At 61.6% G+C, this 56,737-nt stretch carries 56 protein-coding genes, 7 pseudogenes and 1 riboswitch (1 of these 64 cut by a window edge); of the genes and pseudogenes, 28 read left to right on the forward strand and 35 right to left on the reverse strand.

What is annotated here, in order from left to right:
* The 4 genes and pseudogenes from D4765_RS10100 to D4765_RS20150 form a co-directional block, all read right to left on the reverse strand.
* The coding region (locus tag D4765_RS10100; RefSeq protein WP_201799282.1) for a ParB/RepB/Spo0J family partition protein at positions 1–1,082 on the reverse strand (1,082 nt) is incomplete at its 3' end.
* A gap of 90 nt (positions 1,083–1,172) precedes the next feature.
* On the reverse strand, positions 1,173–1,565 hold the full coding sequence (locus tag D4765_RS10105; RefSeq protein ID WP_136642183.1) for a DUF3846 domain-containing protein: 393 nt from the start codon (positions 1,563–1,565) through the stop codon (positions 1,173–1,175).
* Between the two features lie 1,447 nt (positions 1,566–3,012).
* Positions 3,013–3,318, reverse strand: a complete 306-nt coding sequence (locus D4765_RS20145) for an SOS response-associated peptidase family protein (protein WP_420824533.1) — start codon at positions 3,316–3,318, stop codon at positions 3,013–3,015.
* Between the two features lie 10 nt (positions 3,319–3,328).
* Positions 3,329–3,661: pseudogene (locus D4765_RS20150) on the reverse strand (SOS response-associated peptidase family protein); the annotation flags it as partial.
* A gap of 230 nt (positions 3,662–3,891) precedes the next feature.
* On the opposite strand from D4765_RS20150, the gene istA reads away from it, so the two are divergent.
* Both istA and D4765_RS10120 read left to right on the forward strand, forming a co-directional pair.
* A complete protein-coding gene (gene istA / locus D4765_RS10115) occupies positions 3,892–5,481 on the forward strand; it encodes an IS21 family transposase (RefSeq protein ID WP_136642185.1) in 1,590 nt (529 codons plus the stop codon).
* Complete coding sequence (locus tag D4765_RS10120) at positions 5,481–6,248, forward strand: ATP-binding protein (protein WP_136642186.1); 768 nt, start codon at positions 5,481–5,483, stop codon at positions 6,246–6,248. The genes istA and D4765_RS10120 overlap by 1 nt, the downstream gene beginning before the upstream one ends.
* Positions 6,249–6,634: 386 nt before the next feature.
* Here the strand turns inward: D4765_RS10120 and D4765_RS10125 are convergent, their stop codons facing one another.
* Positions 6,635–7,087, reverse strand: coding sequence for a hypothetical protein (locus D4765_RS10125; protein ID WP_136642187.1), 453 nt, complete (start codon positions 7,085–7,087; stop codon positions 6,635–6,637).
* Positions 7,088–7,244: 157 nt separating this feature from the next.
* On the opposite strand from D4765_RS10125, the gene D4765_RS10130 reads away from it, so the two are divergent.
* A complete protein-coding gene (locus tag D4765_RS10130; protein WP_136642188.1) occupies positions 7,245–7,931 on the forward strand; it encodes a hypothetical protein in 687 nt (228 codons plus the stop codon).
* A gap of 247 nt (positions 7,932–8,178) precedes the next feature.
* Here the strand turns inward: D4765_RS10130 and D4765_RS10135 are convergent.
* From D4765_RS10135 to D4765_RS10165, 7 genes and pseudogenes are all read right to left on the reverse strand, one after another.
* Positions 8,179–9,363, reverse strand: a pseudogene (locus tag D4765_RS10135) (IS256 family transposase).
* 164 nt (positions 9,364–9,527) lie between these two features.
* Positions 9,528–10,421: a nucleotidyl transferase AbiEii/AbiGii toxin family protein gene (locus D4765_RS10140; RefSeq protein ID WP_237280366.1), complete on the reverse strand. Its 894-nt coding sequence runs from the start codon at positions 10,419–10,421 to the stop codon at positions 9,528–9,530.
* A complete protein-coding gene (locus tag D4765_RS10145; RefSeq protein WP_201799283.1) occupies positions 10,421–10,825 on the reverse strand; it encodes a transcriptional regulator in 405 nt (134 codons plus the stop codon). The genes D4765_RS10140 and D4765_RS10145 overlap by 1 nt, the downstream gene beginning before the upstream one ends.
* A 99-nt stretch (positions 10,826–10,924) precedes the next feature.
* The gene (locus D4765_RS10150) at positions 10,925–11,305 is read right to left on the reverse strand and encodes a hypothetical protein (RefSeq protein ID WP_136642189.1); all 381 of its coding nucleotides are present in this window, start codon (positions 11,303–11,305) and stop codon (positions 10,925–10,927) included.
* A gap of 109 nt (positions 11,306–11,414) precedes the next feature.
* Complete coding sequence (locus tag D4765_RS10155) at positions 11,415–11,849, reverse strand: hypothetical protein (RefSeq protein ID WP_136642190.1); 435 nt, start codon at positions 11,847–11,849, stop codon at positions 11,415–11,417.
* 90 nt (positions 11,850–11,939) lie between these two features.
* Positions 11,940–12,152, reverse strand: coding sequence for a hypothetical protein (locus D4765_RS10160; protein ID WP_136642191.1), 213 nt, complete (start codon positions 12,150–12,152; stop codon positions 11,940–11,942).
* Positions 12,149–12,907 carry a hypothetical protein gene (locus D4765_RS10165; RefSeq protein WP_161580408.1) on the reverse strand — a complete coding sequence of 253 codons (759 nt, stop codon included), beginning with the start codon at positions 12,905–12,907 and terminating at the stop codon, positions 12,149–12,151. The genes D4765_RS10160 and D4765_RS10165 overlap by 4 nt, the downstream gene beginning before the upstream one ends.
* 95 nt (positions 12,908–13,002) lie before the next feature.
* Here D4765_RS10165 and D4765_RS10170 point away from each other — a divergent pair, with 95 nt between their 5' ends.
* Positions 13,003–14,466, forward strand: a complete 1,464-nt coding sequence (locus D4765_RS10170; RefSeq protein ID WP_136642193.1) for a hypothetical protein — start codon at positions 13,003–13,005, stop codon at positions 14,464–14,466.
* Positions 14,467–14,565: 99 nt separating this feature from the next.
* On the opposite strand, the gene D4765_RS10175 is transcribed toward D4765_RS10170, so the two are convergent.
* Positions 14,566–14,886 carry a hypothetical protein gene (locus D4765_RS10175; protein ID WP_136642194.1) on the reverse strand — a complete coding sequence of 107 codons (321 nt, stop codon included), beginning with the start codon at positions 14,884–14,886 and terminating at the stop codon, positions 14,566–14,568.
* 75 nt (positions 14,887–14,961) lie between these two features.
* On the opposite strand from D4765_RS10175, the gene D4765_RS10180 reads away from it, so the two are divergent.
* Complete coding sequence (locus D4765_RS10180; RefSeq protein WP_136642195.1) at positions 14,962–15,189, forward strand: hypothetical protein; 228 nt, start codon at positions 14,962–14,964, stop codon at positions 15,187–15,189.
* A 212-nt stretch (positions 15,190–15,401) separates the two neighbouring features.
* Here the strand turns inward: D4765_RS10180 and D4765_RS10185 are convergent, their stop codons facing one another.
* Complete coding sequence (locus D4765_RS10185) at positions 15,402–15,845, reverse strand: hypothetical protein (protein ID WP_136642196.1); 444 nt, start codon at positions 15,843–15,845, stop codon at positions 15,402–15,404.
* Positions 15,846–15,903: 58 nt separating this feature from the next.
* Positions 15,904–16,827, reverse strand: coding sequence for an ArdC-like ssDNA-binding domain-containing protein (locus tag D4765_RS10190; protein ID WP_136642197.1), 924 nt, complete (start codon positions 16,825–16,827; stop codon positions 15,904–15,906).
* A gap of 731 nt (positions 16,828–17,558) precedes the next feature.
* Here D4765_RS10190 and D4765_RS10200 point away from each other — a divergent pair.
* From D4765_RS10200 to D4765_RS10220, 5 genes are all read left to right on the forward strand, one after another.
* Positions 17,559–19,925, forward strand: a complete 2,367-nt coding sequence (locus D4765_RS10200) for a DUF4143 domain-containing protein (RefSeq protein ID WP_136642198.1) — start codon at positions 17,559–17,561, stop codon at positions 19,923–19,925.
* A gap of 363 nt (positions 19,926–20,288) precedes the next feature.
* The gene (locus D4765_RS10205; RefSeq protein WP_136642199.1) at positions 20,289–20,591 is read left to right on the forward strand and encodes a hypothetical protein; all 303 of its coding nucleotides are present in this window, start codon (positions 20,289–20,291) and stop codon (positions 20,589–20,591) included.
* Positions 20,591–20,935, forward strand: coding sequence for a hypothetical protein (locus D4765_RS10210; protein WP_237280367.1), 345 nt, complete (start codon positions 20,591–20,593; stop codon positions 20,933–20,935). The genes D4765_RS10205 and D4765_RS10210 overlap by 1 nt, the downstream gene beginning before the upstream one ends.
* A gap of 781 nt (positions 20,936–21,716) precedes the next feature.
* Positions 21,717–21,941 (forward strand): type II toxin-antitoxin system RelB family antitoxin, encoded by a 225-nt coding sequence (gene relB / locus D4765_RS10215; protein WP_237280368.1) that lies wholly within the window; start codon positions 21,717–21,719, stop codon positions 21,939–21,941.
* On the forward strand, positions 21,938–22,201 hold the full coding sequence (locus D4765_RS10220; RefSeq protein WP_136642200.1) for a type II toxin-antitoxin system RelE family toxin: 264 nt from the start codon (positions 21,938–21,940) through the stop codon (positions 22,199–22,201). The genes relB and D4765_RS10220 overlap by 4 nt, the downstream gene beginning before the upstream one ends.
* 345 nt (positions 22,202–22,546) lie before the next feature.
* Here D4765_RS10220 and D4765_RS10225 read toward each other — a convergent pair whose 3' ends face one another.
* From D4765_RS10225 to D4765_RS10250, 7 genes are all read right to left on the reverse strand, one after another.
* Positions 22,547–22,876, reverse strand: a complete 330-nt coding sequence (locus tag D4765_RS10225; RefSeq protein ID WP_136642201.1) for a hypothetical protein — start codon at positions 22,874–22,876, stop codon at positions 22,547–22,549.
* Positions 22,877–23,098: 222 nt separating this feature from the next.
* Positions 23,099–23,494 (reverse strand): hypothetical protein, encoded by a 396-nt coding sequence (locus D4765_RS10230; protein ID WP_136642202.1) that lies wholly within the window; start codon positions 23,492–23,494, stop codon positions 23,099–23,101.
* A 478-nt stretch (positions 23,495–23,972) separates the two neighbouring features.
* A complete protein-coding gene (locus D4765_RS10235; RefSeq protein ID WP_136642203.1) occupies positions 23,973–24,587 on the reverse strand; it encodes a hypothetical protein in 615 nt (204 codons plus the stop codon).
* Complete coding sequence (locus D4765_RS10240; RefSeq protein ID WP_136642204.1) at positions 24,584–24,916, reverse strand: helix-turn-helix domain-containing protein; 333 nt, start codon at positions 24,914–24,916, stop codon at positions 24,584–24,586. The genes D4765_RS10235 and D4765_RS10240 overlap by 4 nt, the downstream gene beginning before the upstream one ends.
* Positions 24,916–25,488 (reverse strand): tyrosine-type recombinase/integrase, encoded by a 573-nt coding sequence (locus D4765_RS19685; RefSeq protein WP_272898619.1) that lies wholly within the window; start codon positions 25,486–25,488, stop codon positions 24,916–24,918. Before D4765_RS19685 ends, D4765_RS10240 begins: the two co-directional genes overlap by 1 nt.
* Positions 25,489–25,617: 129 nt before the next feature.
* Positions 25,618–26,043: a phage integrase N-terminal SAM-like domain-containing protein gene (locus D4765_RS19690; protein WP_237280370.1), complete on the reverse strand. Its 426-nt coding sequence runs from the start codon at positions 26,041–26,043 to the stop codon at positions 25,618–25,620.
* A gap of 659 nt (positions 26,044–26,702) precedes the next feature.
* Positions 26,703–27,050: a DsrE family protein gene (locus D4765_RS10250; RefSeq protein ID WP_136642205.1), complete on the reverse strand. Its 348-nt coding sequence runs from the start codon at positions 27,048–27,050 to the stop codon at positions 26,703–26,705.
* Between the two features lie 682 nt (positions 27,051–27,732).
* Here D4765_RS10250 and D4765_RS10255 point away from each other — a divergent pair.
* From D4765_RS10255 to D4765_RS10290, 8 genes and pseudogenes are all read left to right on the forward strand, one after another.
* Positions 27,733–29,400, forward strand: coding sequence for an FAD-dependent oxidoreductase (locus tag D4765_RS10255; RefSeq protein WP_136642206.1), 1,668 nt, complete (start codon positions 27,733–27,735; stop codon positions 29,398–29,400).
* Positions 29,397–29,702 carry a rhodanese-like domain-containing protein gene (locus D4765_RS10260; RefSeq protein ID WP_136642207.1) on the forward strand — a complete coding sequence of 102 codons (306 nt, stop codon included), beginning with the start codon at positions 29,397–29,399 and terminating at the stop codon, positions 29,700–29,702. Before D4765_RS10255 ends, D4765_RS10260 begins: the two co-directional genes overlap by 4 nt.
* The gene (locus D4765_RS10265; protein ID WP_136642208.1) at positions 29,699–30,019 is read left to right on the forward strand and encodes a metal-sensitive transcriptional regulator; all 321 of its coding nucleotides are present in this window, start codon (positions 29,699–29,701) and stop codon (positions 30,017–30,019) included. Before D4765_RS10260 ends, D4765_RS10265 begins: the two co-directional genes overlap by 4 nt.
* Positions 30,020–30,277: 258 nt before the next feature.
* Positions 30,278–30,664, forward strand: coding sequence for a LysR family transcriptional regulator (locus D4765_RS20155; protein WP_161580409.1), 387 nt, complete (start codon positions 30,278–30,280; stop codon positions 30,662–30,664).
* A 60-nt stretch (positions 30,665–30,724) separates the two neighbouring features.
* Positions 30,725–31,186: pseudogene (locus tag D4765_RS10275) on the forward strand (IS256 family transposase); the annotation flags it as partial.
* 311 nt (positions 31,187–31,497) lie between these two features.
* Positions 31,498–32,496 carry a transposase gene (locus D4765_RS10280; RefSeq protein ID WP_237280371.1) on the forward strand — a complete coding sequence of 333 codons (999 nt, stop codon included), beginning with the start codon at positions 31,498–31,500 and terminating at the stop codon, positions 32,494–32,496.
* Between the two features lie 91 nt (positions 32,497–32,587).
* Positions 32,588–33,130: pseudogene (locus D4765_RS10285) on the forward strand (transposase); the annotation flags it as partial.
* Between the two features lie 107 nt (positions 33,131–33,237).
* Positions 33,238–33,858, forward strand: a pseudogene (locus D4765_RS10290) (transposase); the annotation flags it as partial.
* 68 nt (positions 33,859–33,926) lie between these two features.
* Here D4765_RS10290 and D4765_RS10295 read toward each other — a convergent pair.
* The 7 genes from D4765_RS10295 to D4765_RS10325 all read right to left on the reverse strand — a co-directional run bounded on the left by D4765_RS10295 (position 33,927) and on the right by D4765_RS10325 (position 40,202).
* Complete coding sequence (locus D4765_RS10295; RefSeq protein WP_237280372.1) at positions 33,927–34,700, reverse strand: FAD:protein FMN transferase; 774 nt, start codon at positions 34,698–34,700, stop codon at positions 33,927–33,929.
* Positions 34,697–35,224: an FMN-binding protein gene (locus D4765_RS10300; protein WP_201799284.1), complete on the reverse strand. Its 528-nt coding sequence runs from the start codon at positions 35,222–35,224 to the stop codon at positions 34,697–34,699. The genes D4765_RS10295 and D4765_RS10300 overlap by 4 nt, the downstream gene beginning before the upstream one ends.
* Positions 35,221–36,669, reverse strand: a complete 1,449-nt coding sequence (locus tag D4765_RS10305; protein WP_136642212.1) for a ferredoxin reductase family protein — start codon at positions 36,667–36,669, stop codon at positions 35,221–35,223. The genes D4765_RS10300 and D4765_RS10305 overlap by 4 nt, the downstream gene beginning before the upstream one ends.
* A 119-nt stretch (positions 36,670–36,788) precedes the next feature.
* On the reverse strand, positions 36,789–38,150 hold the full coding sequence (locus D4765_RS10310; RefSeq protein ID WP_136642213.1) for a sensor histidine kinase: 1,362 nt from the start codon (positions 38,148–38,150) through the stop codon (positions 36,789–36,791).
* Positions 38,150–38,833: a response regulator transcription factor gene (locus D4765_RS10315; RefSeq protein WP_237280373.1), complete on the reverse strand. Its 684-nt coding sequence runs from the start codon at positions 38,831–38,833 to the stop codon at positions 38,150–38,152. The genes D4765_RS10310 and D4765_RS10315 overlap by 1 nt, the downstream gene beginning before the upstream one ends.
* Positions 38,834–38,900: 67 nt before the next feature.
* The gene (locus D4765_RS10320; RefSeq protein ID WP_136642215.1) at positions 38,901–39,638 is read right to left on the reverse strand and encodes a VIT1/CCC1 transporter family protein; all 738 of its coding nucleotides are present in this window, start codon (positions 39,636–39,638) and stop codon (positions 38,901–38,903) included.
* Between the two features lie 51 nt (positions 39,639–39,689).
* On the reverse strand, positions 39,690–40,202 hold the full coding sequence (locus D4765_RS10325; RefSeq protein ID WP_136642216.1) for a hypothetical protein: 513 nt from the start codon (positions 40,200–40,202) through the stop codon (positions 39,690–39,692).
* 686 nt (positions 40,203–40,888) lie between these two features.
* On the opposite strand from D4765_RS10325, the pseudogene D4765_RS19695 reads away from it, so the two are divergent.
* Positions 40,889–41,676, forward strand: a pseudogene (locus D4765_RS19695) (IS21 family transposase); the annotation flags it as partial.
* On the opposite strand, the gene D4765_RS10330 reads toward D4765_RS19695, so the two are convergent.
* The 3 genes from D4765_RS10330 to D4765_RS10340 form a co-directional block, all read right to left on the reverse strand.
* A complete protein-coding gene (locus D4765_RS10330; RefSeq protein WP_136642217.1) occupies positions 41,636–42,370 on the reverse strand; it encodes a DedA family protein in 735 nt (244 codons plus the stop codon). The pseudogene D4765_RS19695 and the gene D4765_RS10330 overlap by 41 nt on opposite strands.
* A gap of 75 nt (positions 42,371–42,445) precedes the next feature.
* Positions 42,446–43,198: a phosphatase PAP2 family protein gene (locus D4765_RS10335; RefSeq protein WP_136642218.1), complete on the reverse strand. Its 753-nt coding sequence runs from the start codon at positions 43,196–43,198 to the stop codon at positions 42,446–42,448.
* Positions 43,195–43,782, reverse strand: coding sequence for a Chromate resistance protein ChrB (locus tag D4765_RS10340; RefSeq protein WP_136642219.1), 588 nt, complete (start codon positions 43,780–43,782; stop codon positions 43,195–43,197). The genes D4765_RS10335 and D4765_RS10340 overlap by 4 nt, the downstream gene beginning before the upstream one ends.
* Before the next feature lie 287 nt (positions 43,783–44,069).
* Between D4765_RS10340 and D4765_RS10345 the strand changes: the two genes are divergently transcribed.
* Positions 44,070–45,521, forward strand: a complete 1,452-nt coding sequence (locus D4765_RS10345) for a peptidoglycan D,D-transpeptidase FtsI family protein (protein ID WP_136642220.1) — start codon at positions 44,070–44,072, stop codon at positions 45,519–45,521.
* Positions 45,522–45,680: 159 nt separating this feature from the next.
* Here the strand turns inward: D4765_RS10345 and D4765_RS10350 are convergent, their stop codons facing one another.
* Positions 45,681–45,941: a hypothetical protein gene (locus D4765_RS10350; protein WP_136642221.1), complete on the reverse strand. Its 261-nt coding sequence runs from the start codon at positions 45,939–45,941 to the stop codon at positions 45,681–45,683.
* 100 nt (positions 45,942–46,041) lie between these two features.
* On the opposite strand from D4765_RS10350, the gene D4765_RS10355 reads away from it, so the two are divergent.
* Positions 46,042–46,326, forward strand: coding sequence for a hypothetical protein (locus D4765_RS10355; protein WP_136642222.1), 285 nt, complete (start codon positions 46,042–46,044; stop codon positions 46,324–46,326).
* Between the two features lie 23 nt (positions 46,327–46,349).
* Here the strand turns inward: D4765_RS10355 and D4765_RS10360 are convergent, their stop codons facing one another.
* Positions 46,350–47,621, reverse strand: coding sequence for a D-alanyl-D-alanine carboxypeptidase family protein (locus D4765_RS10360; RefSeq protein WP_136642223.1), 1,272 nt, complete (start codon positions 47,619–47,621; stop codon positions 46,350–46,352).
* 525 nt (positions 47,622–48,146) lie between these two features.
* On the opposite strand from D4765_RS10360, the pseudogene D4765_RS19970 reads away from it, so the two are divergent.
* The 7 genes and pseudogenes from D4765_RS19970 to thiD all read left to right on the forward strand — a co-directional run.
* Positions 48,147–48,785 (forward strand): annotated as a pseudogene (locus tag D4765_RS19970) (chloride channel protein); the annotation flags it as partial.
* A 76-nt stretch (positions 48,786–48,861) separates the two neighbouring features.
* Positions 48,862–49,191 carry a chloride channel protein gene (locus D4765_RS19975; protein WP_272898620.1) on the forward strand — a complete coding sequence of 110 codons (330 nt, stop codon included), beginning with the start codon at positions 48,862–48,864 and terminating at the stop codon, positions 49,189–49,191.
* Between the two features lie 73 nt (positions 49,192–49,264).
* Positions 49,265–49,639, forward strand: coding sequence for a hypothetical protein (locus tag D4765_RS10370; protein WP_136642224.1), 375 nt, complete (start codon positions 49,265–49,267; stop codon positions 49,637–49,639).
* A 184-nt stretch (positions 49,640–49,823) separates the two neighbouring features.
* Positions 49,824–50,747 carry a prolipoprotein diacylglyceryl transferase gene (lgt, locus tag D4765_RS10375; RefSeq protein ID WP_136642225.1) on the forward strand — a complete coding sequence of 308 codons (924 nt, stop codon included), beginning with the start codon at positions 49,824–49,826 and terminating at the stop codon, positions 50,745–50,747.
* Between the two features lie 573 nt (positions 50,748–51,320).
* Positions 51,321–52,694 (forward strand): Nramp family divalent metal transporter, encoded by a 1,374-nt coding sequence (locus tag D4765_RS10380; RefSeq protein WP_136642226.1) that lies wholly within the window; start codon positions 51,321–51,323, stop codon positions 52,692–52,694.
* A gap of 538 nt (positions 52,695–53,232) precedes the next feature.
* Positions 53,233–53,340: riboswitch (TPP riboswitch) on the forward strand.
* Positions 53,337–55,070 carry a phosphomethylpyrimidine synthase ThiC gene (gene thiC, locus D4765_RS10385; protein ID WP_136642227.1) on the forward strand — a complete coding sequence of 578 codons (1,734 nt, stop codon included), beginning with the start codon at positions 53,337–53,339 and terminating at the stop codon, positions 55,068–55,070. (Overlaps the previous riboswitch by 4 nt.)
* Before the next feature lie 126 nt (positions 55,071–55,196).
* Positions 55,197–56,663, forward strand: a complete 1,467-nt coding sequence (gene thiD, locus D4765_RS10390) for a bifunctional hydroxymethylpyrimidine kinase/phosphomethylpyrimidine kinase (protein WP_237280374.1) — start codon at positions 55,197–55,199, stop codon at positions 56,661–56,663.
* 8 nt (positions 56,664–56,671) lie between these two features.
* On the opposite strand, the gene thiE is transcribed toward thiD, so the two are convergent.
* A protein-coding gene (gene thiE / locus D4765_RS10395; RefSeq protein WP_136642228.1) for a thiamine phosphate synthase crosses the window boundary here: on the reverse strand, positions 56,672–56,737 show its final stretch. 579 nt of this gene lie beyond the right edge of the window; the window shows 66 of its 645 coding nt (coding positions 580–645); its start codon lies off the right edge, out of view — the gene reads right to left on this strand; its stop codon occupies positions 56,672–56,674.

Here is a 56,737-nt window from a genome sequence, read left to right on the forward strand (position 1 = left end):
CGACCCACCTCCCGGAGGTCCCACAGCTTCGTAACGACGTCAGGGAGCATTCGCTCGGAGAACCGTCCAGACATATCGATCAACACCATCCACAGAGTAAGTGGTGCAATCACTGCTTGAATCCGCCGGGTTTTGCGTTCCGCTTTCTGCTCGTCCGTCATCGGCCCAGCCTGCGCCGGGGTACTCCCGAAGCTGGCCCAGCGCGGTCGATGCGCTTCTGGGGTGCAGCACACCGGGCTGACCCGCACATCGTCGCCGTGGTAGACCACCACGGTCACGGCGTGCCCGGGGCACGTCTTGTGTTCGTCCGCGTCTAGCTGCGGGCGCATCGTGTCGGTGGGCTCAGCATTGGTGAGCCGGTGAACGCTCTCGTAGGAATCCTCGTCCGTGGCCACGCGCACGCCTGCGGCCTGAAAGTCAGCGACGACCTCTATGCGTTTGGCTTCGTTGACCCGTTCCTGCCTGATCTGCTCGGCCGCGTACTCCAAGTCGTGGAAGTCACCCTCCGCGATCTGGGAGAGTTCCGCGATCGCGGCGTCGTCGCCGTCGAACTCTGCCAACACGAGCGCGGTGTCGAAACTGATCTGCCCGCCCGCGAGGGCGGTGCTAGCGTCGACCGATTTCGCGACGGTCAACGATGCTTTGACCTGTTCCTTGCTGGTGCTGGTCTGCTTCGCGATCGCGGTCACACTCAGCCCGCCGAGTTCGAGTTGACGGAACGCGGCGACTTTCTGGTGATCGGTCAGTCCTGTGCGGCGCTCGTTGGTGACGTACTGCTCCGTGACGCGGTGCACGACGTCCAGCGGGCGCTCACCGATCAGCACTGGTACCGTGCAGCCGACGAGGCGTGCGGCGAGTACTCGAAGCTGGCCGTCACGAACGACGACCTGGCCCAGGTCGTTGCGGTAGCCGAGAACGGCCTGCAAGACTCCATGCTGCCGGACGGAGTCAACGAACCAGTCTTCAACGAGTGCGTCTTCGGGGTGGTCGCGGATGTTCTCTTCCAGAACGATGTTGGCCGCGTCTACGCGCACCAACTCTTCCGGCGCGGTAGCGGCTGGGGCGATAGTGGTGTGTGTCATTTCAGGTGTAACCTTTCGCTTGATTATTTGTTTGTTGTTCCGGGCCACCGACCTCCAAGTAGGTGGCCCGGAATTCTTTTTGCTCAGGGGTTAGATGTTCCCGAGCAGCGCGGGCGCGAGGAGCGCCGTGTACTCCGCTGCCGGTCGGTACTGCATCCGCCACCCGATGATGATGTTGATCTGTTCGTCGGTGAGGCTCACGCTCTCTCCGTCAGAAGCGTGTCCGAGGAACAGGCCCGCTCCGAACAGCACCCCGTCGATCCCGTTGCTGCGGGCGATGACGGAAAGCTCGATGTTCAGACTCGACCGGTACAACCCCTCGTCGTCAACGAACACGTCGATGCCCTCTGGCAGCCCGACGGCATCGAACACGTCGACGCTGATCGACTGGGTGATGCCCGACAACCGCGCGGTCACCGTACTGTCATCGATTTCGATGCGTGCGAGATCCCCGTCGAGACTCAGCCGTATCCCGTAAAGCATGTGTATACCCAACTTTCCTCATCGTTGTTCTTCCCATTCGGTGCGTTGATCAGGGCTTCCGGACACGGCCGTGGGCGCGGAGGGAGCGGTTGCTAAGCGCAGCGCCCGCAGGGTGCGGAGTCTGCAAATAGCGACTGGAGAGCACACGGACGGGCCCGGGAGCTAGGATCGGCAAGCCGAATGGGGAGGACAACGACCTCCCCAAAAAAGACAGCGCCGGCACCGCCGGCACAGATCAATCAGAACAGCACCGGCAAATCCGGTACCGCCCAGTGACCGGCTGCATCGACGCATGGTCGCGCAGGCGTTGCAGGCGCCGGTGCCGCCGAGGAGGAACAGCGCGACGCCCTGGAGCCCCCGCACCTTGACAAGGCCAGGTGGGAGCAGAATAGGAACATGACGACGGATATCTGGGGGCTTCGAAAGCCGTAGCGCCGGCTCACCCTCACCGAGGGGCTGTGGGTCGGCGCTCTTCGACTCTCGGAAGCCGCCTTGTCACACACCGATGCCCACGAACCTCTTCGCGTACGCATATCGCATTGCGACGTATCTGCCGTCGCAGTTCACAACCACGGCGATCGTGCGTGCGACCTACCACCCCGCGGCGTCGTCGACGACCGCGAATGGGACCGAGCCGCGTGTCGATGGGAGTGGAAATACGACGGCAGGAACGTCTGCTCCTGCGAAATGTGCCATGAAGGCCAGAGCCACAAGCGCGAGCGACGGCGCGCCCGTCACAGCAGCCGCACCCATCTTCAAGCCACGGCCCAGCGCTGGAACAACGGCGAGGACTACGAAAGTTAGAAGCTGGAGCCGGCTACGGGCACTCCCTTCCGGGTCGCGCCCCAGCTCGGGACTCTCCAAGGATCCCTCGGCTAAGTCAAGATTGAGTGGGTCGGCTCCAACGAGCTTGACGATGCTGGGGAGGATCGGGACGCGGACCTCGGGGAAATATTTGTTCGAAGGGTCGAAGGCTCTCTCGAAATTGCTGGGGAGCACCCAGTCTCGCCGCCACCCGGCGTCCTCGAGGCTGATAGGTCCTCGAGGCTGATAGGTCGGTCCGGCCAGAACGAGCGTTGCCCATCACTCGTAACCGTCACGAGGGCATATCCGTCTTCACCGTCGATCGGGCCTCGAAACCGATTCGTTTCGCGGTACCTGGGCGGCATGTCCGAGTATTCACTCGTGGGTCGACGTTTCGGATCGAGCGGGAGGGAGAACACTGCGGCGATCACAGAGCTCGGTCGGAATATTCGTGCGGTCGACGCCGCTGCCTCAGCGGTGTCGACCTCAACCGACACATTGCCGACCTGCTGACCATCGCGATAACAGACCCGCCACAGCGCTGCCATTCTTGTCACATACCGTCGACGTCGACGGGCTCGAGCAGCTCGGGGTCGTCCCAGGTCGGGCGTGTGCGGACGTTGTTGATGGTTAGGCCTACCGGCTATGTGGTGATCGTCGACGCGACCTGTTCAGAGGACGACAGCAGCATGTCGAGGGTCTCAGCGGGGTCCTCGAGTTCGGTGGGCGAGAGCCATGCGTCCCACAGGTCCGGGGTGAGGAACGCCGGCATGCGGTCGTGGATCTCGCCGGATGCGTCGCGGGCCTCTCGGGTGATGATGGCAAACCGGACATTCCAGTCGTCGCCGGTCTTGACCGGGACGTAGATGCCTGCCGCCGAGAGGAAGTCGGCGTCGGAGTGGATGAAGTAGGGCTGCTTCTTGCCCGCGATCGTCTTCCACTCGTAAATAGCCGAGCATGGGCACGATCACGCGTCGCCCGAGGAATGCCTTCTTCCACAGGTTCGAGCTCGTGAGGTTTTCGATCCGCGCGTTGATCTGCGGCGCCGGCGTCTTCAGCCACGGCGGCCGGAAGTCCCACGTAGCATCCCAGTCGACCTCGCAGCGCAGCTCGCCGGAGTCCTCGTCGACGCGGTCGCGGACGATGACTGGGTTGGTTGGCGCGACGTTGTAGTTAGCCACCCAGTCCGCTGGGCGCCACTCCTGCGGATCACCGCCGGCGTGAACGTAGGCGGTGATCGTCTCGTTCACCTTGCCGTCGATCGCGAACCGCCCGCACATGCGCTCCACCATACATCGCGCTACTCAAAGGGTGATCTTCAGCGGCCGGGATCTCCCGGGAAGGTAATGATTGTCCGAGTGTCAGGGCGTAAATGGCGAGTAGCGGTTGTGGGTAGCGGTAGCCCGGTCAGGTGGTAGCACGATTCCGGGCACACGGTAGCGCCGGGGGTCTGAGGGCTGCTCTGCTGTGAGATGACGGCGCATTGGGCGTTCGTCATCTCATCGTTTGGGGCGGGTTCACTATGGCGGACTATCGGAAGATCTTGGTGTTGTTGTTGGAGGGGCGTAGTTACCGTGACGTCGTCGAGGTCGCGGGCTGCTCGCATCGTGACGTGGCACGGGTCGCGCAAGAGGTCCGGGAACGGGGCGTCAGCTCGGCTTCTGGGGTGAGCGATGTGGAGTTGGCAGTCTGGTTCCCCGACGGGCGCCGGAAAGTGTCGGAGGAATACGACCAGCCTGATTTGTCGCGGGTGTTGGCGTCGATGAAGCAGAACCGGCATTTCACTTTGCTGTTGGCGTGGCGGCGCTATGTCGACACGAAAGATGTGGGTAAGAAGTACGGGTATTCGCAGTTCTGTGCCCTGTTTGCCGATTACCTCCGCAGCCACGACCTCGTCGCGGTGCTGCGTCACGAGCCGGGCCGGGCGATGCTCGTGGACTGGGCCGGTGACACGATCGATGTTGTTGACACGATCACCGGCGAGGTGACGAGGGCGGTGTTGTTCGTCGCGGTGTTGCCGTTTTCGGGGCTGATGTTCTGCCGCGCGTTCGCTGATATGAAGTCCCCGGCGTGGCTTGACGCGCACGTGCAGGCGTTCGCGTTCTTCGGCGGTGTGCCGCAGATCGTGGTCCCGGACAACCCGACGACCTCGACGCACCAGACCCACAAGGGCGACGCGGAACGCGTCGTGAACGCCAGGTATCAGCAACTCGCCGACCACTACCAAACAGCGATCGTGCCGGCACGGGTCCGGCGCCCGCGCGACAAAGCAGCCGCGGAAAACGCGGTGAACGTCGTCAATAAGCGTGTCATCGGTTACCTCGACGATGACATGTTCACGACCCTCAGCGAGTTGAACGACGCGATCGGTGAGCGGGTACGAGAGATCAATCACGACATTCGCCGTGCCGACGACAGCACCCGGTGGGAAAGGTTCGACACCGAGGAACGCGCGCTGCTCGGTGCGTTGCCGGATGCGGGGTTCGAGGACGTCGAATGGAAAGAGCTCAAAGCGGCCCGGAATTATCACGTCACTGCGGACACGCAACGATATTCCGTGCCATTCGCGTTGGCCGGCCGACTTCTGCGGGTCCGGCTGACCGCGTCGACAGTCACGGTCTTCGACGGGCACGAGAGTGTCTGCGACCACCCGAGGCTGACGGGCCGGAAGGGGCAGTATTCGACCCTGCCGGAACACGTGCCGCCGCAGCACCGCAACATCGACGGGCTGTGGTCCAGGCGCTGGTTCACCGATCGGGCCCGAAGCGTCGGCCCGGCAACAGTCACGGTGATCGAGCAGATCCTCGACGCACAAACGATCGAGGCGCAAGGGTATTTGGCGTGTCAGAACATCCTCGACGGGCTCGGGAAGAACAACCGGGAACGGCTCGAAGCAGCCTGCCAGGATCTCCTCAACCGCCGCGCCCATCCGACGTATTCGACGTTGAAACGGCTGATGGCCGCGATCGACACCGATATGAGAAAGCCCCGCCCGGTGGCCCCGGCTGCCTCGACACGTAAACACGGCAGCGCCGTCGTTTTCCGTGATGCCGACCCCGATGTCTATGTCCGCGATGCGTCGCACTACGCACGCGGCGAGGAGAGCATCTGATGTTCACGAGCATCGATTACGACAAGTTCCGGGCCCTCCGCGTAACACACGTCACGACCCGGCTGGAGGAACTCATCCAAGACGAAACCAACGACACCCTCACCCCCGAGCAGCTGTTCCTCACCGCGGTCGATGACGCCCTCGAGTCACGGCGCATCAACAAAGTCGACAAACTCATCCGCCAAGCCGCGGTCCCCATCCCAGGAGCGACCGTAGCGGAGGTCGACTACCGCGACGGCCGCGGCATCACACCGGTTCGGATGCGACGCTACGCCGCCCACGATTGGCGTACCGATCCGACGAACCTGCTGATCATCTCACCCACCGGGGGCGGGAAAACCTACCTCGCCTGCGCGTTGGCCATCGGCGCCTGCCAAAGCGAGCACTCGGTCCTCTTTTACCGGATGGACGACCTCGCCCGCCGACTGATCATCGCCCGAGGTGACGGGATCGCGCATCAGAAACTGTTGAACGAGCTCTCCAACATCGACCTGCTCATCATCGACGATTTCCTCACCGTCGGCATCGACAGCGACGCCGCCAGCGACCTGTTCGCGATCCTCGCCAACCGGGAACACCGGTTGCCGACCATGATTGCCTCGCAAACCGGACCCGCGCACTGGGTCGCCGAGCTGCCCGACCGCGTCGCCGCGGACTCGATCGTGAACCGACTCGCCAACAACGCCCGCATCATCAACCTCGGCCAAATCGACATGCGTCGACACCGCAATGACCAGGCCCGCGCCCACGAGGGGTACTGGGAATAACGCGATAGCGGTCCGGGCAGCAAGCTCGGGCCGCTACCACTTCCACAGAATCGCGCTACCAACAACATGGACTACCGCTACCAAGAACCGCTACTCGCCACGTAAAGGCGTGCGGTACATTTGCGCCGATAATGAACCTTATATCAAGTAAAGTATCTGGTATTCGCAGTAAGTGCGAATTAGCGGGCGCCGGTGTCGACCGCATCGCAGGGATTTGGATCAATTTTTCTGGCGTGCTCGGACGGGAACCCTTGACCCGTAGAAGCGGCAAGCATCTGCGATCTCATCCTCTGATACCTCAGCCGACAGACCGACAAACACGGATAGCGGTCTTCCCCAGTAAGGGGTGGCCATGTTGGTCAATCAGTCGGGGGTCGCTGGCTGCTCTATCGCTCTTGGCGCAGAAAAACTGTCCCTGGCATATAGTGCGGCTGGTGATCGATTGTCTCTCGCGACACTCGACTCAGCTCGAGGAAAGCTGCTCGTGCTGCAGGATTCGTTCCCTCGCCGGCTCCTCGCAGGGTCACTGCTTCTTGACCCCCATCTTGGTGGTTGCGATACTCGACCCCGAGAGCATCACCGAGTTCATCGGCTAGTGAGGTCGCTAACCCGAGACCCCTGCGATCAAACGCAACGACATCGAAACCTTTCTGCCACTCAAAAAGTTCTGTGAGGGCGGCGTAATAGGAGTTCTCCCACGCCTTCATCCTCGCTTCGAGTTCTTTCGTGAGGTGCGCGTCCTCATAGGCCACCGGTCCCGGTGCGAACCAGAGAACGGTGTCCGCATAGTCAGGGAACACCCGCACGACTGACCGAAGGTACTCAACCGCGCTAGCCATGACCCGACTCTAGTCACCAAAGCCATGCGACGTCACCCACATAAGCACAGCATTTGCCCTGTGGCTGTCCCCATAAGAGAGGACAGGCACAGATTCCCTCCCGAGCCATACTGGTCATATTGCGACCGCTCGCGGTCATGACAGGATCGAGGAAACCATGAGGGTTAAGAAATCGTTGCTTACTGCCACGGTCGTGGGTCTGTTGATCGTAGGAAGCGCTGCGCCAGCCTTCGCGGGAACAGCTGACACCGGCGCGGTTACGATGATGGTCCGCGTCAACGGTCAAGAAGTGCCTTTCGACTCATCCTTTCCGACACAACCGCTTCACCTGCACGGCACCCCGCCGATACAATCGACCGGCCCTCACACCAACCTGATCAACTTCGACCAGTGGTATGGCTGTTACACGCTCAATCACGACGATGACATCTTCGCGACTTTCTACACCCCATCACAGAACGAGCAGCCAGGACGGGAAATCAACCTTCGCTGCGGCAACAGCAGCTACGGCTATAAGCACATTGAATCTGGAAAGAAAGCAGACTGGCAAGCCAAGTTTGACGGGGCAGTCAACGCCGGCTGGATTCCGCAAAGTCAAGGGATGCAATCCTGGGACGACCTCATGGCAGTCGCTGCCGGGGACGCGATTTCTTACCCCAATTTCTCGACCGTCAACCAGTTCAACCAGACCACATGCGCAGTTGTCAACGTCGATTTCTATAAAGAAGGTGTTGGCCTTGTTTACACCTTCAATGCACGCGCCGCCTACTCCAACACCAACGATCGCCTCATCACCGCGTTCCCGCAATCGAGCACAATCTGCCCTCCGGGCTTGGGCGATTAGGTTCAGGTGTGAGCACAATTCAAACTGTCCTGAAAACCTAGAGGTATGTGACGCGCACCGTTGTCCCCTACTCCCCACCGTCCGCGACTGTTCGGTGACTCGCAGGGTCTGTAACGTTTTTGGTGTTTCCGGCATTTTTGGTTAGTAGGTTTCTGCTGCCGGCCAGCGGTCGGCGAAGGTGATCGCGAACGCGTTCAGCGCGGGTTTCCACCGCACTGTCCAGCGTGTCCTGCCAACCCCGGTCGGGTCAAGCGACCGGGTCACGAGATCTCCCCCACTGAAGCGTCAGCGGGGGTACCCCCAGGCATTTCAGCGCCGCGGCCTCGGTCGGGAAATGACCCCGAGCCCGGACGGCACGCCGGTAACGGGCGTTCAGCGATTCGATCGCATTCGTCGAGCAGATCACGGTTCTGACCTCGACGTCGTAATCGAGGAAGGGGGTGAATTCTTCCCACGCGGACTCCCATAACCGGATGATCGCACCATATTTCTTGCCCCACTTCTCGGTGAGTTCCTCTAACGCGGCACGAGCTGCGGCTGGGCTCGAGGCGGTATAAATCGGGCGGACATCTTTCTTCAGTGCGTCCCAGTCCTTTTTCGACGCCAACCGGAACGTGTTGCGGATCAGATGGATGATGCAGGACTGGACCGTCGCTAACGGCCACACGTTGCCCACCACCTCCGGCAGTCCCTTCAGACCGTCGCAGACGAGGAAGAACGCATCGGTGACGCCCCGGTTCTTGATGTCCGTGAGGACACTCATCCAGAACTTCGCCCCCTCACCACCAGTCCCGGCCCAGAGGCCAAGGATGTCTTTCTCTCCCTCCAGCGACACCCCGATCGCCGCATAGATCGGACTGGGCCCACGGGCGGTGTTCCCGCCTGGGGAGTCGCGACCTGGCCGTCACGGATCTTCACCACGATCGCTGGGCCCACGGCGCATTCTTGCGCTGGGGACAATGAAGATCGCTGCGTAGACGGCGTCCAGGGGCCGGCTGGACCACGACGCCATCTCCTCGGACACCTTCTCGGTGATCCTGGAGATGGTTTCCTTGGACACCTGCGCCCCGTAGATCTGGGCGAAGTGCGCACTGATCTCACCCGTCGTCAAACCATGCGCGTACAACGACAGGACCATCTTATCAACGCCGCCCAGACGGCGTTGATGCTTCTTCACGATCACCGGGACGAAGGTGCCCTCCCGGTCCCTGGGGACCTCGATCTGTACGTGCCCGGTCCCTTCGGTCAGGACTGTTTTCGGTCGGGACCCGTTCCGCACATTCGAGGCCTTCCGGCCGGGATCGGCGTGGTGTTTCTCGTGCCCGAGATGCTCGGTCATTTCCTCGTTCAACGCGGTCTCGAGGACCGTTTTCGTGAACTGCTTCAACAGCCCATCCGGGCCCGTGAGGGACAAGCCCTGCTCGGCCGCCATCCGGACCAACTCCTTCGCTGCGAGCTCCTCCGCAGAGGGCTCCGGCTTGTTTCTCTTCACAACATCCAGTGTCGTCACCACGGCACCTTCACCGCCAGGCACACGCCCGACGCGTTAGGCCAGAAACACCGAATTCAGCACAGTCCCGACTCGCACCGCTGCCCCTATGGTTGGTGTCGAAGTTTCGTCGGCGGGGCGGGAGCGTCGTAGCTGTGTCCGGTGCTGTCGTTGTCGTTGTCGTTGTCGCCGAGGATCTTTCGGAGTCGTTCTTGGTTGTGCTCGTGGGATGCGGTTGGCGTAACGCTGTCGTTCCTGACTTGCGGAGCGTCGACGCCCCGCTGTAGGTCAGGGGCGAGGTTCGGTGAAACTGGCGGCGTGCTGGCGGTAGCGCGCAGTTCGGCGGTCCAGGTGGCGAATCGTTCCTTGATCGCGGCGAGCTGGGCGGGTTGTACTCCGTAGTCGGCCACGCGCTCGGGGGTCAGTCTCTGGGCCCGCTCGAGTTGGGTGATGAACATCGGGATCCCGAATCCCGCGTCACGTTCGCCCGCAGCGTCGACCAGCTGGGCGTCGGTGAATTTGCCGGACATTCTGATGGCGTCGACGTCGAGATAGTCGCGATCCTCGGCGCGACTGTAAAGGGCGCTGACTTTGTTACCCACGGCGTCGTCGAGACTGAGGACAGCGCCAACGGAGAGGGTGACAGGATCGCCTTCGCGCGAGTCGACGCCCATGTCGATTTCCACGAATCGGCCGTCGCTCGTGGTGACGAGCAGCTGCGCGAAGGACTCGACCCGTCGACGCTCATCGACCTGCAGCCCGGTCAAGCGGAGCTCGTTGATGACGGTGTCGACGGCGGTAGAGAACCGGGTCGCGTCGACGTCGGACGTAAACAGGTCGACGTCCTGGGTGGGCCGGTCGGTGAGCCCGTGCTCACGGATCGCGCCCGAGCCCGCGAGAGCGAACTGTGTGCCCTCGAGCGCGGTCAGCGCGGCACGGGTCACGTCGCGCTGCAGCGCCTCGTCCGGAGCCAGGCCGCCGGCATCGGCCAGAGCGTTCACTACCGGAGTGGCTGCGGCGACGTGCGCGCCGTCAGTTCGGGGAAGCGGCTCTCCCACAGCTGCCGCGCCCGCGGAGGCAGGTTGAGTTCCGCCCAGACCGAAATCAGAACGTCACGGTTCAGAATCTTCACCTGGTCCTCGACAGTGCCTTCTTGGATCGTGGCCTGGTACGCCTTGGTGGCTCCCCACAGCGCTGAAAGGTCGACAGCGGGGTTCGGTCCCCAGTAGATCCACGGCGGGAGCCGGAGGGCGCCGGAGGCCGGCCCCCGCAAGTCTTCGAGCTGCTCGGGGGCGTCGTACGGCTTAACGTCCTGAAAACGAATCCGCTTCGTCGGCGCCGCCGATTTGAGTGATGTCCCAATCACGCCGGTGGACGAGGGAACAGTTTCGTACGTGAACTCCACTTCGACCTCCTCACATTTCTGACCCCAGTTTACCGCGGGTGCCCGCCGGCCACTAGAAAGGGGCCCAAGCCGCTGCACAACACAAATTCTGGGGGCGGCTTACCGGTTGTAGGCAAGATCAGCAAAGTGCCGAATAACGGTTTTCACGCCCTCGCAGAGCTCGCCGCTCAGCTCATGGCTTCGTGGATCAGAGGAATTGTTGAGCATCCAGCTGTGTGAGATTCCCAGGATCGTCGACGCATCTGCTGGTGATAGCAAGATCACCTCGGCCGCGGTCATGGCCTCGTAGCGGTCGCGGAATGCTCGATACCACCGCCCATTGTCGAAAAGGAGGTGTCTGACGCCAGACGGGTTGAGGACCATGATTGCGCCGGGCCAGTCTCCGAAGCCTTTGCCAGGCATCCAGGGGTCTTCTTGAGCCTGAATCCAGAGGTTTCCATATTTGTCTTCGAGAGGTTTCCATTCCTCGCAGATATGCATCTCTGCCCCTCTCTGTCCGCATCGTATCTCCGGGCCCGCTCGGCGCCGGGACTCTGTTCAGCCGGCGAACGGGAGTCGGCCGCAGATATTTTGAGGGCGCGAAACGTTCTCAGCAGGCAATCGCACGCGGGGTTTGTAACACTTCAATGGCACGTAACAACAAGTCCGGTTCGTTGCGCACAGCTTCGACCTTGGCCAGCAGCTCACGCGCGTCTTTCGAGGGTTCCTGACCGTTCGGGCCCTCGGTGGGCACGTCGCCGAGCACCCAGACGGGACCGGAGAACGCGAAATTTCGTGCACCAGGCAAGCGCCGCAACACCGCATACGCCTCACCACGAAGAACGGAGATCCGCCACTCGCTGAAGGCATCGTTGCCGAGCTCGGGTTCTGACAGACGAAAGCCGTCAGCCACGTCCCAGCCACCAACATCTCCCGGTATACCCCATCGACCGGCCCGGTCTGGATGCTCGGCCAGGTAGGCCAGCGAACTTTCATAGACTCGGACACCGGGGGGCTGTTCATTCAAGAACCGTGCTGACGACATACCCACATCATTTCAGACCGCCGCGGCGGAATCGAGAGCCAGATGAGGCCGCCAAGCCGTGTGCGTCGCGATTCGGCGGCGTCATTTTGTTCAGATCCGGTTTCGAAGGGTGGTTGTTGGATACGGGTCGCGATCGTGGGTGTCACGGGGATCGGGGTTGCCGTTGAGGATCTTCCGGAGCCTTTCGGCGGTCTGCTCGGTTCCCGTCGACGCCGTCGGTGTCGGGGTGCTGACGGGTTGAGTGTGGCCTGGTTCTGATGGGGCGCTGTCGTCGAGCATTTCTGCGGCCAGAGCGGTGTTCACGGCGTTGAGCCGGGTTTCCGCGTGCCGGAGCTCGTCGACGTGTTGAAGGACTGACCGAGCCTGGCCTCGGCCTCCCGGATAGCGGTTTGGGCTTCCTGCTTGGCCTGCTCGACTGTCTCGATGCTGCGCGGGATCCCGGTCGCGCGATGTTCGAGCTGGCGGATCAGGCCGGCGCCGCCCTCGAGGAACGAGTCACGGCCGAGCTGGATGCTGCTGTGTGGAATATCGCGCAGGGTGAGCGTAATGAAGGGCTGCTGGTTCAGGCCCGGCGCGGCGCCGGCATCGATGGTGTGACCGGCGATCTCACCGAGGGTGCCGAGTCTGCGGTTCTCGTATGCCGAAAGCCACTTCGCTCCCGAGTTCGCGGCCCACTCGGTGAGAGCCTGGCCAGCTTCCGCGCGGGTGGTGTACCTGTTGTTCCCGACGGTCATAACGAAGTTGTCGCCACTGACGTCGGTGGTGCGGGGCAGCGCCTGGCGCAGCAGATACAGTTCGTTCTCGGCGTTATCGATGCGAGAAGATGCTTGCTGGCGGGTAGCGGCAAGCACGGTCTGGGCCCGGTGATGCGCCCGCTCGAGGCGTTGCAGACGCTGATAGTCGTTATCGGCCTCGGCCTTTTCCAACAGGAGCAGGTTACCGGAGGTAATTGCTTTCATCTCCGCCGCCCCTAACGCGGCGTCCCCGATGCCCTCGATCTCGCGGGAATCGAGCTTTCCGCGAAGGATCTGGTTGATGAACTTGGCTTTCCGTTCCACGGTTTGCCGCATATAGGTATCGAACGATGGTTCGGTGGCGGAATCAACCAGTGAACCGATGAAATAGTTTTTGTCGGCTCGGTAGTCTGGTCTGTATGGTGGATGCGTTTGATGATCCCGAGGTGAAACGGCTGATGGCCGAGCTCGGTGTTGTGCACCGCCCGGGCCTTGCTGCGGAGTTGATGGAAGAGATCGGGCCGTTACTTGCCGAGGACGGTTTCGATGTCAACAACCTCGAAGCCCCTGACCTTGACACCCTGAACGCGGCGATCGGCCGGGCTGTGGAACGGCGAAACTTCGAACGCTTCGTGCCCGTCGATAACTCACGGCAACAAGCACTCCGGATCCTCCGCCTTGTGGCGGAGGCGATCGGTGACGGCAACACCCCAGCCGCTCGAACTCTTATCGCCGGGCTCGAACCCGAACCGGCCGGGGACAAACCATCGATCGCACACGTCATCGGTGTCAGCCTCGGCCTTCTGGATACCTGGCACACGACCCCGGCACTGCACGCGACGCTTCGTGGCACGAGGGTTCCGGTGTGGGACAAACCTGCCCGGACCGCGGCGGCTGATGTGCTCGCGCTGGCAGGGAAGGGGCGGGCGTTTGATTCCATCTCGGGGTTACACCGAAGGCACACCGGACTGATGATCCTCACCGGCGGTATCCTCGCCGTCGCAGGCACCCTACAAGCCTGGGCAACCCACGAGCGCACCACCGTCCGTGAACTCACCCGGGCAGTGCTGCCCGACAGCACGAGCACCCAAGACGCAGCCCCCGCCGAACAGGGCAGCCCCGCCCAATCCGTCGTGCCGAATCGGGTGCTGACGATTCCCGAGGAGCTTGAAAGCATGATGCGACCCGACGCGCTCGCCTCGTTTCGAAGTCAGGTGCGGCAGGCTCACCTTGATGAACCCGTCACGGTCAGCATCACCGCGAAGGCCAGGTTCGTGCTGCCGTACCAGTGGCTGCTTGACCAGGTCGGAGGCGGTGGCATCCGGCTGACCGCGGCAGGGTATCTCCCGCCCGCGGTCGTCGCATCAGCGATGGAAGAACTGGGCTGGCAGAAAGACTGGGTCGGGAAAGGGAACCGTGAAGACCTGACTATGCCGGTCCTTTATCACCGGGAAAGCATGATGGCGATGAAGCTACTGCACCGCCGGAAAGGTGTCCTGCTCCCAACACCGGTTGGCCGGCGTCTGACCGGTGACCCGGCAGGCCTCTGGAACTTCCTCGCACGTTCGATGCTGGTACGGCCGACCGAGGTCGAGGCGCGGGCGACGGAGTTCTTCCTCCTCGCTGTAGCGGCCCGGTCTTCGCAATCGCATAACGAGTACTCGGCCGCGGTAGCGGCAGGGCTGTACTCGATTGGTTGGGCAGACCCCTCCGGCAGACAGATCAGACCCGATCAGGCCTTCACCTTGTTCGCAGATACCTGGCGGACCCTCCGCCGGTTAGGCGCGTTCGAAGACGACCGCGAATACGGGGTCCGGGGCACTGTGAAACCGGTCGGTGCCGCGTTCGCCCGATACACCCTCACCCAGCCACCGAAACCCTAACCGATCCGAGGGTGCCCGGGTGGTTGTACGCCGCCGGTGCGGAGGAGGGTCTTGAAGCCAAGACCAGTTCCGGACCGGTCACCGCAGAGTGGACGACTTTTATAGTTCGGTCCATGGCGTGTTCTGTACGGCGGGTTGCCACACCCATGCCTCCTGCCGGACCTGCTCAGCGTTCACCCAACGTACTCTCACCGCAGTGGGCGTCCATGCCAGGACGTAAACGTTCACCTTCATCGCTCGGCCGGAGTACCGAACCCACGCCCGTGCCTTTTTCGGCTTCGGGTCGTACGTGACGAGCTCGTTCTCCAAATCCAACTCGAACATCGTGAGGCTGTCGGGCTCACCGACCATGTCGCGGAGGTTCTTCTTCTGAAGCGAGCGTCGCTCGATCGAGCTTGCGTAGCGCCGGTTCGAAGTCACGACTCAACACACGCTCATGGCGCCGGCAGTGGAAAGGCGTGGACAACGTGCAGCTGATGGTGGGACTCTTTGCTCATGAGCAAACCACGGAGCCTCGCCAAGACAGCGGTTGCCGCGAACGTCATGGTCTGGTTCGGGGCGGCCGCGTTCATCTTCGCTCTCGCGGGCGAACAAACCTGGTCGGCGTTTCACGGCCAGTGGCACAACATTCTCGGCTGGGCACTCATATGCGGCGTAGGAGCTGCGATCAGCATCGTTGGAATCATCGAAATCCGTCGCCTCCGCGCTCGGCTTCCCCGCTGACCGAGCCAGGCCAGCCCACGCAAGACCGTGTCCGGTTGCTCGCCAACGTGATACACCCCATCCACAGAGACTCGAACATATGTTCGAGTCAACAATAGCTGCGGGGATGAAGCGTGGCCAGTGTGGCACGAGTCTGGCCGAGGGTGCGATGGTGGGGGAGTCTGAGGGGGATCCCGCTCAGGGCCGGCCCCGGAAGGGCCGGCCGCACCGTATCAGGGGGTCAAGGTTGTGGTGGCTGTGACGTCATCGAGATCGCCTTCCCAGAAGTAATCGAGCGCGGCATTGATCATGCTGCGGGTCACAACGTCAACGTTGATACCGTGCGCGGCACGCTCCGGGAAGGACAGCGTCACGGTCAGACTCCGGGTCGGCAGAGCACGATCAATGCCGTCGCCGATGTTCCGGTCGGTGAGGGCGTATTGGTAGGTCCAGGCGATTGCGACGGCACCGTCTGGGCCGTCACCGTCCCGATCATAGGCAGCCCGGTGTTCGTCCTGGACGGGGTGCGGCTGGCGAGTGCAGCGCCATTCAGCGCCTTGCACATCGATCGTGGTGCGCCCGCACTCGGCGCCGGTAGGGCTGAGGTCAGCGGGTGGGGCGTCTGGGTCGATCTGGTGCGGTTCGAGGGCATCGGGCCGCTGGTACGTGATAATCATGGTGTCTCCTTCAAAAGTTCGGGGAGGGGTGGGCCTGTTCTCACCCCTCCCAGGAGTGCTACTCGGCGGCGTCTTCGGCGCTATTGTCGGCGGCGCTGTCGTTTTCGGTGTCGAGGATCGCGGCGATCTGGTGCGCGGTGCGGAGTACCCGGGCGGCTGCGGATTTGATCATGTCGGTGTTGGCGTCAGCCCAACCGGCGATGTAGCCGATGCTGTACGCGCTGGTATCGAACCCGACAAGGCCTGCGACGACGTATGCGACGCTCTCCGCCTCGGTCTCCATCAGGCCCCGGTGCTCGGCGTACTCGGCTGGATCGCCAGTGTGGTCCATCAGGATGTGGGCGGTCTCGTGGATCAGGGTCTTGGCCCTGTGTTCGGTGCTGAGATTCACGTCCAGAACTACACTCATTTCCGCAGCGTCCGCGTACCCGTTCATCGTCCCGGGCAGAGAGCGGTATGAGACCGTCCACCCGTCGCTGATCAGGTGCGCGGTCAGCGCGGTGGTGACGCCGAAGTCTGCCGTGCCGGTGAGCTGCTCGGTGAGCGCGGTCGCATCCGGTGCGCCTTCGGCGGGGTCGGTCTGGCTGATGTCGAACACCGACAGGATCGGGAACCGGGCAACCCGCTTTTCCTGGGCTTCACCGTTGTCGTCATCTTCAGTGATCTTCTTCGTGGAGTACCCGAAGATCCGGATCCCGGTTTCACCTTTCCGGACCTGACGGCCAAGGGTCTGCCATTTCCGGAACCCGGCGACCCGGGACGCTTCGGGCTTCTGCGCCAAGATCAGCAACAAATTGTTCAGCGAGTAAGTATGAAACGCGGTCGCGAAGTCCAGAAACGCGGCCCACCGTTCGGTGTTACGCAGCTGCTCGACCTGGTCACTGATCGACGCGTGTAACGCTTCGGCTTGCGCTTTCTTCTCTTCAATACTTTTGGCAGGCTTACCGGCCGTGTCCTTGGTGCTGCGTGTGGTGGTGGTCATCTTCTCTTCCCCCTTCGTTGTTTTTGCAGTGAAGGCACGAAGTGTCGAGCAGGACGGGCGGGAGCTGTGCAACCCGCAGGGCGGTGGCGGAGAGAAGTTCGGCCGAGATAAGGGAACGCCAGTGACCGCGGCCGCGCTTGTCGGGGGAACCGGTGGCGAAGCCACTTGAACTGCTCCCGAACGGACGTACGATGCCGCCAGGCTTCACGTCAAAAACAAACAAAAGGCCCGTCAGGGCCAGACAGCGCCGCGAAGCGGCTCCCATCAGGAGCACTGCGACGCCGCGGTTCGCCGGGAGCCTCACCACGGAGTCGCGTCCGCCTCCGTCGGCCGCCCACTAGAGCCTCGCCGAAGAGTGAAGGGGGCCTAGAAGGAGTTGCCCGTAACATCCTCATCCGGGCCCCAACTGCAGCGCCAAAACGATGAGGAATGGGGGACGTAAATCGTTGCCCGCCTCGCGGCGGATCTTCGTGCAGAGTTCCCTTCGATCAAGGGGTTCTCGAGATCGAATCTGTTCTACATGCGCGCTCTCGCGAAGGCCTGACCCGACCGGGAGCAAATAGTCCAGCAGGCTGCTGGACTAGGCCCGGAGGGAGTTATCCGTCACCTCCTGATCGAGGCCCCGACTACAGACCCGCGACTCGCACCTCGGTTAGGCACTCCCTCACCGCACAAAAGCTTCCAATACATCCAATGTATAAATATTAGTACCTAGCGTGTATATTAATTGTATGGTCGCATTGGTAGAACGTCTCATCGGTGGTTCATTGCTGCTCGCGAACGGTGTGCCCGTTTTGGTCCTGGAGGGCGCGAGGGCTGTCGGTAAGACAACGCTGATGAGGAACACCATGGTTGCTGCTGGTTTTTCTTATACAAGCTTGGCGGATCCTGCGACGCGCCGCTTTGCGATGGCGGACCTCGCGGGTTGGCTGCGCCGGCTGCCTCGTCCTGCGATCATCGATGAGGCCCAGCTCATTCCGGACCTGCCGTTGTTACTGAAAGAGGTAGTCGATACCTTGGGCTCCGGAACTCATTTCGTTCTTACGGGTTCGGCATCGATTGGGCGATCAGGGTTGAACGGGTCTGATCCGCTGACGCGGCGGTCGCGGCGCTTCACGATGAGTCCACTGACGTCGTGGGAGATCTCATCGCAGCGGGGTTCTCTGATCGATCTACTCTATGAACAGATCCCGGTGCAGCACACTCGCGCCGACCTCTCAGATGACGCGCTCCTGGATCAGATGAGGTTGGGAGGCTTTCCTACATACGTATTTCCCGACCTCATTGAAACGCACGGGCAGACCTCTCAACGGATTCGTTCAGACCTGACCGCGGTCCTCAGCGACGACGTGCTTCCCGGCCGGGGGTTCGACGCAACAATCGCACGCACAGTCCTGGACAACCTGTTACGCACCCCGGGCGGAATCTTCAACGCAAGCCGGATCGCTCAAAGCCACGACCTGGACCGTCGAACCATCGACCGATATCTGGGTCTTTTCGAGCGCGTCTTTCTGGTTCACTGGCTCGCGAACCTGGCAACAAACCCGTCCAGGCAAAGTCATACCCGAGCAAAAATCCATCCCGTGGACACATCATTTTCTGTTGAATCTTTGGTCCGGGCAGGAACGAACCTTATCGAGGATCGTGAAACGTTCGGCGCCCTTCTGGAAAGCCACGTTGTCAACCAAATCCTCGCCTCAACAGAATGGTCTGAGACGCGACCCGAAGCGTACTTCTGGCGACAAGCCAGCGCGACCAGCCCAGAGGTAGACCTTGTCCTGATTGACGGATCCAACAGAGTCATCGGCATCGAGGTCAAAGCGTCACGCACTATCCACCCTCGCGACCTCACCGCAATGCGTGCCCTTCAGCAAGACCGCGGGCTTCATCGAGGCTTCATCTACTACACCGGGAACGAAGTCCGACAACTGGCCGACAACATTTGGGCACTACCCATCAGCACCCTAAACGACAGCACCACCTTTGAAGAAAAACCCCAAACTAACAGTAAGGTCCACATGCCTACAATCCCGACCGAGACCCGAAGCCGCGACGCGAGCATGTTCCTCAGCTACGTCCACGCCGACAATGAGCGCTCCGGTGGTCGAATCGTGAAATTCGCCCGAGACCTCGTCGATACATACGACTACTTATACGGTCACACCATCGAACTATTCATTGATCGTGACGATATCGCCTGGGGCCAACAATGGAGCAGCCGGCTCAAGAGCGAAGCCGAAAGCACAACGTTCCTCCTCAGCATCGTGACACCGCGTTACCTCACCAGCCCAGCTTGCCGAGAAGAAGTGGTGAACTTCGCTGCGGCAGCCACCGAAGCTCAAGAGCCCAAACTCCTGCTCCCGCTGCAGTGGGTGGACATCGCCGACACCGATGTCGTCGCCGAATCCGACCCTGTACTAACCAAAATCCGGCAAACTCAATGGGAGAGCATTACCGAGATCCGGCAAATCGAACCCGGTTCAATACAGTACGACCAACTCCTGGAACGCGTCGCCGCCCGCCTCAAGCAGACGATCGATAACCGGACCAAAGGAATCACCGACGTATCTGCTATCACCCCAATGGTGCCGAAAGATGACCGAGACCTCATCGAGTTGCAGCAAGCCCTAGAAAGCCGGAAAGAAGACTTCGAGGTTGCCGTTATGGACTTCAAGAACGCTTTCGGCGACATCGGTGCCGTCTTCCAAGGCAAACCAGCGCTGCAGGTAGCCGACACCTATGGTGCGGCGAAGGTTCTAGCCGACCTCGGCGAGGAATTACGGGGTCCAGTCGAGAATCTGCGAACTGCCACCGAAACACTTGGCGCGCTTTGGCAAGGCTACGATTCGGACATTTCCCGGGCCGCACTGATTCTCAGCGAGATTCCCGACACCACAACCCGGCGCAGCGTCTTCGAATCCCTCGACAGCCTCGCAAACACGCTCGAACTCCCCGGAGCGGACCTGATGGAACAAAAGCTACGAAGCATCGGGGAAGTATCCCGCCACCTTCGCCCGATGAGCCGTGCATTCAGCGCAGCCCTGCAACTCCTCAACGGCATTCAAGCCTCTGCTCGAGCATGGCGAGACCGAATATAGATGTAAGTACACCAACCAATTAGATAGCAATCACCAATTAACGGTTCTTGCGAGCCGGGGAGGAGCCTTTTCGCTCAAAAGCCATACGGGAAGCGTTACCGTTCCATCCCGGAAGCATTCCCGTTCCTAAGTCCTCTGGTGTCACTTCGATACCGACCGCGACCCCATGCCGCGAGGATCTTGAGGTCCCTGGCATTCCTCTCCTGCGCGCAGTCCGCGCGGGAGAAATATCGATTGATAATTATCACATCCGCGTGTTTCCGGCCCTCTTCCGGCGATTACTTGACGCAATATCCAGTATTAGCACAGCTTTATGGCCTACAAAGCGTACAACTTTTGGAGCTACCTTGCTATCATGATGGCATGTCGTCATCGTCTGCTCTGCCGGTCCTACCCGTCCTTCCCACCTCGGAGGCACGGGTGGCGCTTCCTGATGCGCTCCGCCGGTTCCGTGCCCAGGGCGTGATGGCACAGCCGGTCATCTTTGGTGGCCACCGCCGCGCTGAGGGTGTGGTGATCCCGTTCGAGCTTTATGCGGAACTCGTGCCGGTCATCGAAGACATAGAGATCGCTCACATGGTGCGTGAACGTGCGGCCGCCGGCGAGTCGGTACCCCTGGCTGACGTAGCCGCCGCGCTCGGCCTCGACTCCGACACATACCGGTAGTGACGGCAAAGCTGCAGCTGAGAGCACTCGTGCCGGGATTTCAGAACGACATGGATGATCTACCTGACCAGGCCACGAAAAAGATGGTGCTCGATATGCTCGTTCTTATTCGCGACGGTAAGGTTACCGGGGTGAAGCTGGACTCCCGCGTTGACACGGGCGACCTAGGCGACTGCTACAAGTTCTACTTCGATCCCAACGGCTCAGGCAAGCCTCGCTACCGTCTCGTGTACCGCTACACGCCCGACGAGCTCCACGCTGTCGCCGTTGAGGCCGTCGCGGTGGGAAGACGCGCGAATCTTGATGCGTACCGCCGCGCGATCGCCAATCTCGGCCGAGAGTGAGCTTGGTGCAAGGATGAGTATCGTGCACTGCGATGTCGCGTATTCGTGGACGCTGCCCGACGGCCTGCCGATGTTGGGGGCGTCGAAACCGGTGGTCGGCGGCTGGTGGTAGCTCCGAGGATGTTGCGTGTAGAGCACTGGGCGGGTTCCGACGGCCCCGGTGCGCTGCACGTGTTCATTGACGGCGTGCGAGTCCGCGCAGACGGTTCGCTTGGTGCTCGAAAGGGTCTCGGATTTAGCGATGAACCCGAGCGGTGGGGAGACGGCGTGGGTAACACCGATGACCTACCGGACTGGTCCGGCCCTTACGTCGAGGCGGCCCGTGTTTGGGAGGCGGCCCGGGGCAATCCTCGACCACCCCGCCTGCAACTAGTCTGAGCGTCCGGAACTACGGCTTAGTAGCACAGATCAATAAGCGCGACGAGATTGCCGAGAAGTGCTCGACTAAATTGTATGAGGAGAGCGGGGGAGGGGCATCACCGGACCGCCATGGCAAACAATATTGGTTTGAGGAAACGGCACCGCGATGCCGGGTTCCGAGTTTTTTGCGGGATGCGCGCGGGTGGTCCGGAGCGCCCGGGCGTCCTGATTAGTCATGAAACGCGCGCATATAGCTAGCCAGAGAAAGACAGGAAAGTTCCGCTTTTCCGGGCCTCTTCTGGCGAATACTTGACCTAATATCCATTATCTCGCTTAGGGCGGAGCGGGGGAGAGTTCGCCGCAGGTTGCCAATACTGCCGGTCTGATACACTTGCAATACATGTATCGCAGGAGGCGCGAGATGGGTGCGATGTCGATTCGCTTGTCGGATGATGAAGTGCAGCGTCTGGAGACGCTTGCTGCGCGCACGGGACGTTCAAAGACGTTCTATGTTCGCGAAGCTGTGCATGAACACCTTGGCGATCTCGAGGAACGTTATTGGGCCGACGATGTCATCGAGCGTTGGGAAGCTTCGGATCGCTCTACCCGGCCGGCGAGTGAGCTGTGGGCTGAGCTGGACGCGTGACGCGGTGGCATCTCGAGACGACGCCTGAGTTTGACAAGGCGGCGCGTCGCCTCGACAAGCCTATGCTTCGTCGGATCCGTGATTACCTCGAAGACGTCACTGAGCTGGAGAATCCGCGCGATCGCGGAAAAGGTCTCAGCGCTGACCGCGCCGGCTATTGGCGATATCGCATTGGTGATTACCGGGTCATCGTTGAAATCTTGGATGATCAACTCGTTCTGGTTGCTCTAGACCTTGGTCATCGATCTGAAATTTACTGACAACAGTTGAGGATTACACCGAATCCGCTAGGTGCGTCTGGGGGAGCGGTGACGGGCCCGGGAGACGTCAAAGCTGGCGCTTCGACCACCTCCGTGAGGTTGCGTCTGGGCGGCAAAGCAGCCTCAGGCACGGCCGAATCGGGCTGTAAAAATAGGAGCATACGACCCGATAATTTCGTCCTGAGTTTATCGCTCACTCGTGTAAACTCCGCATGATTCCGGGCCTCTCCGCCCAGCTGCAGGTGTGGTCTCGTATTCGGGAGTCTCGTATTGTGCTGGGCTGGTTCATTGACGAATAGACCTTTTGCGGCGCGCTGCTTGGGGAACGACCGTCTCTACGCCTGGCTAGCTCTGAGCTGGGGTCTCGCTCAGGACATCGCTGAGGCGATCGAGTGGGATCTCTTGCTCACGGCTCCAGTTCAGAAACCGGGTTGGAGTTAGGATCGCTGGCTGTGTCGTGAGTTGCATCCCGGCTTCAGAAAGCTTCTTCGATATGTGGAGGCGGATAGAGCGCAAGGACATAGCCACAAAGATGAATTCTGCGATGATCACGAGGGGCAGCAGCAGGTTGGCGATCCCAAATTGCGTGCTGTATTGAGGGCCTACTGCGGATTTCAGGACGCCGGCGATTAGCCAAAGGGCCCAGGTGATGATGATCAAGATGAGCGGCACCATCAACGCTCGATATTGTCGCCGCGCGAGATTTGTGCCGACGAGCGGCGTCCAATTCGAAACAAAGCGCGCTTTGCTAAAAATTGCGTCCCCCGTAGCTTTTCGGCGTCATTGATTGGCCAATTCTGTCAGATTTGCGCCCGACGGCAGTCGTCACGCGTCTGTTCCTGTCTTCGCGGGAATGATGACCTCGCGGCGCCATTACAGGACGTTCATTTTCTGACGTCATGGTAGTCGTTTGTTGATGTAGTCGATGAAGGTGGCTCCGGCGTCGCGGCGGTGGCGGTCGGTGGTGGGGTAGCTGTAGCCGAGGGTATCGGCGACGATCGGTGCGGGGAGGTCGATGACGAGAGCCCGGATGGTGGCGTTCTTCGCGCCTTGGAGGTCGAGGCCGGCTCGTCGGAGTTTGATCATCAGGGCGCTTTGGTTGATGTGTCGGCCGGGGCGGGCGCCGGGAAATAGCCAGCGTTGGGTTGTGTGCGTCGAGGTTGTTTGGTTGGGGAGGGCTGCGAGGTGCTGCTGGATGACGGAGTCGAACGGCGGGGGGAGTATGACTGCGGTGTCGGTGACGCGGACTGTGCTGACACCGTTTTCGTAGGTTTCGACCAGGTCGATGGTCATCGTCGCGATCCTCGTCACGGGTTGGCCGAGGAGCAGGAAGAACACGGCGGCCGCGCGTAGTGCGGAATCAAGGGTCGTATCGGTGACGATGTGTCGGAGGATATCGAGGCGTTGGGTTTGGCTGACGATCGGACTGGTTTTGGCGACCCGGTAGGGCGCTTCGATGGCAGGAAGGTGGCCGTTCTTAGTTGCCCAGCGGATGAAGCCGCGGGCTAGTAAGGAAGGTGGCCGTTCTTAGTTGCCCAGCGGATGAAGCCGCGGGCTAGTGAGTGTGTGGTCGGGCCAGCGGCAAGCCAGGCGTCGATATCGTTCTGAGTGCATTCCCGTGGTGAGACTCGGCGGTGGTGGAGGAAGCGGAGGAATTCCAGGGCGGTGCTGGTGGATTGGCGGGCGGCGAGCATCGTGCCGGGTTTCAGGGCGCCTATTTCAAGGAGGTGGTGCATCCGGTTCAGGTGGACCCACCTGGCGTATTGGCGGATCAGGGTCGATTGCTCCGGTGTTGCGGTACTGATTTTGTGTTCGAGCCAGCTGGTGAACCGTTCGATGTCCCGGTCGTAGGGGGGCAGGATGCGGTGTTCGACGAGAAGGTCGCGAAGGAATTCGACTTTCTTCGGCTTGGGTGGCGGGTGAAGGTGTCGTGCTTGAGCGGTGCGGTACCGGTCGCGAGGGCGCGGAGCAGTTCGGTCACGTCGGGGTTGACGATCAGCCAGATCCTCGCGGAGCGAGCGTGTTCCTGGGTAGTCAGGGCGGTAAAGAGGACGTGCAGGGCGGGGTTGATTCGTCCGGTGCCGTCGTCGAGCATGATGGTGAGGTCGTCGGTGAGGCAGCAGTGGGCGCAGAGTCCTTGGCGGACGGGTTCGTCTTCGCGGTTGCAGCGTGTGCAGTGGAAGTCCTTCGGGATTCCGGCGCAATCAACGCAGCAGGGGATCCCGTCGGTGAGGCCGGGAAGTAGCCGGCAGGTGGGGCAGGTGCCGTGGATGCGGGTGGCTGTTTGGTAGCACTTTCGACAGATCCGGCCTTCGGGCCAGGTGGTCGCGAATCGTACCGAGCTGCGGTCGCAGCGGGCGCAACTCCTGCCGAGCCCGTTCGTCACGAAGGAGGCAGGATGCGTGCTCGCTGCGGCCGGAACGTGTCGGAGTCTGTGGCGGATGGCCCACCGGTTCCGGTGCGGATTTGTGAAGACGTCGCGACGACGCTGATGGGACAGAGCTCCTCGAAGGTGCAGTCGAGCGTGTCCAAGATGGCGCCGAACATAACGATGTTCATGCGTTCTGGTTTCGACCCGATCAGCCGGTAGATCTGCGACGCGGACAGGTGCACACCGCGATCTTCGAGGTGGGGCAGGATGTCGGAGATCGTGTTCATCCCGCGGGCGGCCATCAGCTCACGTAACCGCCAGCCGTATTCGATTTTGCGTTCCATTAGGGTTCCTTCCGGGTGATTGCGGCCTTTGCGGTTCGGGCGAGGGCGTCGTTGACGACGCGGGCCCGGTAGTCAGGGGACAAGCCGGTGTAGATCGAGGTTGTCGACCCGTGCTCGTGGCCGACTTGCTGCTGGACGAAGAACGCGTCGTAGCCGTCCTCGATCAGATGCGTGACGTAGGAGCGGCGCAGGGAGTGGAAATCGAGGCCATCGTCCAGGCCCGCTTCCTTCCGGACTTCGGTGAACATGCTCGAGACCCAGTTCGCAGCGACCGTATGGCCGCCGCGCTCAGAGGGCCACAACCAGCTCGCACCCGGCGCGGCAAGACGGGGCCGGCCCTCAACGATCCACTCATCCAAGCATCCGACAGCCCAACCGAACTCGGGAACGGTCAGAACGCTTCGCCGTTTCGGCGGCGACCCCTTCATCGCCTTCCCATGCCGCACATATACGATCCCGGCCTCGCCGAATTGACGGGCTGCCGGGTTAGCGGCGAGATCGACGAGGTCGAGCATCCGGACCTCGTTGCGGCGAAGACCCCATGCGTAAGCGGTCTTCATCATCGTCGCCATCCGGAACGCCGGCACCCAACCCTTGCTGTTGGAATTACGGATCCGGACGACGCGTTCGTCGGCGCAGTCGAAGAGATCCTGCAGCTCGGCACGGGTGTAGGGCCGCTTGCCGGGACCAGCGATTGCCTGCTATGTGTGCCGTGCAGTGTTCCACTCGTGGAAGACCTGCACCGGATGATCGCCGAACCGAGACCAGCACAGCTCAACCCAGCCGTACGCGGGATCGACGATGTACTCGAGGAACATTCGTAACGCGTTCTGGTAGCTCAGCAGCGTCGAGTGCGAACCATGGCGCAGCACCCGGAATTCGAGGAAGAACTCATCCACCTCCGGTGCCGTCCACGCCCACGGATACGACCCGACGTAGTCCTGGAACCGGCAGACCACGGATCGGCGGCGTTCGATCGTGGCCTCGGCCAGGTTCCGTGAGGTCTGCTGAGCACGCCAACCCGCAAGCATCGCCGCCCAGACCGTCTCTTCGGCGTGAAGGACCGCAGCGCCGCCAGCTAAATGGGCTGGAACGGCACCAATCGGGCCCTCAACTATCGTTCGCATATTACGCGAAAGCTTTGCATTAAATGCGAACCGTCGTCAACGGACTTCATGGACTGTCCGATCAGAGGGTCATTAGATCAACGCCGTTGGTCGGCGCCGCACGTCCCACAAGCGATCCAGAGCACCCCCGAGTGCGGAAGATGCGCGGGTCGAGAGGGAGTCGTCTATTCGCAACCAATGCGAATACAAGATACTTCTCTTGTCATAACGTCCATTATCAGCGCAATCCATCTCAGTTTCTCGCACTGCAATCACTTAGGCCTGCGGCGAAAAAATAACGAGTGGACTGCTTCTCACGTGCGGTCTGACTTCACTGAGCGTGGCGCAGAGGGCTCATTCCCAACACAGAGGAGAGTGAGGTGCCCGCGTCGGCTCGAGACGTCTGAATTCTCCAGTCAAATCCTTCACGGGTGCTGAGATTGATCGCACCGTACAGCGCGATGGGTAGGACGGGGTTATTCGAAAAGCGTCGGTCGGGTCCGCCTTTCACATTCACGTACTGCTAGGTTTGGCCAACTCTCGTGGCATCCTTGGGGAGAGCTCCTGGACTTTCGATGAACCGTGTTTGGGTGCCTGCGACCGTGAGGTGAGAGTATCCAATGTCGGTGAAGTGCTTTCTTCTCGCACGAGGATGCGGTCAGGGAAGTGAGGGGTGTTGCTCACAGTCGTACGTAGGCCCAACCGTTGAATTGCTGTTCGGCGAGGAAGGCGACCGCGGACGGGGTTGTTGTGACGCCTGGTTGCAGATCGTTGGGCCTGAGTTCCGCGCTGGTCATGCTGTTGCGGCAAGCTAGGACCTCGATCTGGCCGGAGTGAATTGTTTCTGCCAGGTCCGGGGCGATTGGGCTGCCTTTGGCGAGCTGTCTGACCAGGGGGCCTTGCGCAACGATGTGAATGCTAACGTCGGCGCCGAGTTCGGTGGAGCTGTTTCGTGCCACCCGCAGGGCGGCGGTGACAGCGTCGAAATTATTGCCGTGCACATGGATGAGGAGGTGGCGGGCAACCATCAGATGACTTCCTAGGCGTAGTTAAAAATGGCTTTGCGGCTTCGCTTGTACCTCTCCGGTCGAGGGTTGTTACGCAGCGATTGTGGCAGCGAGCAGTTGTTCAACGGTGGGTGCCGGGCGCAGCCCCTCCGGGGTGAGATAGATACGGCAGGCGAGATTCTCGGTGGCGCCTTCCGAGGGAACGCGTTGACCCCGTCGATGAGGATGGTCGAAGACCCGGCGAACCGGTGCGTCCAGGCATCCTCTGGGTGATGAGCTGGGTTGCCATCTCGACGGTGGCGGCCCAATCCGCGGCCGCGAGGGCTGTACGAACGGCCCTCAGCCAGGTCAAGGCCCGGCAGTCTGCGATATGCAGGATCGAGATCTTCATCAGATCATAGTCCCAAGGCGCCACCCGGAAGGGCTGTCCCGTCACCTCCACAGTACGAGTGGCGCTACCGCCTGAGGAGGCGTGCGAAGAAACCGTTGCTGGGTGGCGCGTCGTTGGTGTGACCTGGGCAGCGCTCCGCTCGCGGGATGTCCCGCATGACCTGGCCGACGTGCTGTCCGCAACCGGCCCACGTGGTCTTTTTGCAGGTTCGACAGGTAACAGCTCGGCACATGGTTTTCTCCCTCATCTTCCGGGGCCGTTGCTATCGACCCCCCTCGACATAACTATACCCCCGGGGGTATAGTTAGATCTATGAAAACGATCATCATTGGTGGCGTCGCGGGCGGGATGTCCGCAGCCACACGACTTCGCCGACTCGACGAGCGGCGGGAGATCGTGGTGTTCGAACGTGGCGCGTACGTGTCTTTTGCCAATTGTGGTCTGCCGTACTTTGTGGGCGGTGTGATAGAGGATCGTTCAGCGCTGCTGCTGCAGACGCCGGAGTCGCTCGCGGCCCGGTTCGGTCTTGATGTGCGTGTCAGGCACGAAGTCGTGGGCATCGATGCTGCAGCTAAAACCGTCACCGTCCGAAATCTGGATACAGGTTCCGAGCTCACGGAAACCTACGACACTCTTGTTCTCGCCGGAGGTTCTTCCGCGGGTCTCGGGCCGACGACGGGATTCGTTCCCACCCACACGCTGCGTAGCGTCGAGGACGTCGACCGTGTTCTGGAAGTCCTCAGGTCGCTTGACGGACCTGAACGCGTCGTTGTGGTCGGTGCCGGATACATCGGTCTGGAGGCGGTGGAAAACCTCCTCGCCCGAGGCGCCATGGTCACCCTCGTACAGCGTGGCCCGCAAATCCTTTCACCGCTTGACCCTGAGATGGCGGCCCCGATCGAGCAGGTACTCCGAGGCCACGGCATTGACGTGCGGCTCGGCACGACGGTGACCGGGGCCAGGCCCGGCGTCGTCCAGCTCTCCGACGGAACCGAAGTGGCCGCCGATCTCGTCATTGAGGCAACGGGCGTGCATCCAGAGACAGGACTTGCACGTGCTGCGGGGATCACGGTCGGGCAGACCGGCGGCATCGTTGTCGACGGGCACCAGCGCACGAGCGACCCGTCAATCTTCGCGGTAGGCGATGGAGTTGAAAAAACCGACGCTCTTGACGGTCGGGGCATTCTCGTCACGATGGCGGGGCTTGCGAACAGGCACGGACGCGCCGCCGCGGACGCTATCGCCGGAATCGATCCCGGTCCCGCAGCGCCCGCTTTCGGCACCGGGATCGTGGGCGTGCTTGGGATAACGATCGCTACCGTCGGGTGGAGCGAAAAACGTCTCCGCGCCTCGGGTCGAGCCCACAGGGTCATCCACACCCATCCGTCCTCACACGCCGGGTACTACCCCGGTGCGCAGCAGATGGCGGTGAAGCTGCTCGTTGATCCCGCCGACGACAGCATTCTGGGCGCGCAGATCGTCGGGGGCGAAGGCGTCGATAAACGGATCGACGTGATCGCGACCGCGATGGCCGGCCACATTTCCGCGTCCGGCCTTTCCCGCCTCGAACTCGCCTACGCGCCACAGTACGGCTCCGCGAAAGACGCTGTCAACCTCGCCGGTTACGTCGCGGACAACCTCCGCACCGGGAACACCCGCACCGTGCAATGGCACGAACTCGACACACTCCTGGACGCGGGGGCCACACTCGTCGACGTCCGAAGCCCGGAAGAATTCACCGCCGGCGCGATTCCGGGAGCCGTCAACGTTCCCCTCGACGAGCTACGTGACCGACACCTCGAACTTGCCAACGGACAACTCGTCGTGCACTGCCAAGTCGGACAGCGCGGCCACACCGCAGCACGAATCCTGACCCAGCTGGGCTATGACGTTCGAAACCTCGACGGCGGTTACCTGACCTGGAAAGCCGGCACCTCCCCATCCCGCACATCTGCCACGGCAGAGAAAGAAGCAGCATGAACCAGATCACCGTTGACCAACTCGCTATTCTCGAGGAACCCACCCTCATCGACGTCCGAGAACCAGACGAATACACTGCCGGCCATGTGCCCGGCGCCGTAAACCATCCCCTGTCCGAACTGACCGGCCGAATTGCGGACGTCCCCAACGAAGGACCGGTGTACGTCATCTGCCAGTCCGGCGGACGAAGCGCGAAAGCCACTACTCTCCTCATTGAACACGGAATCGACGCCATCAATATCGAAGGCGGCACCACCGCATGGAGCCAACATCGGCACCCGCTCGTCACGGAGCAGCCATGAAAACCCACGCACAGACAGAGAACGGTCGCCTCCATGACCCGGCAGCCATCCGTAAGGTAGCCAACCGGCTGAAACGGGCGCACGGTCAACTCGCCGCCGTCATTGCCGCAGTGGAAAGCGGTGGGGACTGCCGCGACGTCGTCACCCAACTCGCCGCCGTCTCAAGCGCCCTCGACAAAGCAGGCTTCGCGATCGTTTCAACCGCGCTTCGCCAATGCATCACCGACGAACCCACCACAGATACCACCCAAGAAAACATCGGCCGCGGAAAGCTCACCGTCGACGAGCTAGAAAAACTTTTCCTCACCCTCGCCTGATGGCAGCAACACAGACGAGGATGACGTTCAGAACCCTGGCCGCACCCCGAGCCCGGCGCCAGAGTTCGACGTCGCCGAGCTGCTCTATCCTGCAGGTGCCCATTCTCCCGAACAGAGAATCCGGAACCGACGATGAGAGAGGAGGAGCAGCAAGGCCATCGAAACACCGATCGACGATAATTCTGTGGGTGCCGCATTTGTGGCCCCATTTTCAAAGTCATGATGTGCCTACGGCTGAGACGGTGGTGATTGATGGACATGACTCTTGACGTTGTCACCCTCCGCATTCTCGCCGCTATCGCTGCCACCGGGACATTCACCGCCGCGGCAGCACTCGTGGGCATGTCGCAGCAAGCTGCGTCGTCCCGGATCCGAGCAGCTGAACGCGCTCTGGGATTTGCCATCGCCAACCGCACCTCGGGCGGCCAACACAGCGCACCCGTTAACGTACTCGCCATGAAGCAGTTTCAGCGGCACCCCTACCCCGGCAAGCTCCTTGTGCAGCCGTTCCCAATCAGGTTGCACGAACACGCTTCTAAACCTCCATCCACCGAGGCGTGGGTACGGCGCTCGTCATCGACGGTGTGCACTTTCCGAGCGAGGTCATCGCGTCCATCATCTGGGCCATCACCGTTGCGCCCCTGATCCGCATTCTCCGTGGCGGTCATTCTTCAGGCTTTCGAGCGGGCACGTCCAGATCGAGGTCCAAGAGACCGCGGCGGGACGTTCGAGCCGCAGATAGTGAAGAAGAGGCAGCGCCGGCTGAATGGGGTCGAGGAGATCGTGTTGTCGCTGTACGCGAAGGGATTAACGACGGGCGAGATCTCGGCTCATTTCGAACAGATTTAAGGCGCATCGGTATCGAAGGAGACGGCCTCCAGGATCACCGACAAGGTCGTGGACGAGATGAACGAGTGGTCCACTCGACTACTGTCCGAGGTGTACGCGGCCATCTTCATCGACGCGATCTTGGTCAAGATCCGTGACGGGCAAGTCGCGAATCGGCCGTTCTATGCCGCGATCGGAGTGACCCTTGCCGGGGAGAAAGACGTCCTCGGGCTCTGGGCTGGGACTGGTGGTGAGGGTGCGAAGTTCTGGATGAGTGTGCTCACTGACATCAAGAACCGTGGTGTCAGGGACACGTTCTTCCTCGTCTGCGACGGGCTGTAGGGCCTGCCAGAGGTTGTTGGGAATGTGTGGCCACTCGCCACGGTCCAGACGTTATCTCTGTCCACAATGGTGGTGGTCGGATGTTCCGGCCGGCCACCTGCGCCGTGGCGGTCAGAACCTATTCAGACCTGTCACCTTCGAGGTCCAGATACAGACCCGTTCGATCGCCGCGGGGCAGAATCGTGAATCAGCCAGCGGGAGTAGCAACACCAAAACGACGGTGATTGCCGAGATAAGGTTCTGACGCGAGGCTGCCACGCATCACCGGCATGCAGGTGGAATTCCAGATGGAAGGACACCACAGCCTCATGGCTCAACCACATCTGCACTCCGACATCACCGATGTCTTCGACGCATTCGTGCTCGCTGACACTCTCCGCCACGAACACTCACGCTGGCGACCGTTGCTACCCGCATCCCCAACGCTGATGCAGCTGCGCGCTGTGATCCGGGACCGCGAACGCGTCATCCGAAACCAGCGTGATCTAGAAAATCAGCTCCGCGCCACAATGGAGGCGTACAACCCCGCCGTACTTCACCTTTTCTCCACCCTCGACCGGAACATCTCTTTGGAGTTCATCCACCGCTACCCCCTGCCTGCGCAAGCCGCCCGGGTCAGCCACAAACGGATGGCCAGCTTCATCACACGAGAGCATTACTCCGCGCGGACACCCGCCGAAACGCTCGTGGAAAGAATCCGGCCGCACCTGCTCACCGCAAGCGATGGCACCAATCAGGGCAAAGCATTCACCGCGACCAGGTTCGCACAGCAACTTCAGCTGCTGAACCAGCACGTCAGAGAGTACGACAACGAGATAGATCGCCTCCTCGCACTGCACCCCGACACCCGCATCTTCACCAGCTTCCCCGGAATCGGCCCCGCGACCGCCGCAACACTTCTTGCCGGGATGGGCGAAGACAGGGCCCGGTTTCCCTCAGCGGCGGCGCTGCTCGCTGAAACCGGGCTCGCACCCGTGACGAAAGCGTCAGGGCGTACCAGGCAGGTTCGGTTCCGTTACGCCGCGAATAAACGTATGCGGCACATGATCGACTGGTGGGCCTTCGTCGCCGTCCGCGAAGACCCCCACTGGTCCGGCGTCCTCTACGAAACCGCACGCTCCAACGGCCAAGCACACCACCGAGCACTCCGCGGCATCGCCGCCCGCTGGGTCCGGATCCTCTGGAAGTGTTGGCACGACAACACTTTCTACGACCCCGATCAGCACCCTCACCGCCGTGAAGCTCTGACCGCTGTCCAGTCGGCCATGCCGGGCACCGATCAGCTAGCTCTCACCATGGCCAGCTGACACCCACCGCAAACGCACCGGACTGGAGCAATAGGCCCCAGCCCGGCCGCAGGCGCGCCCGCCCCCAGGAACCAAACAGACCGACAGGTTGACAGCGGAAGTCTGCATCATTCATTTGCTGCGGAACACGTTCCGGCTCGCGTCAAAGCAGGACTGGGACGCGCTGAAACGTGACATGAAACCGATTTACACCGCACGATCACCGGCGGCGGCTAGGACCACTGGTTGACCTGACCGAGAAGTGGGGCACGAAATGAAGTGGGGCACGAAATGAAGTGGGGCACGAAATACGGTGCGATCATCCGGTTGTGGGAGTCCGCGTGGGAAGAATTCACACCGTTCCTGGCGTACGACCTCGAGATTCGAACCATGATCTGTAGCACGAATGCGATCGAGTCGCTGAACGCGAGATACCGGCGCGCGGTCCGAGCACGGGGTCATTTCCCGACCGAGCAGGCAGCGCTGAAGTGCCTGGGGGTGCCCCCGCTGACGCTTCAGTGGGGGAGATCTTGTCACTCGTAGCCTTGACCCAACCGGTCAAGGCCGCACCCGATGGACGATCCGCTGGAAGCCCGCGCTGAACGCGTTCGCCATCACCTTCGCGGACCGCTGGCCCGCACCGGAAACCTACTAATGAAAACCGCCGAAAGCACCGTTCGCGTCGATGCCCCCGACACCTTCCTCGACCTTGGATCCATAGGGACTATACGATTTTCGGTGTAACTCCTGACAAGGAGGAACATGATGACCGATGTGCTGGATGACGTAGTGGAGAACGAGGCCGTGGCGACGGTGAAGCAGAATGACGTGGTCGATGGGGGCTGGTGGAGCAGCTGATCGGGAAAGCCCGTGAGCAGGGTGTTGCGCTGACCGGCGAGGGTGGCCTGTTGGGCCAGCTGACGAAGTTAGTGCTCGAGTCGGCGTTGTAGGGTGAGCTGACGGACCACCCCGGTTACGACAAGCACGAACGTGCCGGCGAGGTCACAAACGCCCGGAACGGCTCGCGGACGATAAAGGTGCTGACCGATATCGGGTCGGTCCCGATCAAAGTCCCACGGGATCGTGATGGCTCCTTCACGCCGCGGATCGTGCGGAAACATCAGCACCGCCTGACGGGTGTGGATGAGATGGTGTTGTCGTTGTCAGCGCGCGATTTGACGCACGGCGATATCAGCGCCCATTTGGCTGAGGTGTACGGCGCTGACGTGTCAAAGACGACGACCACCGCGATGACTGACCGGGTGATCGAGGGCATGCTGAAATGGCAGAACAGGCCTCTTGATCCGGGATGGTTAGGTCACGAACCGGCCAACCTATGTTGCCCTTGCCGTCACAGTCGACGGTATCCGCGACATTTTCGGCTGACCGGAGTTTTAGGAATGCCTTACATGTTCAAGTGATTCGCCGCCGGGTGGGTCGGCCCGATTGTTTTAGGCGCGAGATCGGGCGCCTTCGCTTGAGTGCGCTTCGCTGAGATGTACCCGGAGAGCTGGGGTAGCCAGGATTGTGCCGTTGCGGTCAACTGTTAGCGCGTCGATTGGGTGGTGGTGGGTGGCGTGATCGAGTTGTTGCTTGCCGCCGGAGAGGATGGAGGTAGCGAGTACGTCTGCGGTGAGGATGTCGGCGGCGAGGATGGTGACCTGAGCGAATTCGCTTTCCGGGTTGTGTCGCCAGATGTGTTCGCCGCGTTCCGCGGTGCCGGATGTGGCGACTGCTGACCATGTGGGTTTCAGCCGGATCGTGCAGAGCAGCTCGGTTCGGTCGTGCGGGTCGACGATGCCGATCCGCCAGGGCTCCTCGGTGTTCTGAGAGGTGAGGATGTCGCCGCCGGCGTTGAGTAGCCACCCTGTCGGACTGATCAGGGTTAGCTGGTCCCGGGCGTCGGACATTGCCTTCGCTTTGATGGTTCCGGAGAGGTCGATGACTCCATCGGGGCGGTGCGGGCTGAAGGTTCCGGCTGTCGTGTTTCTCCAGTCAATAGCCTCCGCGTAATTTTCCCGTAGCAGTTGGGAAGAATCCGGGAGCCGGAGTGAACCGTCGGCGATACGGCTCAGTTCGGAGGTGGGCTGGTAAAGGCTGAATATGTCGTCGTATTGTCGGAAGATGCTCTCGACGGTATCCAGCTCGCGGTCATGGATGTCGTCACGACGCAGCCGGAGGCTCGTAACGGTACCCATGGCGTGAAATGTGCGGGTGAGCGTCACCGGCCGGCCTGATCGAGGGCGGACTGCAATGACTTCAGGTACCCGTCGCTGGTGTACGTCGCGCCGCTGACGGAGTCGACGTTCGCGGACTGAGCGGCGAGGATCTCTTGCTGAAGGATTGGTGCCGCCCGGTTACTGATCTGCACTGATCGGCCTCCGTCATCGGTCAGGTGAAGCGGCGTCACGTCAGTGATTTTCCCGGCATCGACGGTGACTTTGACCTGAACGTTTCCGTACGGGGTGCTGACCGATGAGCCGGTGAAGGTGTTCGAGGGTGCCGGAGCAGCTGGGGCGGCCGGGGCGGGCTGCGCCGGTATTGAGGGGGGCGCAGAGGCGGGGGCCGAGGTCTTCGGCTGTGGGATGACTGTTTGTGTGGGTGCCGGAGGTGCCGCGACCCTTGTCGGCGGTGGAACGGGGGCCGCTTCGGTTGTTTGGGCCGTTTGGGCGTGTGTTCCGATGTTCCAGCCTGCGATGATGACCGCACCGGAGGAGACGATGCTGACGGCGATTGCTCGTTTTCTCATGTGTCGAACCTTTCGATGTGGATCTGTTTCTCGGGCAGGCCCGCGTCTCGGGCGTCGGCTAAGACTTCGTTTGCCCACGCTGCTGGGCCGCAGATGAACAGGTCGGATTCGTGCAGGTGCGGGAAGGTTGACTCGAGGGTGATGTTGTTGGCTAGGGCGTGTGCGGACATCCATGTTGGGTAGTTCCTGGGCCGTGGGCCGAGCATGGAGAACGCGCTGGCATTGGTGTTCTTGGCGATTTGACCGATTTCCTGCCACAGGTATTGCTGGCTTCCATCGCTGCCGCGGAGCAAGATACTGGCCTCGCCGGGTCTGAGTTTGGCGTGCTCGAGCATTGCCCGAATCGGTGTCACACCGATCCCGGCCGCGATCACAGTCAGGTATGGGGATGTTCTGGCCTGGTCGGTGAAGATTCCGTATGGTCCTTCGATGGACACGAACGTTCCGGTGCGGAGGCGGGTGAGCCGTGATGTGCCGCGGCCGAGTTCCCGTACCGTGATCCTGACCGTACGGTCAGTGGGCATTGCGGAGAACGAGATCGGGTGGGCATGCCACCAGGTTCGCCGTGACCAGAACCGCCAGATCGCGTATTGGCCGCCCTCGGCACCGAGCCTGCGAAGATCAGCACCGGCGAGCTGGATGGAGACCACCCCGGGTGCGATTTTTTCGATGCGTTCCACTCGCATCCTGTGCCGGAGAGTTCTGATGATCGGGACGGCGAACCGGAATACCGCGATCGCGCCGAACGCGGTGACGTAGAGGCCGATCCAGTAGATGCGTTGAAGCGTTCCGTCGGCGAGGACGCCGCCGATGCTGAGCTGATGCGGAAGCGCGGTGAGCACTGCGACATAGCTGAGTAGGTGGATGACATGCCAGGCTTCGTAAGCGAAGTGGCGACGTACGGCGACCACAGAGGTTACGACGACGCCGAGCAGTAGCCCGGTGCTGATGTAGGCCAGCAGGAGGTCGTTGCCGAGACCGAAGAAGCTGATCGTTTCGGCTATCACGTTGCTGCCGTCGGTGATTGAGTAGCCGACCGTCAGAAGCAGCCCGTGGCCGAGGATCAGGTACAGTGCCGGTTTGCCAAGCTTTTTGTGGAGTGCGATTGCCCGGTCTTGGCCCACTGTTTTGTCGATCCATGGCACGCGTGCTGCGAGGAGGAGCATCAGCAGGATGAGGTCAGTTCCCGCGAGGCCGGTGATGATGCCGGCGGCGGTGATGAACCCGCCCGGGCTGGTGAATTGGCTGGAGCCGCTGTAGGCGAGGTACAAGCTGACCGATAGCGCGACGGAGACCCAGCAGAGTATTCCCATCAGGTCAGCGGCGCGCGCCCGGGCACGGTAGTTCCGGGCGCGTTGCCGCGCAGCGATTACCGTTTCGCGGCTCAGCGGGCCATCCTGTCGCGCACGTTTCGAGGTGCGGGGATGCGCGGTGCTGGTTGCCACGGTTCTCTCCCTGTCTCAGATGACGCTCACCCCGAGCGGATGCGGGGTGGTTCTGAGGAGAGCTTGACGTTGCATCTCGGGTAGACGATGAGGTTCACGGACGAAAGCTGCACGAGATTTCATACATTCGCTATCAGCACTTCCACGATGAGACCGGTTGGCTGCCGATTGGTGAGCGTGATCGTCCCTTCGGCGCGGTCCAGGATGGTGTGCACGAGGGCGAGACCGAGTCCGCTACCCGAAATACCGGAGCCTTGTGCTGTGTCCGGTTGGGAGAATCGTTCGAATGCGTGCGGGATGAACTCTTCCGGCATTCCGGTGCCCTCATCCGTGATGATAAGGCGCAGTGCGGAGGCAGTTTGGTCCAGCGCGACGGTGATGTTTCCGGTACCTCCGGACGCGTTCAGGGCATTGATGAGCAGGTTATCGAGCACCTGACCGAATGCTGTCGGGGTCAGCAGGCATTTCTGCTCGGGTGAAACAATAGTGTCCTCGAACTCGATGGTCACCTGTCCGGCACCGGCGATCATCCGGGCCCGGTCGATCGCGCTCATCAGTTCGGTGACCAATTCACCTGCCGTTGACGTCTCATGCGGGTTTTGCTTCTCACCTGCCGCGTCTAACCGAGACAGCTCAAGAAGATTGCTGGCGAGCCTCGCGAGCCGCGATAAGGATGCTTCGGCTGCGAGGACCTCTTTTTCAAGCGCGGCGGCGTCACCGAAGTGGGTGTGGGCGAGTTCTAACTGCGCTGACATGACAGCGATCGGGGTGCGGAGCTCGTGGCTTGCATCGGAGATCATCTGCCGTTCACGGACGGCTGTTCCTCTGACTCGGCGGAGGAAGTTATTGAGGGTGGCGGCCAGGGCGGAGAGTTCATCGTTCGCCGGGCCTACGGGGAGTTCATCGTCGCTGTCGGTTTCGCTGAGAATCTCTGCCGAGGCGCGCATCTTGGTGACCGGCCGAAGTGCGAGGGTGGTCAGCAACCATGCCGCGAACGTGAAAACCACCAAGATTCCGGCAAGCGCGACGGCGAGACGGCGATCGACCTCGCTGACGGTGAGATTGCTTGTTGCACTGCTTCGGACTGCCCATAGCTGCCACACTCCGGACGGTGTGGCCAGGGTCTTACCGACGACCGTGTAGCTCCCCGCGGCGCTGGTGAGGGTGAAGGTGTCATCGCCGGAAGAATGATCGTGCAGGGCGTCCCGAATACCGGTCGGCACGGTATCGACTCGGTAGGCCCCGCCAGGGTCTCTCACCAACACGAGGATGCCGGCGGCGGGCGGGTCGGGTGTCTCGTTGGGGTTGTTTCGAATGTCAGACATGAATGCTTCTAGATCGCTTGCCGCAAGCGTCCGATCGGACTGGGCGGTGACGGTCAGCATCTGAAGATGAATGCCGACGCCGACCAAGATCAGAAGGGCCGCTGCCACCAGTGCGCTACCCAGGGTGATGCGTACGCGAATGGATAGGGCCCGCATCAGCGGTCGATCGTGGTGCTGGCCTCGTCAAGCTGATAGCCGGCCCCTCGAACGGTTGTAATTTTGACCCGGGCGGCAGCAGCATCAAGTTTCCGGCGCACGTAGCTGACGTATTGATCTACCAAGGTAGGTTCAAAAAACTGCGCAGAGCCCCACACCTCTTCAAGAATTTTGGTCCGGGTGAACACGGTTCCGGGTTGCGAGGCAAGCAACCGGAGCAAAGCGAACTCTTTCAAACTCAGCGAGATGGGTTTACCGTCGACCAGTGCTCTGACGGCAGCGGAATCAACGGTCAGGTTGCCGATGCTTAGCGAGGTCGTGCCACCTGCTTCATCGCGGCGAATGTGGGCCCGGAGTCGGGCGTTCAACTCGGCCACAGCGAACGGCTTCGTCAGATAATCGTCCGCGCCCAGATCCAAGCCGGTGATCCTGTCTTCGACACCATCTCGTGCCGTGAGCATAATGATCGGCAAACGGTTGCCGGACTCACGGATACGCCTGCAGAGCTCGAATCCGCTCATCTTCGGCAGCATCACGTCTATTGCTGCGGCCGTGAACGTTTCATTGCTCAACGCGATCAGCGCATCCATACCGTTCGTGACCAGCACAACTGTGTGGCCCTCACCGGCGAGCCCCCGCTCAATCAGGGCGCCCATCTCCGGGTCGTCCTCAACGACGAGCACTCGTGACACGCTCACCTCCAAGCACCGCCCGTAATTGTTTCACTTGACCAGTCGTTCACGCTGGCACCTAGACGACACCGGACGTACCCAGGGCGGATCCGATCGCGAATGTTGCAAGAAGCGCTAGAGCACCCCCGATGACGACTCGCAATGTTCCCCTCAAGACCCTGGCGCCGCCGAGTATCGCCCCCGTGACGCCCGTTGCGGCGAGGGCGATGAGCACAACAACGAACGTCACTGGCACGCGCAAAGGTTCGGGTGGCAGGAGGATAGCGAGCAACGGCAGAACACCGCCGATGAGGAAGGAGAGTGCAGATGCCCCTGCCGCGCTCCACGGGCTGACGACGTCGCTTTCGTCGATGTTCAGCTCCATTGCGAGGTGGGCTTTGAGTGCATCCTTGTTGGTGAGTTCCACGGCCACCTGTTTCGCCGTCTGAGCCGATAGACCTCGGCCTTCGTAGAGTCCTGCCAGTTCTTCGAGTTCACCGTCGGGGTCGTCTCGGAGCTCAGCGCGTTCTTTTTCAATCAGAGCGTGCTGCGAGTCTCGTTGCGTGCTGACGGACACATACTCACCAAGCGCCATCGATATTGCACCGCCCACAAGTGCGGCGCTGCCGGCGGCGAGGATTACCGGTGCCGCAGAACTCGCCCCGGCAACGCCAACAACGATCGCGGCAACCGACACGATGCCGTCGTTAGCTCCGAGCACTCCGGCGCGAAGCCAGTTCAAACGACCAGAGAGGCCGCCGAAATGGGGTTCATCTTCTTGGGGGGAGACGGATGCGTCGGGAGATGAGGTGCTCATTCCCACACACTAAGCAGTTCCTGCTGCCATGACCAGGGTGGGAAGCCTAACCTACGCGTTTGGCTCCCAGCTGGGTTTCAGCTTGGGGCGTTGCGGTGCGATCAGAACAAGCGCGGGGAAGGTGATCAGGGCGAGAGCAAAATGCATGATCACGAGGGCAACAACCGCAAATACCGGCTGGCCCTTGTACAAAATCCACGCATCAGGTGCCAGACCGACAACGGTGACAAGCACTGTGAGCCATAAGAACGGACGGCGGGCGTTCGATGATATAAGGCATATCAGTGGCCACGAGATGCAGGCCAGCACGACTCCGATGATGGTCAGTTTGCCGTAATCCGCAAACCGGAAATGGTCGTAGCCCGCGATGGATGGCCAAAGCGTTGAGGAGGCCGCGGCTATGGCTGCGCAAGCCAAGAGAGAAAGAACAACTGCGACGATCGTGGCAATGACGAACCTGACCACGCCCGGCTGCGCCCCGCCGAGCGGCAGATCAAACCCTGCCCTAGTCAAGACAGTGCCACCCCGTGGAAGCGATGGTCCATTCGCTTTATCATCGTCCATGCGTCCGGTCTGTCCCTAGCCAGTCTCAAATCAGCGTGCGTCGACTCGATTTGGCGAGCATACCCATGTGTTGGCGTAGGAAACAGAATCATTCGAATACTCGATAGTTTTCGACGTCACGAAACTACCCGGCGCCGCTTTGCGGACTCGCAGTGGCAACGGCAGTGGCAGAAGTTGCTGAGCGGCGTAGGCCCACCTTTAGGCGGTACCGATACTGATGCCCGGGAGGCGGCTGACCACCGCCGCGGAACCTGGAACGCCAGGTGACTACGCGCGTCGGCCGATGTCCGGTGGAATGCCGAGACCTCGGAGCCGCTACGCGACCCAGGCTACGGTAAGGCCCGATCTCAACTGCCACCTATAGACGCAAGCCATGTGATCAATCATTAGAACGATGCCGGTTCGCCCTGCAGTCAGCTACCTTCGAGTGGAACGCTGCCGCTGTTGCTCCTGGCGTTGTGGCCTGACGCATGCCGTCTTTTGGCCCGTCAAGGATCAGACCGAGAAAGGTGGGACACCAACGATCAGCCTCCCGACGGAGATAAGGAGTCTCTTCGTTTCGACTTTGCAGTGTCGAAAGCCTGAAGTGTGACCGTCACGGAGAATGCGGATCAGGGGCGCAACGGTGATGGCCCAGATGATGGACGCGATGACTTCGCTCGGAAAGTGCACGCCGTCGATGACGAGCGCGATTGGGTCGGCACTTGCCGGCGATCGATGGCATGTTGACCACGAATCTAACGGCGCCGAGGAAGCAGCGCCACATTGCACGGCCTGTCTTTGCCCGGCTAGCGGAAAAGCATGGTGCGACTGAGTTGTCGTGCTCCGCTGTCCGGGACTACGTGCGGGAACGGCGGGCACACGTTGGAGGCGGAGGCCGGCCGGCACGATGACGCGTTCGTGCCCCAGTTGCACGCGCCCGGCGCGGAAGCAGAAGTTAATTTCGGTGACGACTACGTGATTCTCGCTGGAGTGAAAACGAAGTGTCACATATCTGTGACGCTGGCAAGCGGTGCACGGGTGTACTCGACCCAAGGCTGGGAGGCGTTTCTGAAAGGTCACATCGATGCATTCGAAACAATCAGTCGGACCCCTTCCCTACCCGGCACATCAGGTCCGACAACGTCAGCAGGGCGGTCACGAGCGTGCAGTCCGGCACCGGCCGGTGCCGGACTGAGAAGCCGAGCCGGGTGCTTTTTTGCTCGCACTACGGCTTCGACCGTTCTACGGCCCGCCCGGTATCGATGGCGCACACAAAAAGGGGGGGGCATCGAGCCGGGCGTGGCCTTGACGCCCCGTGTTGACAGGTCGAGCCTGATCACGGTGCGGATGGCGAAGTACTCCGTACCGCAGGGCAAAGTGACCGAGGGCTTGTCACTTCGCGCCTCAGAACTGGTCGTGGGACGGCCGTAAGGCAGCGAATCCAACGGCGGTCAAAAAGTTTCCCGCCCCAGCGGGCGGGCATGGTCGTTCGTGCGCAGCGAGCGTTGGCGGAGTGAACGTGCGATTGCCGCGATCGCGGCGATCGCTGCGCCGAAGCCGAGTGATGCGAGGAGACCGATGATGGGTTTGGAGGCGAACATCGTCCCGAACGTGGTTGCGACAACAACGTGGTAGAGGGTGTAGATCGAGGCTGCCAGGAGGGAGAGGGGAAGAAACCGGCGAACGGAGAGTCCGCTTGCGCCTGCGGTCATGGTGACCGCTACTCGGGCGGAGGGGATAAATTTCGCGACGATCAGGATGGGTCCTGGCCGATTTGCGATTTGGCCAGCGGCCCAGGAAAGTACTTGGGCGACTTTGGGTCGCCGGGTCCACTTCCATCGGGTCATGCCGAGGTGTCGGCCGATGAGGAACGCGATGCCGTCGCCGACAACAGTGGCCGCGGTCCCGACAAGCAGAACGGTCAGCGGAGCGGGCCCATGCCCAGTCGCGCCGAGAGTCGCGAGGGCGACAACGGTGGTCTCTCCGGGAACGAGGGGGAAGAACCCGTCGATGATGAGCAACAGGGCCAACACGACCAACGCCCACGGCGATAACGCCAATGAATAGATGAAGTCCGGCAAGCTGCTCACCCGGCTGACTCTTCCAGTTCGTCCTGAGAATCGGCCCACGGCTGTGGGTCGTCGGGCGCTCGAGCAGCCATGAAACCACCTCACCCGAAGGGTCACAACTCTCCGACTCCCGCTACGCCGCTTTGTCTAGAGCGTGAAGATCAAAGGCCGAGGATCAGATACAAGTGCCAATTAGCTCTCAGGCGAGGATAAGGACTTTCTTCGTTTCGAAGTTGCATTGCCGAAAGCCTTGAGTATCACGGCCACCCAGATTATGCGGATGAGGGGCGCCACGGTAATGCCCCAGACGATGGACGCGATGACGTCGCTCGGAAAGTGCACACCGTCAATGACCAGTGCTGTGCCAACACCAAAGATCAGCACTCCCCCAATGGTGCCGACGATCCAGCGGTTTCGCCTGGAAGCGAGTCCCAACACGATCGTGACGATGAGGGCTGTTGCGAAGGCGGCGTGGCCGCTGGGGTATGAGGCGTCGATTTGGGCGGGGTCGAAAGGGAAGGGCAGGAGAGCAGCGTCCGGTCGCGGCCTGTGCACGATCAGTTTGACGACTGCCAAGGAGACCCACGTCCCGGCGATCGTTACGGCGAAGGTCGACGCTACGCGGAGGCTCCGAGTAATCGCGGCGATGATGGCGGTGAAAACGGCAGTGCCGACGATCGCCGGTGCCGGGCCGAAGGTTTGATAGACCGCGTTCGCTAGAGAGCCAACAGCGCCATGATGGTGGGCGTTCAAAACTTGGACGATAGCGAAGTCGACGTGAGTGGTGCGGATGAGGAGGCCGACGATGAGAACAACAAGGACCCCGATGGCTGCGGTCCAGATGATTCGCGCCAAGTGAGCCGGAAAAGAGACGAGGAGCGTTTGGAACAAGCTTCGGGATCGACATTGCGACGATTGATGGACAGGGGTTGGCTGTACCGTCATGCCTCAGCCGCCTCAGCCGACTCTGCCATCGAATCAGACGAAACGCGCATGGCGTCGTAGACCAGGCCGGCGTAGTGATTGAGCGAGGCGATGCTTCGTTCCAGGGCATCGCGAGCAGCTGATGCTTCGGACGTGGCGATGTCCGCGAACTGGCGTTTATCGAGCTCGAGGATCCAGCGCTGCAACCGTCCGAGACTTTGCTCTTCCTCCTCCAGCTCACCGAAGGTAAATTTTTGCTTGGCGATCTCTCTGTCGATTTCGCCCTGGAACTTGCCACAATCGGCGATGAACTCTTTCCATTCGTCCCGCCGAGCCGCCTCGAACAGCTCCGGAAGCATAACCCCAGATGTCACGTCACGAGGCTGTGTTGCGAGAACGGCCAACGCGCCGCCTCCTTTCTCGCAGAGATGCGCGACACGAGCGATCGCGGGATCAAACTTCGGATCCTGCGGTAACGCCCATGCACCCGAGGAGATCGGGACAGCGCCCGCTTTACGAAGCTCCCGCCAAACGGCGACCCGATGACGAGACGGTTCAGCCGGCATGCGGCTGATTAGGATCAGCCACTGATTATCATCATTCATCCGCTCATTGTAACAACTGTTACAGTGTAGTTGGCCAGACGTTGCAGTTCACCGAAGGCTGTTATCCGCATTTATCAGAGGTAGCGCTGTTTGTCGCTCTCAGTATGGAATGGTGGCCTACCGCGTATTTCGCTCTCGGTACGGGCGCCTTGGGGTGGATCTCGTTCCACAACCCTCGCAACACACGCGCTCTCCGCGTGTGTTGCTCGGCCTCTTCGCTCGGGGTGGAGCTTTCAGCTCAGCGCCAGCGCGTGTGGTTAGCGTGCAGGCAGGGAAGGTGGTCGGGTTTGGAACGTGAGCTTCGGCGGGTCACCATCAGCATTGTGGCCATGTTTTTGTCTCTGCTGGTAGCGACATCGATCATTCAGGCTGTTCAGGTGGATTCCTTGAACGCGGACCCACGGAACATTCGTGCTCAAAACGTGCAGGCTCTGACCCAGCGCGGCGCGATCCTTGTCGCCGGTCGACCCGTCGCGCAGTCCATTCCAGCAACCGATTCCTACAAGTACCAGCGGGTGTATAGCAACGGGCCGCTGTATTCGGCGGTGACCGGGTTTTTCCCTGTGGACGGGGAATCGACCGGTATCGAGGGTGCCATGCAATCAACGCTCGCGGGAACGAACAACAAATTCTTCGACCAAATCAACTCTTTATTCACCGGTCAACATCCGCAGGGCGATTCCGTTGAGTTGACTCTCGATCCGGTCGCGCAGCAGGCGGCGTTCGACGCCCTGGGTGGGCTGCGCGGGGCGGTGGTCGTTCTGGAACCTAAAACCGGCCGGATTCTGGCGATGGTCTCCACGCCCAGTTTCGACCCGAACACACTGGCAGACCACGACACTGCCAAGGTCAACACAACGTACAGCGGACTGCTTAATGAGCCAGTGGATCCGTTGGTGAATCGTGCCACCGGAGGGAACTTGAACCCGCCGGGCTCCACCTTCAAACTCGTCGTCAGTTCGGCTGCTTTCGGAACGGGCCAGTACACCCCCGATAGCCAACTGCCAAACCTCAGCGTCCTCCCGCTTCCAGGCACGTACACGGGGGTACATAACGACACCAACACGCCTTGCGGGCCGGGAGGAACAGTGTCCATCGCAACGGCGGAAGTCAACTCCTGCAACATCCCGTTCGCTGAGCTGGGTATGAAACTCGGCGGCCAAACAATCAAGGACCAGGCCGACTTGTTCGGCTTCAACCAGAAACTGAATATCCCGTTCCCGGTCACCGCTAGTTCATACCCGTTGTACACAGACCCGGCGCAGCTAGCGGAAAGCTCATTTGGTCAGCAGGACGACCGGGCAACCCCGTTACAGATGGCGATGGTGTCCGCGGGAATCGCGAACGCCGGGACCGTGATGTACCCGAACCTCGTCGACTCTGTCATCTCCCCTACTCTGCAACCGGTGCAAACATTCAGTCCCCGCGTGCTCAGCACTGCGACCTCTCCGGCGACAGCGGCAGCGGTCACGCAGATGATGCTCGCCGGGGTGAGCACCGGCATCGCGTCTGGCGCGCGGATCCCAGGCGTAGACGTCGCCGGTAAAACTGGGACCTCACAGAACGGGCCCGGGCAACCGTATTCGCTGTGGTTTACCGGCTTCGCGCCCGCCCAGAACCCGCAGTACGCGATCGCGGTGGTCGTGGAAAACGGTGCCGGGCAAGGGCAGAACGCTGACGGAAACGGCGTCGCGGCACCCATCGCCAAAAAAGTACTGCAAGCCCTCCTGCACAAATAATTCAGCAAGCAAGCACGGTGAAATTGTCGGCTGACGCACAGCAATCGCGGGGAAACTAGCTATGCGGCAGGGTGTCGTTACCCGCGTCAGCGGCCCGGCGAGGGTGAGCTGCTCGAGGAGACCGTCGCACTATCCGCCGGATCTCTAGACGACGGATCTCTAGACGATGGACGGTGACGTGTCTACGTAGTCCACTGGCAAGAAGAGGCGGAGGCTGTTACCTATGTTCAGGCGGCCGCGCGTACCGTTGTCGATGAGGAATGGCGAGGATGTTGTGTTGACGAAGCCGAAACGACGCGGTGAGAGGTCGATTCGCTCGACGGGTGCCAGCAGTTCGTCGACACCGGATTCTTGGGGGTGGGGTCGGCGGGTCGGGTTGGTGATCGGGCTTGTCGTCTCTGCCGGAGTGGTGACTGCCATCGGGTTATTCTTGGCCACGTCCTCGGCTCCCCGCGAGCAAGCACCCGAACCCACGGTCGTCGCGGTTGGTCACCATCTCAGCGATAGCGTCCAGAACCTGATGACATCTGTGACCCCGGCGCCACCGGATCTGAACCCGTCGACCACGGTGCAGCTGCAAGCGATGGTGGCCCACATTGCGTCCCAGGCAACCCGTGGCGACTACCCGGCCGCTTTAGAAAGCCTCGACGCGCTGGGCGTTCAGGTCGTCGCGGACGGTAACGGGGCGACGATATCAAGTGACCGGGTGGTATTGGTTCAGGCCGCTGTCTCCCAGCTGCGGGCGCAACTGGCAACCCTCAGCCCCTCGCAGGCAAGTATCACCCCGGCGCCTGCCCCGTCATAGCCCAGGTCAGCCGAACATGCCGGTCAGCCGAACATGTCGGCGGGGTGAAATGCGCGCCACCACGGGCCGGGGTCGCTGAAGCTGGCATCAAGCACCAACGGAACGGTGGCGACGTGACCGCCGGTCGTGAGTGTTGCGGTGCCGACAGAATCTCCGATCACCTCGGTGGCCTCGGGTTTGGCGGTGGCGGTGACGGTTGTGGGTGTGTCTGACCAGACCACGGCGGTGACGTCGCTCTTGGCGACGACGTGCACTGTTTGCCCCCACGCGGTGTGGTAGCCGCCGAGGGTGTCCCCGGCTCTGACGAGTTGGGTTTGGTGGAATCCAGCGGACACGGTGCGAAGGGTCGCGGTGATGTCCGTGTCGAGTTGTGGATGGGACGCCCCGTTCAGCAGGACCCCGACGATGACGATGGGTTGACTGCCGACATTGACGGTGGCAGCGAACAGCAGGCACGCGCCGGCCTGGGCGGTGGTACCGGTTTTGATTCCATCGACATGGGTGGTACCAAGAAGCTGGTTGGTGTTCTTCACGATCCCAATACCAGGGAGATCCGCTGCGGGCTGACTCACGATGGACGCGAGCACCGGGTTCGCTAACGCCAGCTCACCAAGCGTCACGAGATCGGCGGGACTAGACATGCTCTGCGGTGAGATGCCGCTGGTATCCGCGACGCTGGTGTGGCTGAGATGACGTCGGCCAAGCCACGCGTGGGCCGCGGCAAGGTACGCCGGCACTGACCCATACGCCCATACCGCGAGGGAGGTCGCGTAGTTGTTCGCAGAGGGAAGCAGCATCGCCTCCAACGTCTGGTTCTCCGTGAGACTGGACCCCGCGGTCACCGGAGCGACGGAACCGTCTTGGGCGAGCTGGTCGTTGTAATAGCCGACATCCGCATTCGTGAACGTGATCGCAGGTCCCGCGTCCCCTGCGTTCAATGGTTTTGCTCGCAACACGACAAGGGCGGTAACGATCTTCGTGATACTCGCGATCGGTACCGCGCTTTGGTCACCGTGCGTGCTGAGCAGCCCCGGATACCCGACCGCACCGACGGCGCCGCTGCCATATCCAGGCCAGGACACGGACGCTTTGGAACCGGGAACGCTCGTCGCAGCGTTGATCGTCGCGGTGTCGAAGGTCGCAGGCGCAGCGGGCGGGGGGAAGAGTTGGGTTCCGACCAGGAACGTTCCGCATATCAACGTGACCAGCGTGACGGCTGCTGCGACGAGGCGGCGGCGGCGACGGTACTCACGCTGCCGTCGAAGGGCCGCCGATGCTGTCGCTGACTCATCCACCCCGAAAGGCTAACCAGCAGATCTTGCAAGGACCTGAAAGATGAAGACTTGTGTGCTGAGAGCACCCAAACACGACCCCTGCACCACCAACCTGCCCTGGCTGCAAAGCTTCGACCTCCGTGCCTCTTCTGGCTGCACCAAACCAGTTCAAATGACTTGTAACGACACCGGATTTGGTGGCCGGTACAAAATTCGGTCTGAGAGTTTACGAAGAACCAGTCCCACCCGTCCGTTCGGTACCGAAGTAGCCGGCCGGATGCCCGGCTGGGCCCTGCTAGAGGTACTGGCCGTCTTGACGTTCGGTAGCATCGGAGCATGGTGAGCCCGGCATCGTCGACGCACGCGTCGTGGCTTATGCGGTTGGGTGTAGTGACCGTGCTGGTGGGTGTGGGCAGCGGGATCGGGGGGCTGCTGGTCAGCGTGAGTTTGCACGCGATCGAACATTTCGCTTACGGCTACACGGACGGCACGTTCCTTGACGGCGTCACGGCTTCCACCGATTTCAGGCGTGTTGTCGCTCTCGCGATGGCTGGCATCATCGGGGGTGTCGGCTGGTGGGCGCTTCGACGGTGGGGCAAACGGGTCGTTTCGATCGAACGAAGCGTCGCCGGTGAGAAAATGCCCGCACTGACCACTGTCTTGAACGCGGGCCTTCAAATTATTATCGTCGGCCTCGGTGCGTCGATCGGCCGGGAAGTCGCGCCGCGGGAACTCGGGGCGCTTTTCGCGGGATGGCTCAGCGAGAAAGCTGGAGTGACTGCCAGAGAGCGACGCATCCTCGTAGCCTGCGGTGCTGGCGCGGGGCTTGCCGCCGTGTACGACGTACCCCTCAGCGGGGCCGTGTTCACCATCGAGGTGCTCCTTAGCGAGCTCACCCTCGCGACGGCTCTTCCCGCACTTGCAACCTCAGCGATAGCAACCGTCGTGGCTCAGTTCGCCGTACCGTCGGGGGCCTTGTATGCGTTGCCGCAGTTCACCCTCACGGGTTCGCTTTTCGTCTGGGCGCTGATCGCCGGCCCGGTCCTCGGGTTCGCTGCCGTCGGATTCGTGCGGCTCGTCACCTATTTTGGTGCGCACCGGCCCACGGGGTGGCCGATCCTGATCGTCATGCCCGTCACGTTCACCCTCGTTGGGCTGCTGGCCATCCCGTTCCCCGAGATCCTCGGCAACGGCAAGGCATTGGGTGAGGTCGCGTTCGCAGCGACCGGGTCGGCACTTTTTCTGGGGCTGTTTGGCGGTGGTGAAGACAGCGACTACCGTCGCCACGATCGGTGCCGGCGCGGCCGGCGGCACGCTCACCCCGTCCCTCGCGATCGGTGCGGCACTCGGCGGCTCCCTCGGCGGGGTGTGGAGCCTGATGTGGCCAGGTACCCCCGTGGCAGCGTTCGCGTTCATCGCCGCGGCAGCGTTTCTTGCCTCCTCGATGCGGGCACCATTCACCGCCCTGATTCTGATGATCGAATTCACCGGCCAAGGGCCCGCGCTTCTCGTACCGACAATGCTTGCCATCGCCGGATCGGTGACCGTCGGCTACATCATGACCCGCCGCCGCATCACCGGCATCGACTAACCACCAAGCACAAAGGGTGCCAGGTCACGATGCGGTCCGTGCACCAGCTCACCGGCAGACGTATCGTTGTCCCATGACGGACGCGGGAGCCCCTGGACGGTCAGCTCTTGGTGGGTGTGACCAGGCCGACCCCGAAGCTGTCCTGCACGGACAGGCCCGGCAGGCAGGCAGGATCGTTCAAGCCGTTGCTTTCCTCGTCGGCGGGGTGCTCATTTTTGCTGCCGCGGTACCCGCTGGTCTCGCCGGGCTCGGCCTTGCCGCCGCGATCCTCTCGACGCTGGCGAGCATGAGCCTTGTCGCCCGGAACCTGCAACCCACAACGCTCAGCGGGCTCACCCAAACCGGTTCGCCGGCCCGGAGTTGGCTGAGCGTCACCAGCCTGATCCTCACGCTGGTCGCCGCTGCGGTCGATGTCATCACCGTCGCCCTCCTCCTAACCATCCGGTAACCTGAGGCCGCTATCCGTCGGAGACAACCTTGTGCCAGACGCTCAGACCACCACCAGTTGCGCAATGTCAAATCACCCGTCACCCGGGCTGGCGGAGGATCACCCAGCGTATTTCCGTGCTGCTTTACTATCCTCAGGCCCGTAACGTGCATTCATCGTTCGCAGGCGCAGAAAGAAGACTCAGATGGTTCACGCCAGCATCCCTAGCCCGCCGATCAGCTCCTTCAACATCGGCCCGCTGACGATCCATTTCTACGCCTTGTGCATCCTGGTCGGCATCGTCATCGCCGTCTGGCTCACCCAACGACGCCTCGCTCAGCACGGTGCCGAAAAGGGCACCGTCATCGACATTGCGCTCTGGGCGGTGCCGTTCGGCATCATCGGCGGCCGGTTTTACCACGTCGTGACCCACCCGAACGACTACTTCTTCCCCGGCGCGGACCTCTGGAAGACGCTCTTCGTGTGGGAAGGCGGGCTGGCGATCTTCGGTGGGATCCTTTTCGGTGGGATCGGCGCGTTCATCGCCTGCCACCGGAAAGGTATCCGGTTCTGGGCATTCGCTGACGCCCTGGCCCCCGGCCTGCTGCTCGCTCAAGCATTCGGCCGGTTCGGTAACTACTTCAACCACGAACTCTACGGCGGACCCACAACCCTGCCATGGGGGTTACAAATCGAATCCACCAACGCCGCATTCCCGCCCGGCCTGCCGGCCGGGACGCTTTTTCATCCGCTGTTCTTGTACGAGATGATCTGGAACATCGCCGGCGCGTTCCTGATCATCTACATCGAACGACGGCTCCGACTGCACTCCGGGGAAACCCTCGCCCTGTACTTCATCTGGTACGGGTCAGGACGGGCGTTCTTCGAATGGTTACGCCTTGACCCCACCGAATTCACCTTCCTCGGCCTGAAGGCCAACGTCATCGCCGCGCTCCTCCTCGCTATCGCCGGGGTTATCCTCCTCGCGATCCAACTCCGCCGAAAGCTGCCCTACCCCGACAACGCATACCGTCCCGGACGAGAACCAAAGACCGCATCACGAACGCCGCCTGCCACCGATGGGCAGACAGAATCAACACCGGAACGCCTCCGGGAGGGCACCCCATGACAACACCGGACCGTACACCGCATCCGGGAGTGGGCGCCGATAGTGCTACCCGGTTTCCACAGAAAGCTGACATGTGAACCGGCGGAAGGAACCTATCGGTCCCGTACTACGCCCGTCGATCGCCCTCGTGATCGCGTTGGGTATCGTAGCTCTCATCCAACAAGGCCCCTGGCTCCCGGTAGCGCTAAGCGTCGCCGTACTCGCCATAACGTTCCTCATACTCGCGCTCCTGCAACGCCGTCCCCAACGCCCAAGAAAATAGGCCCCGAGCGCTAACCCGGGAACGGCGCGCCTCAAGCTCCCGGGGTACACGATGTCGGTCAACGGCGAACAGCCAACGGCCAACTTCGAGTTGCCATGCTGAGCGCTTGTATGCACGTGAATCGGATGCTCGTCACGACGGGGAAACGTGAACGCGCCCAGCTCGTGTTGGTTGATCAGCCTCACATCCAAAAATGTGGGGATTCACACCGAGACTTGCACCGCGATGTTAGGACAGTGAACTAACTTACACATTCTGCAGCCGTCTCGTGGACGTCGGCTCGATCTCGGTGTGGCTTGAAAGGGAACACGATGTCTGCTGAATCGGAGTCGACCCAGGAGCTTTCCCCCCAACTGGATGTAGGTACGGAGGATGAGCCGGGCAGGGCGGGTCGGCGACGCAATCCAGTGGCCCGGTTCTTCGGGGTTCTCGGCCCGGGTTTGGTGACGGGCGCGGCAGATGACGACCCTTCCGGGATCGCAACGTATTCTCAGGCCGGCGCGACGTACGGGAACGGGATGCTCTGGACCGTACCCTTGACGCTGCCGCTGATGATGAGTGTGCAAGAAATCTGTGACCGTACCGCGCTTGCTACCGGCGATAGTCTCGGGAAACTGATCCGGCGCCGGTTCACCAGGAACTTCCGGATCGCGATCGGGGTTCTGTTGGTGGCGCTGATCGTGGCGAACTGCCTGAACCTCTCCGCCGATCTGATGGCCATCGGGCAAGGCATGCAACTACTGGGCGCGGGCCCCGCACCGGTCTGGTCGGCTCTTGCTGGGGCCGGTATCTTCGCGGCCCTCGTCGCGGGGTCGTTCGCAGTGATCGGGAGAATCTTCAAATGGTTGTGCATGGTGTTGCTGGTGTACGTCGGAGTGCTGTTCGTGTCGAACGTGAACTGGGCCGACGTCGCTGACGGGCTGATGGGCCGGCAGCTCCAATTCGACCCCGCGTACCTGGGCTTAGTTGTCGGGGTCCTCGGCACCACAATTTCGCCGTACATGTTCTTTTGGCAATCAGCGCAACGAATCGAAGAACTCCGCGCGGAAGACGAAGGCGGCGAGCACGCAGCCCCACTGAAAAACCGCACACCGGCCGCTGCGAAACGTAAACTCCGAAACGGTCGGACTGACGTGTTCTCCGGGATGGCGTTCTCTGTTCTGATCATGTTCGCGATCATGGCAGCGACCGCCGCGACCCTCGGCACCCACGGCACGCCTGTGAAAAGCGCCGCTGACGCAGCACAAGCCCTCGAGCCGATCGCGGGCAGCTACGCGACGATCCTCTTCGCTGCCGGGTTCATCGGCTCCGGCGTGCTCGCCGTTCCAGTCCTCGCCGCGTCAGGAGCCGCGGGGCTGTCTGGGCTGCTGAACAAAAGTTGGGGTCTTGACCGTGGACCCCGCAACGCGCCGATCTTCTATGGCCTGCTGGGTGTTGGGATTGTTGCCGGCACGATTCTCAGCGTGATCAGCTCGGACCCGATCGGGTTGCTCGTGCTCAGCGCGATCGTGAACGGGATCGCGGCCGGCCCGTTCCTGATTGTGATGATGCTCATCGCCCGGGACCGGAAGATCATGGGCAAATACCGAAACGGTAAACTCGCCGCGACCCTCGGCTGGGCCACCACCGGAATCATGTGCATCGCCGGCGCCTACGGCCTCTGGTACACCCTCACCAGCAATTAGACGGCCCCATAGCGGACAGTGTCCCCGGATGGCAGGCTGGTAAACCCGGGTACAAGTGATGAATGGTGGAGAACCCATGGTGAGCAGCGCTGCAGCAAAAAAACAGGCCAAAGAGGCGTTGAAGAAAGCGGAGAAAGCGGTAAAGAAGGCGCGGAAGGCGGTTCGGAAATCATCTAAAAGGCTCCGCAAGCAGGCGGATGGGCTCCGCCAAGAGACTCGTAAGCTAGCCAAAAAACACAAGGCTAGCCTGGACAGTGCCGCAATAAACAAGAAGCCAGCGAATGCTTACACTCCCCCGCTTCCGACAGTCACCCGATTCCCTTCCCGCTGACCGACTTCACAAGCGGATACCGTAACCGTCGTTAAACGTCGGCCGAGACGCAAAGCCTTCTGCGCCATGCCCAGCCGCCCCGGCTGACAATCACTGAGCTGGCGGTCGGGTCGCTGGAGGAACCAGGTGTGGTCCAATGATCCGCTGCGGCCATCGCCTGCGCATGCGCATGCGCATGCGCACAACCGTGACGGGTGTTAGTGTGCTTGTTATCCACACGGGTGCCCTTGCATGGGCTGAGATCGGGCTGACGCGGCCCGCGACCGTTGAACCTGTCCGGGTAATGCCGGCGAAGGAAGTAGGAGTTCGAAATGGAATCTGTCAGCCCGTCCCACACGCTCGCATACGTTGAGAATGTTGAGCATCAGATTCGTGTCCCTGTGACACGGATCGCGTTGGAGGCCTCGCCGAACGGTGAGGAAAACAAGCCGTTTACGGTGTATCGCACGGAGGGGCCGGGGAGTGATCCTGTTCGTGGCCTTCTGCCGTTCCGGTCGGCTTGGATCGAGGCGCGCGGGGACACTGAGGAGTATTCCGGCCGGGAACGGAATTTGCATGACGATGGGCGTGCAGCGCTTCGTCGGGGGGCGGCGTCTGCTGAGTGGGAGGGAGAAAAGCCTGTTCCGCGACGGTCCCTTCCAGGGCAGACGGTCACGCAGATGCGTTACGCAAGGCAGGGAGTTATCACTTCGGAGATGCGTTTCGTTGCGCTTCGGGAGAACTGTGATGTGGAGCTGGTCCGGTCAGAGGTCGCGGCCGGCCGGGCGCTTATCCCCAATAACATCAACCATCCGGAATCCGAGCCAATGATTATCGGCAAAGCGTTTCTGGTGAAGATCAACGCCAATATCGGCAACTCGGCGGTGACGAGTTCCATCGCCGAAGAGGTGGACAAGCTGCAGTGGGCGGCGCAGTGGGGTGCGGACACGGTCATGGACCTCTCCACGGGTGATGATATTCACACGACCAGGGAGTGGATCATTCGTAACTCGCCCGTTCCGATCGGTACGGTTCCGATCTATCAGGCGCTTGAGAAGGTGAATGGGGAAGCGAACGATCTGACCTGGGAGATTTATCGTGACACGGTGATCGAACAGTGTGAGCAGGGTGTGGATTACATGACGGTTCATGCTGGGGTGCTGCTGCGGTATGTGCCGTTGACCGCGAACCGTGTGACTGGGATCGTCTCTCGTGGGGGCTCGATCATGGCGGGGTGGTGTTTGGCGCATCATCAGGAGAACTTTTTGTACACACATTTCGATGAGTTGTGTGAGATCTTCGCCCGCTACGATGTCGCGTTTTCTCTCGGTGATGGTTTGCGTCCTGGTTCAACGGCCGACGCGAACGATGCCGCCCAGTTCGCGGAGCTTGACACGCTCGCGGAACTGACCAAGCGGGCCTGGACCTATGACGTCCAGGTGATGGTGGAAGGGCCCGGTCATATTCCGTTTCATCTGGTCCGGGAGAACGTGGAACGTCAACAGGAGCTGTGTGACGGCGCACCGTTTTACACTCTTGGCCCGTTAGTCACTGACATCGCGCCCGGCTATGACCACATCACTTCCGCGATTGGTGCCACCGAAATCGCGCGGTACGGAACCGCGATGCTCTGTTACGTCACCCCGAAAGAGCATCTCGGGCTACCGAACAAAGATGACGTAAAAACGGGTGTAATCACCTACAAGATCGCCGCTCACGCCGCGGATCTGGCGAAGGGTCACCCTGGAGCGCACGAGCGGGATGATGCCCTATCCAAAGCCCGGTTCGAGTTTCGCTGGCGTGATCAGTTCGCGCTGTCCCTTGACCCGGTCACGGCCGAAGAATTCCACGACGAAACGCTCCCCGCGGAACCGGCGAAGACCGCGCATTTCTGTTCGATGTGTGGTCCGAAGTTCTGCTCCATGCGCATCTCGCAAGACATCCGGGATCAGTTCGGTGGCATGTCCGAACAGCAGATCGTTGCCGGGATGGAGGAGAAATCAGCAGCGTTCCGGGAATCCGGCGGCAAAGTTTATCTTCCCGAACCTGTCGTCGGCGCACGCTGAGATAGTCCGTTGACAGACCGTCTGAGCCTCTCCGCGATTTCGAACTCCGACAGACCTGTCGACCCTGTCACCTCGGCGTCGTCGAACCCGGAAGCACGAAAGACGACTCTCAGGGGCACGCCGAGGGTGCTCAGCATTGCCGGCACCGATCCGACCGGAGGCGCCGGAATTCAAGCCGACCTGAAGAGCATCGCAGCGAACGGCGGTTATGGGATGGCGGTGATCACTGCGCTCGTGGCGCAGAACACTCGTGGGGTGACCGCCGTTCACACCCCACCGGTGCAGTTCCTTCGCCAGCAACTGGATGCGGTGAGCTCGGACGTACAGATCGATGCGGTGAAGATCGGTATGCTGGGCGATCTTCACGTCATTGAGGAAGTGCGTTCGTGGCTTCAGGTCACCCGGCCGCCGTTGGTTGTCCTTGACCCCGTGATGGTGGCGACAAGCGGCGATCGTCTACTTATGGCGTCCGCCGAGCAGGCGCTTCGTGATTTGGTGCCCCTTGTGGATTTGGTAACACCAAACGTGCCAGAACTTGCCGCGCTCCTACAGGAGGGCCCGGCTGAAGACTGGGCGGAGGCGATCCAGCAGGGCAGGCGACTGTCCGAACAGTCCGGCGTCACTGTGCTGGTCAAGGGTGGCCACTTCACCGGCGCTGACTGTCCTGATGTCCTGGTCAACGTTCACGGTATGCTCGCGGGCAGTGTGCTGGAATTCGCGTCGGCCCGGGTGGCCACGAAGAACACGCACGGTACGGGCTGTTCGCTTTCTTCAGCGATGGCCACGGTGCAGGCGCAGACCGGGGACTGGGCGGAATCGCTTCGGCGGGTGAAGGACTGGCTCGATGACTCCCTGACCCACGCCGACAGCCTCGAAGTGGGTGGCGGCAATGGCCCCATCCATCACTTCCATCGGCTGTTCTCCGACCGCGCACCACAAGGCGCTGATTTCACTCGATCACTTTGGGAAAGCATCACGCCGATCCGTTCGGAGATCTTTCAGCTGCCTTTCATCGTTGCGCTGGGTGATGGAACGTTGAAGCTCGCCGATTTCGACTACTACCTCGGCCAGGATGCTCTTTACCTGAGAACGTATTCTCGGGTGCTAGCGCGGCTGAGTGCCCTGGCACCGACTGACGAGGAGCAGCGATTCTGGGCGAACTCCGCTCAGGTCTGCCTTGACGTTGAGGCCGACCTTCACCGCAGCTGGCTCGGTGGACACGCCCAGCCTGTTCAAGGGCCTGTCACGAAGAGGTATCTCGACCACCTGATGGCAACCAGCGGTCAGGGCAGTTACGCGGTCGCGATCGCTGCGGCTCTACCCTGCTTCTGGCTGTATGCGGACGTCAGCGAGCGGATGCACGCCGCGTACCTCGCAGACGGTAGCGGCAAGGAGCACCCGTACGCGGCGTGGCTGGAAACATATATAAACGAGCCGTTCGCCGAGACAACCCGACGTGCCATCGCTTTCACTGATGCCGCGGCGGTAGCAGCATCGCCTCGTGAGAGGCTCAACATGCGGGCGGCGTTCGAGCAGTCGGCCCAGTACGAGTCCGACTTCTTCGACGCCGCGCGCCGGTATGTGAGAGTGTGATGCGGCTCTCAGCTAAGCGGAGGCAGCCTGTCGAGCAGCCGTCTCGCAGCGTCGGCCGGATCGTCCGCGTCGGT

The organism is Subtercola vilae (assembly GCF_004923255.1).
Classification (GTDB): domain Bacteria; phylum Actinomycetota; class Actinomycetes; order Actinomycetales; family Microbacteriaceae; genus Subtercola; species Subtercola vilae.

Bases quoted from the DNA above. Each gene is read 5' to 3' on its own strand.
- D4765_RS10105 (WP_136642183.1), bottom strand. From the start codon at position 1,565: ATGCTTTACGGGATACGGCTGAGTCTCGACGGGGATCTCGCACGCATC.
- istA (WP_136642185.1), top strand. From the start codon at position 3,892: ATGGCGGACTATCGGAAGATCTTGGTGTTGTTGTTGGAGGGGCGTAGT.
- D4765_RS10120 (WP_136642186.1), top strand. From the start codon at position 5,481: ATGTTCACGAGCATCGATTACGACAAGTTCCGGGCCCTCCGCGTAACA.
- D4765_RS10125 (WP_136642187.1), bottom strand. From the start codon at position 7,087: ATGGCTAGCGCGGTTGAGTACCTTCGGTCAGTCGTGCGGGTGTTCCCT.
- D4765_RS10130 (WP_136642188.1), top strand. From the start codon at position 7,245: ATGAGGGTTAAGAAATCGTTGCTTACTGCCACGGTCGTGGGTCTGTTG.
- D4765_RS10150 (WP_136642189.1), bottom strand. From the start codon at position 11,305: ATGCATATCTGCGAGGAATGGAAACCTCTCGAAGACAAATATGGAAAC.
- D4765_RS10155 (WP_136642190.1), bottom strand. From the start codon at position 11,849: ATGTCGTCAGCACGGTTCTTGAATGAACAGCCCCCCGGTGTCCGAGTC.
- D4765_RS10170 (WP_136642193.1), top strand. From the start codon at position 13,003: ATGGTGGATGCGTTTGATGATCCCGAGGTGAAACGGCTGATGGCCGAG.
- D4765_RS10180 (WP_136642195.1), top strand. From the start codon at position 14,962: ATGAGCAAACCACGGAGCCTCGCCAAGACAGCGGTTGCCGCGAACGTC.
- D4765_RS10185 (WP_136642196.1), bottom strand. From the start codon at position 15,845: ATGATTATCACGTACCAGCGGCCCGATGCCCTCGAACCGCACCAGATC.
- D4765_RS10190 (WP_136642197.1), bottom strand. From the start codon at position 16,827: ATGACCACCACCACACGCAGCACCAAGGACACGGCCGGTAAGCCTGCC.
- D4765_RS10200 (WP_136642198.1), top strand. From the start codon at position 17,559: ATGGTCGCATTGGTAGAACGTCTCATCGGTGGTTCATTGCTGCTCGCG.
- D4765_RS10205 (WP_136642199.1), top strand. From the start codon at position 20,289: ATGTCGTCATCGTCTGCTCTGCCGGTCCTACCCGTCCTTCCCACCTCG.
- relB (WP_237280368.1), top strand. From the start codon at position 21,717: ATGGGTGCGATGTCGATTCGCTTGTCGGATGATGAAGTGCAGCGTCTG.
- D4765_RS10225 (WP_136642201.1), bottom strand. From the start codon at position 22,876: ATGGTGCCGCTCATCTTGATCATCATCACCTGGGCCCTTTGGCTAATC.
- D4765_RS10230 (WP_136642202.1), bottom strand. From the start codon at position 23,494: ATGACCATCGACCTGGTCGAAACCTACGAAAACGGTGTCAGCACAGTC.
- D4765_RS10240 (WP_136642204.1), bottom strand. From the start codon at position 24,916: ATGGAACGCAAAATCGAATACGGCTGGCGGTTACGTGAGCTGATGGCC.
- D4765_RS19685 (WP_272898619.1), bottom strand. From the start codon at position 25,488: ATGGCGACGATGATGAAGACCGCTTACGCATGGGGTCTTCGCCGCAAC.
- D4765_RS19690 (WP_237280370.1), bottom strand. From the start codon at position 26,043: ATGCGAACGATAGTTGAGGGCCCGATTGGTGCCGTTCCAGCCCATTTA.
- D4765_RS10250 (WP_136642205.1), bottom strand. From the start codon at position 27,050: ATGGTTGCCCGCCACCTCCTCATCCATGTGCACGGCAATAATTTCGAC.
- D4765_RS10255 (WP_136642206.1), top strand. From the start codon at position 27,733: ATGAAAACGATCATCATTGGTGGCGTCGCGGGCGGGATGTCCGCAGCC.
- D4765_RS10260 (WP_136642207.1), top strand. From the start codon at position 29,397: ATGAACCAGATCACCGTTGACCAACTCGCTATTCTCGAGGAACCCACC.
- D4765_RS10265 (WP_136642208.1), top strand. From the start codon at position 29,699: ATGAAAACCCACGCACAGACAGAGAACGGTCGCCTCCATGACCCGGCA.
- D4765_RS20155 (WP_161580409.1), top strand. From the start codon at position 30,278: ATGACTCTTGACGTTGTCACCCTCCGCATTCTCGCCGCTATCGCTGCC.
- D4765_RS10280 (WP_237280371.1), top strand. From the start codon at position 31,498: ATGGCTCAACCACATCTGCACTCCGACATCACCGATGTCTTCGACGCA.
- D4765_RS10300 (WP_201799284.1), bottom strand. From the start codon at position 35,224: ATGAGAAAACGAGCAATCGCCGTCAGCATCGTCTCCTCCGGTGCGGTC.
- D4765_RS10310 (WP_136642213.1), bottom strand. From the start codon at position 38,150: ATGCGGGCCCTATCCATTCGCGTACGCATCACCCTGGGTAGCGCACTG.
- D4765_RS10320 (WP_136642215.1), bottom strand. From the start codon at position 39,638: ATGAGCACCTCATCTCCCGACGCATCCGTCTCCCCCCAAGAAGATGAA.
- D4765_RS10325 (WP_136642216.1), bottom strand. From the start codon at position 40,202: ATGGACGATGATAAAGCGAATGGACCATCGCTTCCACGGGGTGGCACT.
- D4765_RS10335 (WP_136642218.1), bottom strand. From the start codon at position 43,198: ATGACGGTACAGCCAACCCCTGTCCATCAATCGTCGCAATGTCGATCC.
- D4765_RS10340 (WP_136642219.1), bottom strand. From the start codon at position 43,782: ATGAATGATGATAATCAGTGGCTGATCCTAATCAGCCGCATGCCGGCT.
- D4765_RS10350 (WP_136642221.1), bottom strand. From the start codon at position 45,941: ATGGCAGTCACCACTCCGGCAGAGACGACAAGCCCGATCACCAACCCG.
- D4765_RS10355 (WP_136642222.1), top strand. From the start codon at position 46,042: ATGACATCTGTGACCCCGGCGCCACCGGATCTGAACCCGTCGACCACG.
- D4765_RS10370 (WP_136642224.1), top strand. From the start codon at position 49,265: ATGACGGACGCGGGAGCCCCTGGACGGTCAGCTCTTGGTGGGTGTGAC.
- lgt (WP_136642225.1), top strand. From the start codon at position 49,824: ATGGTTCACGCCAGCATCCCTAGCCCGCCGATCAGCTCCTTCAACATC.
- D4765_RS10380 (WP_136642226.1), top strand. From the start codon at position 51,321: ATGTCTGCTGAATCGGAGTCGACCCAGGAGCTTTCCCCCCAACTGGAT.
- thiC (WP_136642227.1), top strand. From the start codon at position 53,337: ATGGAATCTGTCAGCCCGTCCCACACGCTCGCATACGTTGAGAATGTT.